Below are 57671 nucleotides of genomic sequence, written 5' to 3'. Positions count from 1 at the left end.
TGCAGCGCGTGATCGCCGACGCCTCGGTCTACGACCGCCTGGTGCCGAAGATCGTCGCCGCCGTCGAGGCGCAGGTCACCGGCAACCCGGCGGACGACGCCACCGACGTCGGCCCGCTCGTCGACGAGGCCGCCGCCCAGCGCGTCGAGTCCTGGGTCGACGAGGCCGTCGCGGCCGGCGCGAAGCTCCTCACCGGCGGCAAGCGCGAGGGCGCCACCTACGCCCCGACCGTCCTCACCGACCTCCCGGCCGATGTCACCCTGGCCCGCGCCGAGGTCTTCGGCCCGGTCCTGACCATCGCCAAGGTCGACGGCGAGGCCGAGGCCTTCGCCGCGGTCAACGACTCGGACTTCGGCCTCCAGGCCGGTGTCTTCACCCGCGACCTGCAGACCGCCTTCCGCGCCCACCGCGCCCTGGAGGTCGGCGGCGTGATCGTCGGCGACGTCCCCTCGTACCGCGCCGACCAGATGCCGTACGGCGGCGCCAAGCGCTCCGGCGTCGGCCGCGAGGGCGTCAAGTACGCCATGGACGACTACACCTACGAGCGTGTGCTCGTCCTGACGGGCCTCGCGCTGTAAGGCGCACGCCCACCCGGACCAGGCGGTCCGAGCCCACTGTGCGGGGGCTCGGGCCGCCTTCTCTCATGCCGCGGGGCGCCTTCTCTCATGCCGCGGGGCGTCGACCTCTCATGCCGCGGGGGCGTCCACCAGGCGGATCACCTCGGCCGGCCCCGCGCGGAAGGCCTCGTTCGCCGCGCCGGCCGCGACCATGTGCGGGGCGCTGTCGTGCGCGTCGAGCGCCTCGGCCGAGGCCCAGCGCTCGATCAGCGCGAACCGGTCGGGGTCGTCGGCGAACCGGTGCAGGTCGTACTGCAGACAGCCCTCCTCGGCGCGCACCAGGGGTGCGAGCGCCTCGAAGGCGGCGAGTTGTTCCGCGCCCCGGCCGGGCAGCGTGGCGACGAGGACGACGAGCTTGATCGGCTGAGACATGGCGCGGACCCTACGCGCGGCCCCTCCCGGCAGGGCGGGGCGTCTCACCAGGAGGACGCACCCGGAGGGATTCGCTCCTCTTTCCGGACCCGGCGGTATCGGGTACGACGGACAGGAAGCCCAAGGAGGTGTCCATGTCCGCACCCACACAGCGGCCCCAGGTCACCGAGCGCGAGGCCCGGCAGGTCGCCGAGGCCGCGCGCGAGCGGGACTGGCACAGGCCCAGCTTCGCCAAGGAGCTGTTCCTCGGCCGCTTCCGCCTCGACCTCATCCATCCGCACCCGCTCCCCGCCCCCGAGGACGTCCGCCGCGGCGAGGCCTTCCTCGCCCTGCTCCGCGACTTCTGCGAGACCCGGATCGACGGCGCCCGCATCGAGCGCGAGGCCCGCATCCCCGACGAGACGATCACCGGACTCAAGGAGCTCGGCGCGCTCGGGATGAAGATCGACCCGGCGTACGGCGGGCTCGGCCTCACCCAGCTGTACTACAACCGCGCCCTGGCCCTCGTCGGCTCCGCCAGCCCCGCCGTCGGCGCCCTGCTCTCCGCGCATCAGTCGATCGGCGTACCGCAGCCGCTGAAGCTCTTCGGCACCCAGGAGCAGAAGGACGCCTTCCTGCCCCGGCTGGCCCGTACGGACCTCTCCGCGTTCCTGCTGACCGAACCGGACGTCGGCTCGGACCCGGCGCGCCTGGCCACCGCGGCCGTCCCGGACGGCGACGCGTACGTCCTCGACGGCGTCAAGCTCTGGACCACCAACGGCGTCGTCGCCGACCTGCTCGTCGTCATGGCCCGCGTCCCCGCCTCCGAGGGACACCCGGGCGGCATCACCGCGTTCGTCGTCGAGGCCGACGCGCCCGGCATCACCGTCGAGCACCGCAACGCCTTCATGGGCCTGCGCGGCCTGGAGAACGGCGTCACCCGCTTCCACCGCGTCCGGGTCCCGGCGGCGAACCGCATCGGCCCCGAGGGCGCCGGCCTCAAGATCGCCCTCACCACCCTCAACACCGGCCGGCTCTCCCTCCCCGCCGCCTGCGCGGGCGCCGCCAAGTGGTGCCTGAAGATCGCCCGGGAGTGGTCGGCGGAGCGCGAGCAGTGGGGCAGGCCGATCGCCCGCCACGAGGCCGTCTCCACCAAGATCTCCTTCATCGCGGCCACCGCCTTCGCCCTGGAGGCCGTCGTCGACCTCGCCTCCCAGCTGGCCGACGAGAACCGCAACGACATCCGCATCGAGGCCGCCCTCGCCAAGCTGTACGGCTCCGAGAAGGCCTGGCTCATCGCCGACGAACTCGTCCAGATCCGTGGCGGACGCGGCTACGAGACCGCCGACTCGCTCGCCGCCCGCGGCGAGCGGGCCGTCCCCGCCGAACAGCTCCTGCGCGACCTGCGCATCAACCGGATCTTCGAGGGCTCCACCGAGATCATGCACCTGCTGATCGCCCGCGAGGCCGTCGACGCCCACCTCTCCGTCGCCGGGGACCTCATCGACCCCGAGAAGTCCCTCGGCGACAAGGCCCGGGCCGGCGTGCGGGCCGGCGGCTTCTACGCCCGCTGGCTTCCGGGACTCGTCACCGGCGCGGGGCAACTTCCCGGTTCGTACGGGGAGTTCGGCGCCCTCGCGGGACACCTCCGGTACGTCGAGCGGACCTCCCGCAAGCTCGCCCGGTCCACCTTCTACGCGATGTCCCGCTGGCAGGGCCGCATGGAGCTCAAGCAGGCGTTCCTCGGGCGGACCGTCGACATCGGAGCCGAGCTGTTCGCGATGAGCGCGGCGTGCGTCCGGGCCGAACTGCTCCGCACCACCGGCGACCACGGGCCCGAGGCCCACCGGCTGGCGGACGCCTTCTGCCGCCAGGCGCGGCTCCGGACCGAGGAGCTCTTCGGCCGCCTCTGGTCGAACACGGACGACCTGGACCGGCGGATCGTCGACGGCGTCCTCGCGGGGCGCTACACCTGGATGGAGGCGGGCATCGTGGACCCCAGCGGCGACGGCCCCTGGATCGCGGACGCACCCCCGGGCCCGTCGAGCGAGCGGAACGTCCACCGCAGGATCCCCTGACGGCCGCGTCCACGTGCCGGACCGGCCCGCGCGCGGGGCGCGCCGCGCGGCAGGATGGCGGGCGTGACCCTCATCGACATCCCCGGCTCCAAGTCCGTCACCGCCCGCGCGCTGTTCCTCGCCGCCGCCGCCGAGGGCACCACCACCCTCACGCGTCCGCTCGTCTCCGACGACACCGAGGGGTTCGCCGAGGGTCTCGCGGCCCTCGGCTACGCCGTCCGCCGGGAGCCCGGTGCCTGGCACATCGAGGGCCGCCCGGCCGGGCCGGGGGCGGACGAGGCCGACGTGTACTGCCGTGACGGCGCGACCACCGCCCGGTTCCTGCCGACCCTCGTGGCCGCCGGCCACGGCACGTACCGCTTCGACGCCTCCGCGCAGATGCGCCGACGCCCCCTCGGCCCGCTCAGCACCGCCCTGCGGGGCCTCGGCGTCGACCTGCGGCACGGCGGGGAGGACGGTCACCACCCGCTCGACGTCCATGCCGCCGGGGTCGAGGGCGGGGCGCTCACCCTGGACGCCGGGCAGTCCTCGCAGTACCTCACCGCGCTGCTCATGCTGGGCCCGCTGACCGCGGAGGGCCTCGACATCACCGTCACGGACCTGGTCTCGGAGCCGTACGTCGAGATCACGCTCGCGATGATGCGGGCGTTCGGGGCCGAGGTCCGCCAGGAGGGGCGCACCTATCGCGTCGCCCCCACCGGCTACCGGGCGCGGACGTACGGCATCGAGCCCGACGCCTCCACCGCCAGCTACTTCTTCGCCGCCGCCGCCCTGGAGCCGGGCCGTTCCGTCACCGTCCCCGGCCTCGGGACCGGCGCCCTCCAGGGCGACCTGGCCTTCGTCGACGTCCTGCGCCGCATGGGCGCCGACGTCGAGACCGGCGCCGACGGGACCACCGTCCGCTCCACCGGCACCCTGCGCGGACTCACCGTCAACATGCGGGACATCTCGGACACCATGCCGACCCTCGCGGCGATCGCGCCGTTCGCCGACGGGCCGGTCCGCATCGAGGACGTGGCCAACACCCGGGTCAAGGAGTGCGACCGGCTCGACGCCTGCGCCGAGAACCTGCGCCGCCTCGGCATCACCGTCGAGACCGGCCCGGACTGGATCGAGATCCACCCGGGCACCCCGGCGGGACCCGTGGAGATCGCCACGCACGGCGATCACCGGATCGTGATGTCCTTCGCGGTCACGGCCCTGCGCACGCCGGGGATCACCTTCGACGACCCGGGTTGTGTGAAGAAGACGTTCCCCGACTTCCACCGGGCGTTCGACACGTTCGTCCACACCCCGTGAAGACCGCACAGTCTTTGCGGCAAGAATGGGGGGCATGAGCGACCGCCCCTCTCCTCTCGCCGACCCGCACATCGCCTTCGACGTCTCCGAAGGACGCCGGGACATCGTCGTCCTCGGCTCGACCGGGTCCATCGGCACGCAGGCCATCGACCTGGTGCTGCGCAATCCCGACCGTTTCCGGGTCACCGCCCTGGCCGCCTCCGGCGGCCGGATCGGACTGCTCGCCGAGCAGGCGCACCGGCTGAAGGTCCGGACGGTCGCGGTCGCCCGCGAGGACGTGGTCGAGGAGCTGCGTACGGCCCTGCGGGCGCTGTACGGCTCCGAGCCACTGCCGGAGCTGCTCGTGGGCCCGGACGCGGCGACCCAGCTGGCGGCCTCGCCGTGCCACACCGTCCTCAACGGCATCACCGGCTCCATCGGCCTCGCGCCGACCCTCGCCGCCCTCGAAGCGGGCCGCACCCTGGCCCTCGCCAACAAGGAGTCGCTGATCGTCGGCGGCCCCCTGGTGAAGGCGCTCGCCAAGCCGGGCCAGATCATCCCGGTCGACTCCGAGCACGCGGCCCTCTTCCAGGCGCTCGCCGCCGGCACCCGCGCCGACGTCCGCAAGCTGGTCGTCACGGCCTCCGGAGGCCCCTTCCGCGGCCGTACGCGCGAGCAGCTGGCCCATGTCACCCGGGAGGACGCGCTCGCCCACCCGACCTGGGCCATGGGCCCGGTGATCACGGTGAACAGCGCGACCCTGGTGAACAAGGGCCTGGAGGTCATCGAGGCCCATCTGCTCTACGACATCCCGTTCGACCGCATCGAGGTCGTCGTCCACCCGCAGTCGTACGTCCACTCGATGGTCGAGTTCACGGACGGCTCGACGCTCGCCCAGGCCACCCCGCCGGACATGCGCGGCCCGATCGCCATCGGCATCGGCTGGCCGGAGCGGGTCCCGGACGCGGCCCCCGCCTTCGACTGGACGAAGGCCTCCACCTGGGAGTTCTTCCCGCTCGACACCGAGGCCTTCCCGTCCGTGGGTCTGGCCCGGCACGTGGGCGAGCTGGGCGGCACCGCCCCCGCCGTCTTCAACGCGGCGAACGAGGAGTGCGTCGAGGCGTTTCTCGCGGGACGGCTGCCGTTCAACGGAATCATGGATACGGTCACCGCTGTCGTCACCGAGCACGGAAAGCCCCGTGGGGGAACCCCGCTCACGGTGTCGGACGTCCTCGAAGCGGAGACCTGGGCACGGGCCCGGGCCCGAGAGCTCGCAGCGAAGGCAACAGCGGAGGCCCGCGCATGACCGAAATGCTCCTGTACGCCCTGGGCATCGTGCTGTTCGCGTTGGGACTCCTCGTCTCCATCGCCTGGCACGAGCTCGGCCACCTCTCCACGGCCAAGCTCTTCGGCATCCGCGTGCCGCAGTACATGGTCGGCTTCGGCCCCACGATCTGGTCGAGGAAGCGCGGCGAGACCGAGTACGGCCTCAAGGCCATCCCGGCGGGCGGCTACATCCGGATGATCGGCATGTTCCCGCCGGGCGAGGACGGCAAGATCGAGGCCCGCTCCACCTCGCCCTGGCGCTCCATGATCGAGGACGCCCGCGAAGCCTCGTACGAGGAGCTCAAGCCGGGCGACGAGACGCGGCTCTTCTACACGCGCAAGCCGTGGAAGCGCGTGATCGTGATGTTCGCCGGACCGTTCATGAACCTGGTCCTGGCGGCGCTGCTGTTCTTCGGCTCGATGATGACGATCGGCACCGCGGGGCAGACGACCCAGGTCGCCGGCGTGCAGCAGTGCGTCATCAAGCAGAGCGAGAAGCGGGAGACGTGCCGGTCGGGCGACCCCGTCTCCCCGGCGTTCAAGGCGGGTCTGAAGGAGGGCGACAGGATCGTCGCCTTCAACGGGACCCCGGTCTCCGACTGGGACACCCTCTCCGACCGCATCCGCGACACCATCGGGCCCGCCACGGTCACCGTCGAGCGGGGCGGACAGCGCCTCGACCTGCACCCCGTCCTCGTCCCCAACGTGGTGCCGCAGAAGGACGCGGACGGCAAGGTCGTCCAGCCGCTGCACTACACCAAGGCCGGATACCTCGGCTTCGCCTCCAAGACCGAGGTCGCGCCGCTCACCTTCGGCGAGACCACCGAGCGGATGACCGACCTCCTGGAGAACGGCGTCCACTCGGTCATCGCCCTCCCGGGCAAGATCCCCGGTCTGTGGGACGCCACCTTCGGGGACGGCGAGCGCGCCGAGGACTCCCCGGTCGGCGTCGTCGGCGCCGCCCGCATCACCGGTGAGCTGATGACCGTCGAGGCGCCGCCGACGACGATCCTCGTCTGGTTCATGAACCTGCTGGTCATGTTCAACGTCTCGCTGTTCCTGTTCAACATGCTCCCGCTGCTGCCGCTCGACGGCGGTCACATCGCGGGCGCCCTGTGGGAGTCCGTCCGCCGTCACACGGCCCGGATCTTCAAGCGCCCCGACCCCGGCCCGTTCGACGTGGCCAAGCTGATGCCCGCGGCCTACGTGGTCGCCGGTGTCTTCGTCTGCTTCACCCTGCTCGTCCTCGCCGCCGACATCGTCAACCCGGTGAAACTGACGTAGCTCCCAGGGGGGCCGGACCCGGTGGTGTCCGGCCCCCCGCCCCCGGGGCGGTAACCTCGGAGACCTGAGCCCGCCGACGCACAACCTTGAGGTTGCACTTCAGATGACCGCGATTTCTCTCGGTATCCCGACCGTTCCGACCCGGCTCGCCGAGCGGCGCAAGAGCCGCCAGATCCAGGTCGGCAGCGTGGCCGTCGGCGGTGACGCGCCCGTCTCCGTCCAGTCGATGACGACGACCCGCACCTCCGACATCGGCGCCACGCTCCAGCAGATCGCCGAGCTGACGGCCTCCGGCTGCCAGATCGTCCGCGTGGCCTGCCCGACCCAGGACGACGCCGACGCGCTCGCCACCATCGCCCGCAAGTCGCAGATCCCCGTGATCGCCGACATCCACTTCCAGCCGAAGTACGTCTTCGCCGCGATCGACGCCGGCTGCGCGGCCGTCCGCGTCAACCCGGGCAACATCAAGCAGTTCGACGACAAGGTCAAGGAGATCGCCAAGGCGGCCGGCGACGCCCGCGTCCCGATCCGCATCGGCGTCAACGCCGGCTCGCTCGACGCCCGCCTGCTGAAGAAGTACGGCAAGGCCACCCCCGAGGCGCTCGTCGAGTCCGCGCTCTGGGAGGCCTCCCTCTTCGAGGAGCACGGCTTCCGCGACATCAAGATCTCGGTCAAGCACAACGACCCGGTCGTCATGGTCGAGGCCTACCGCCAGCTCGCCGCCCAGTGCGACTACCCGCTGCACCTCGGCGTCACCGAGGCGGGCCCGGCCTTCCAGGGCACCATCAAGTCGGCCGTCGCCTTCGGCGCGCTGCTCTCCCAGGGCATCGGCGACACCATCCGCGTCTCCCTCTCCGCGCCGCCGGCCGAGGAGATCAAGGTCGGCATCCAGATCCTGGAGTCGCTGAACCTGCGCCAGCGCCGCCTGGAGATCGTCTCCTGCCCGTCCTGCGGCCGCGCCCAGGTCGACGTCTACAAGCTCGCCGAGGAGGTCACCGCCGGCCTCGACGGCATGACCGTCCCCCTGCGCGTCGCCGTCATGGGCTGCGTCGTCAACGGCCCCGGCGAGGCCCGCGAGGCCGACCTCGGCGTCGCCTCCGGCAACGGCAAGGGCCAGATCTTCGTCAAGGGCGAGGTCATCAAGACCGTGCCCGAGTCGAAGATCGTCGAGACCCTCATCGAGGAGGCGCTCAAGATCGCCGAGCAGATGGAGAAGGACGGCGTCGCCAGCGGCGAGCCGACGGTCGCCATCGGCGCCTGACGATTCCACGCCGGAAGCCCCTCCACCCCACCCGGGGGGAGGGGCTTCCCGCTTGTGACGGGCCCCGCCGCAGGGCACGGGGGTACAGTGCGGAGACCAGCAATCCGTCCCGTGAGGCCCCCTCGTGCTGACAGAGACCACCACTCGGGTCCTCGAACCCGCCGACCTCGGCGCCGCGCTCGCCGTCCTGGAGAGCGCCCCCGTCGAGAACGCCTTCGTGACCGCCCGCGTCCAGATCGCCGGGCTCGATCCCTGGCGCCTCGGCGGCGAGATGTGGGGCTGGTACACCGAGGGACGCCTGCGCTCGCTCTGCTACTCCGGCGCCAACCTCGTCCCGATCTGCGCCACCCCCGACGCCGTCCGCGCCTTCGCCGACCGGGCCCGCAGGATCGGCCGCCGCTGCTCCTCGATCGTCGGCCCCGCCGAGGCCACTGGCGAGCTGTGGCGCCTCCTGGAGCCCAGCTGGGGCCCCGCGAGGGACGTCCGCGCCCACCAGCCGCTGATGATCGCCGAGGAACCCTCCGCCGCCGTCGCCCCCGATCCGCTGGTGCGGCGCGTCCGCAAGGACGAGATGGAGGCGATCATGCCCGCCTGCGTGGCCATGTTCACCGAGGAGGTCGGCGTCTCGCCGCTCGCCAACGACGGCGGACTCCTCTACCAGGCCCGCGTCGCCGAGCTCGTCGGCGCCGGCCGCTCCTTCGCCCGCATCGAGGACGGCAAGGTCGTCTTCAAGGCCGAGATCGGCGCCGCCACCCGCCAGGCCTGCCAGATCCAGGGCGTCTGGGTCGCCCCCGAGCACCGCGGCAAGGGCCTCTCCGAGACGGGCATGGCCGCCGTCCTCCAGTACGCCCTGGCCGACGTCGCGCCCGTCGTCAGCCTGTACGTCAACGACTTCAACACCCCGGCGAGGGCCGCGTACCGCCGCGTCGGCTTCCGCGAGACCGGTGCGTTCATGAGCGTGCTGTTCTGAGGCGCCGGGCGGCTTGTAGGGTGCGCCGCATGGATGACGCAGAGGTCGTGATCGGTCCGGTCAATCTCGCCGCCCGGGTGGACGAGGCCCTCGCCGTGCAGGCCGTCGCCTTCGGCCTGGACGCGGGCGAGGTCGCCGTACGCCGCCACATCGTGCTGCGCCACCTCCTCAGTCCCGGCGCCCGCGCCTACGGGGCCACCACCCCCGACGGGCGGCTCGTCGGCTTCGTGTACGGCATGCCCAACGACCGCACCCACTGGTGGTCCACCGTCGTCGAGACCTACCTGCGGGCCACCGGCACCGCCGACTGGCTCGACGACTCCTTCGTCATCACCGAACTCCACGTCCACCCCGGCTTCCAGGGCCGGGGCGTGGGCCGCGGGCTGATCACCACCATCACCGACGGCGCCGACGAGAAGCGGTCCATCCTCTCCGCGATCGACACCGACTCCCCGGCCCGCGGCCTCTACCGCTCCCTCGGCTACGTCGACCTCGCCCGCCAGGTGCACTTCCCGAGCGCCCCCCGCCCGTACGCGGTCATGGGAGCGCCCCTGCCGCTCAAGCGCCGGAACTGATTTCTCCTGCCAGGGGCGGCCCGGCTAACCTCGGGGCCATCACCTTCAGTCCCGGCAGGAGTACGAGAACCATGGCCAACGCACCGGTCCAGCGCATGTCCCAGTTGATGGCGAAGACGCTGCGCGACGACCCGGCGGACGCCGAGGTCCTCAGCCACAAGCTCCTCGTCCGCGCCGGCTACGTCCGCCGCACCGCCGCCGGCATCTGGAGCTGGCTGCCGCTGGGCAAGAAGGTCCTCTCCAACGTCGAGCGGATCGTCCGCGAGGAGATGGACGCCATCGGCGCGCAGGAGGTCTCCCTGCCCGCGCTGCTGCCCCGTGAGCCGTACGAGGCGACCGGCCGCTGGGACGAGTACGGCGCCGAGCTCTTCCGCCTCCAGGACCGCAAGGGCGGCGACTACCTCCTCGGCCCGACCCACGAGGAGATCTTCACGCTCCTGGTGAAGGACCAGTGCTCGTCCTACAAGGACCTGCCCGTCATCCTGTACCAGATCCAGACCAAGTTCCGCGACGAGGCCCGCCCCCGCGCCGGCATCCTGCGCGGCCGCGAGTTCCTCATGAAGGACTCGTACTCCTTCGACACGGAGGACGAGGGCCTCGGCCACTCGTACGCCCTGCACCGCCAGGCCTACCAGCGCGTCTTCGAGCGCCTCGGCCTCGACTACCGCATCTGCGCCGCCACCGCCGGCGCCATGGGCGGCTCGAAGTCCGAGGAGTTCCTCGCCCCCGCCGAGGCCGGCGAGGACACCTTCGCCGACTGCCCGAACTGCGACTTCGCCGCGAACACCGAAGCGGTGTACCAGGCCGTGAAGCCGGTCGACGCCGACGCGGTGCCCGCCGCCGAGGAGATCCCGACCCCCGACACCCCCACGATCGAGACGCTCGCCGCCTCCCTGGGCGTGCCCGCCTCCGCCACCCTGAAGAACCTCCTGGTGAAGGTCGACGGCGAGATCGTCGCCATCGGCGTCCCCGGCGACCGCGAGGTCGACATGGACAAGGTCGAGGCCCACTTCGGCCCGACCGCCACCGTCGAGCTGGTGACGGAGGAGGACTTCGCGCAGCGCGCCGACCTCGTCCGCGGCTACGTCGGCCCCCAGGGCCTGGAGAAGGTCACCTACCTCGCCGACCCCCGCGTGGCCCCCGGCACGGCCTGGATCACGGGCGCCAACAAGGACGGCATGCACGCGAAGAACGTCGTCGCGGGCCGTGACTTCGAGGTCGCCGAGTACGTCGACGTCGTCGTCGTCCAGGAGGGTGACCCGTGCCCCAAGTGTGGCACCGGCCTCAAGCTGGACCGCGCCATCGAGATCGGCCACATCTTCCAGCTGGGCCGCAAGTACGCCGACGCCCTCAAGCTCGACGTCCTCGGCCAGAACGGCAAGCCGGTCCGCGTGACCATGGGCTCGTACGGCATCGGCGTCTCCCGCGCGGTCGCCGCCCTCGCCGAGCAGACCGCCGACGAGAAGGGCCTGTGCTGGCCGGCCGAGGTCGCCCCGGCCGACGTCCACGTCGTCGCCGCCGGCAAGGCGCTCCAGACGGAGCTGGCCCTGGAGGTCTCGGAGAAGCTCTCCGCGGCAGGCCTCCGCGTCCTCGTCGACGACCGCGCGGGCGTCTCCCCGGGCGTCAAGTTCACCGACGCCGAGCTCATGGGCGTCCCGAAGATCCTCGTCGCGGGCCGCCGCTCCGGCGAGGGCGTCGTGGAGCTGAAGGACCGCCGGACCGGCGAGCGCGAGGAGCTCACCGTCGACGAGGCCCTCGCCCGCCTGTCGGCGTAACCCCGTGCGACCCGCCGCCCCGCCCCGCCGAGCGCGGGGCGGGGCGGCGGTGTCACGCGCCCTGGTCGTGCGGGGACGGTTCGACCGAGCTGCCCGTGAGGTCCTCCACCGCCTCGACCGCCGCCGCCCGCCCCTTCAGATACGCCTCGCTCACCGGCGGCGGTGCCGTCGTGGACTCCTCGGGACCCGCCGGCGTCGCACGCTCCAGGAACCGCAGCAGTTCCACCGGGATCGGCAGGACCAGCGTCGAGTTCTTCTCCGCGGACACCGCCATCACCGTCTGCAGCAGACGCAGCTGCAGCGCCGCCGGCTGGTCCGACATCACCCCCGCCGCCTCGGCCAGCTTCTTCGAGGCCTGGAGTTCGGCGTCCGCGTTGATGACCCGCGCCCGCCGCTCCCGGTCCGCCTCCGCCTGCCGGGCCATCGAGCGCTTCATGGTCTCCGGCAGCGACACGTCCTTGATCTCGACCCGGTCGATCGCGACGCCCCAGCCCATCGCGGGACTGTCGAGCATCAGCTCAAGACCCTGGTTGAGCTTCTCCCGGTTCGACAGCAGGTCGTCGAGGTCGCTCTTGCCGATGATCGACCGCAGCGAGGTCTGCGCCATCTGCGAGACCGCGAACTTGTAGTCCTCGACCCGCACCACCGCGTCCGCGGGGTCGACGACCTTGAAGTACACGACCGCGTCCACCCGCACGGTCACGTTGTCACGGGTGATGCCCTCCTGCGCCGGCACCGGCATCGTGACGATCTGCATGTTCACCTTGTGCAGGCGGTCGACGAGCGGGACGATCATCGTGAATCCCGGCGTCCGCACGTCGTCGCGCAGCCGGCCGAAGCGGAAGACGACGCCGCGCTCGTACTGCTTGACCACCCGCGCGGCCGCGCCCGCGTACACGGCGAACGCCGCGGCCGCGCCGGCCGCCGCCACCAGCAGTTCTTCGATCATCACGGCCCCCTGGAATCGGCCGAAAGCTACACAAAGGGTATTCCCCTACAGCCAGCTCGCGAACTCCAGGAGCAGCTCCGCGTCCTGCCGCCGGCCCGCCGTCAGCGCCCGCGTCCCCGACTCGACCGCGCGGAACAGGGTCCAGCCGCGCAGTCGCTCCCGGTCCAGGTCCAGGGAGTCCGCCAGCTTGTTGACCCGCCGCCGGGCCGCCGAGGCCCCCGAGGACGCCGCCACGAGGTCCTCGACCCGGTCCCGTACGAGCCGGGCGAGGTCGTAGGCCCGCTCGCCGACCAGCGGCTCGGGGCCGACGGCCAGCCAGGGCGTCCGGTCGCCGGCGAGCACCTTGCCCTGCCGGAAGTTCCCGTGCAGCAGCACCGTCTCCGTCCCGGCCGCCAGCAGCTCCTCGCGGGCGGCGAGCGCCGCCGCCGTCAGGTCGCCGGCCGCCGCGTCCGCGCGGTAGGACTCCATGGCGGAGGCCTGCCGGGCGGTCCGCTCCGCCACCGTCTCGAAGCCGTGCCCGGCCGGGGGGTCGACCCACAGCCTCCGTACGGTTCCGGCGGCCTCCAGGAGCGCCTTCGCCTCCGGCAGGGAGCGCAGCGAGACCTCGGGGTGCAGCCGTTCGAGGACGAGCGCGCCCTCCCCGGCCCCGTCGAGGAGCTCGACCGCGCCCCAGCCGTTCCAGTGCTCCAGCGCGTCCCGTTCGAGGTCGGGACGGGCGAACGGCGGGGCGATCTTGAGCGCGGCGGGGGAGCCGTCGGAGCGCCGGACGAGCACCACCAGGCTGCTGCGTCCGCCGGGGGCCATCACCCGCTCGGTGTCCAGCGACGCGTGGGCGACCGCCTGCTCGGCGAGCCCGGGCAGCGTGCCGAGCCACTCGGCCGCCGCGGTGTCCCCGTACGTCTCGCGGAGGGTCCTGGCCAGTCGCTGCGGCGGTTCGAAACCCATGCGTACGTTGTTCCTTCGGTCGGGGCGGGACTCGGTCGGGGCGGGACTACACCCGCTCGGCGAGCCCAGGAAAGGTTACGTCGCTGCCGCGCCAGCGGACCGCGCGTACCGCCGCCTCCCGGAGCGCGGCGGCCGCCTCGCCCCGCGCGCGCCCCTCGAAGGCCCGTACGAGGTCGGAGTACACCCCGGCCACCCGCTCCTCCAGGACCGTCGCGAGCCGTACGGCTCCGGCGGGGTCCGCGACCGTGAACGGCAGCTCGTACGCGGCCTCCGCCGCCACCGGCGTCGCGCCCAGGTCCCGCACGGTCCGGCGCAGCGCGTCCCGCCGTGCCCGGTGCGCCTCGTACGCGGCGGTGGCCTCGGCCCGCCGCTCGGTGCCGATCCGGCCGCCGACGACCCCGTAGCCGTACACCGCGGCGTGCTCGGCGGCCAGCGCGGCCTGGGCGGCGACGAGGGCGCTCATGCCCGTGCTCCTTCGGTCAGCAGGTAGACGTGGGCGGCGCCGGAGGCCGCCACGGAGGCGAGCAGCCGGGCGTACTCGGGCGGGGCCGTGAGCAGGGCGGCGGCGTGGCCGTCGGAGGCCGTCCGCTCGGCGGCCGCGAGCTCCTTGAGGGCCGCCCGGGGGTCGGTCGCCACCCGGACGGGCGTGGGGGAGGCCGCGGGCCTTCCCGAGGCGGGGGCGGGAGAGGCGCCCGCGGGGCCGGAGGGGGAGGCGGGACCGGGGGACGCCGTGGTGGTCCCCGGTGCCGGGTCCACCGTCGTGCCGCCCTCGCCGAGGGCCTTCGCGTGGGCCGCCACCGCGCGCCGGAGCGGGGCCAGCCGGGCGGCCAGGGCGGGATGGGCGGCGAGCGTCGCGTCGTAACGTTCCAGCAGGCCGCGCGCGGCCGTCACCGACCGCAGCCGCAGGGCCGCCTCGGCGCGCGCCACCCGTTCGGCCTCGACCTCGGCGGCGTTCGGGCGCCGGGGCCCGCCGACCGGCGGGGAGGTGCAGGCCGCGAGGGCCGTCGCTCCGGCCGCCGCGCCCGCCACGAGGAGTGCGCGTCTGCCCGTCGTCGTCACGCCTGCTCTCCCCGTCTGCCGTACCTGGTCGAAGATCGTCGAGATCACCGCAGGCGAGCGTACCCGCGGGCCCCGGGGCGATGGACGGCAACACCCTCCCGGACCGGATACCCTTTGGTCTGACACGCGACGAACCCACAACAGCACACGCGGCCGAGGAGTCACCCGGATGAGCACCACCCAGAGCGACAGGCTGCGCGGACTCGTGGAGCCGCTCGTCGCCGCGAAGGACCTGGATCTGGAAGAGATCGAGGTGTCCCGGGCCGGCCGCCGCGGGCTGCTGCGGATCGTCGTCGACTCGGACGAGGGCGTGGAGCTGGACGCGTGCGCCGAGCTGAGCCGCGCGATCTCCGAGAAGCTCGACGAGACCGACGCGATGGGCGAGGGCGAGTACGTCCTCGAAGTCAGCTCCCCGGGCGCCGACCGCCCCCTCACCGAGCACCGCCACTACGTGCGCGCCACCGGCCGCCTGGCCAAGCTCCAGCTGGCCGAGGGCGGGGACCTGGTCGCGCGCATCCTGGCCGTGGACGAGGACGGCCTCGACATGGAGGTGCCGGGCGTGAAGGGGCGCAAGCCCACCGCCCGCCGGGTCGAGTTCGCCGAGATCGCCAAGGCGCGTGTCGAGATCGAGTTCAACCGCAAGGACAAGAAGGAAGAGGAGGCGTAGCCGTGGACATCGACGTGAAGCTCCTGAAGGGCTTGGCACAGGAGAAGGAAATCTCCTTCGAGATGCTGGTCGAGGCGATCGAGTCGGCCCTCCTCATCGCGTACCACCGCACCCCCGACGCCCGTCGCCACGCGCGCGTGGAACTGAACCGGGCCACCGGTCACGTGACGGTGTGGGCGAAGGAGGACCCCTCCGAGCTGGAGGAGGGCCAGGAGCCCAAGGACTTCGACGACACCCCGTCGGACTTCGGACGGATCGCGGCGAGCACCGCCCGTCAGGTCATCCAGCAGCGGCTGCGGGACGCCGAGAACGACGTGACCTTCGGCGAGTACGCGCGCCGCGAGGGCGATGTCGTCGCCGGTGTGGTGCAGCAGGGCAAGGACCCGAAGAACGTCCTCGTCAAGCTGGACGACAAGCTGGAGGCCATCCTTCCGGTGCAGGAGCAGGTGCCGGGCGAGGAGTACACGCACGGCCTGCGGCTGCGCACGTACGTCGTCCGGGTGGCGAAGGGTGTGCGCGGTCCGTCCGTCACCCTCTCGCGCACGCACCCCAACCTGGTGAAGAAGCTCTTCGCCCTGGAGGTCCCGGAGATCGCCGACGGTTCGGTCGAGATCGCGGCGATCGCCCGTGAGGCCGGTCACCGCACCAAGATCGCCGTCCGTTCCACCCGTTCGGGCCTGAACCCCAAGGGCGCCTGCATCGGCCCGATGGGCAGCCGCGTCCGCAACGTGATGGCGGAGCTGCTCGGCGAGAAGATCGACATCGTCGACTGGTCGGACGACCCGGCCGAGATGGTGGCGAACGCGCTGTCGCCGGCGCGGGTCTCCAAGGTCGAGGTCGTGGACCTCGCCGCCCGCTCCGCCCGGGTGACGGTGCCGGACTACCAGCTGTCCCTGGCCATCGGCAAGGAGGGCCAGAACGCCCGCCTGGCCGCGCGTCTCACCGGCTGGCGGATCGACATCCGTCCGGACACGGAGCCGGCGGAGCCGCAGGCCTGAGACCGTTTTTGGCCAACAACTGTTCGATTCTTGCCCCGAACGGGTGGGGTCGGTACGGGGAGGTAGACTTAATAGTGTCTGGCCGGACGCATGCCCGCGTGTGCCCTGAACGAACCTGTGTGGGATGTCGGGAGCGAGCGGCCAAGAGCGATCTGCTGCGGATCGTGGTGAATAAGGACGAGTGCGTTCCCGATCATCGCGGTACGCTGCCCGGCCGGGGTGCGTACCTGCACCCCGCCGTGGTCTGTCTCGACCTGGCGGTCCGCCGCCGGGCCTTTCCGAGGGCCTTCAAGGTCCAGGGACCGCTCGACACGGAGGCGCTCCGCCACCACGTCGAGCGGGCGGCACCGCAGTGAACAAGAAGTACGGCACGGAACACCGTGCGGTCAGGTACCTCGCGAGTTGGAAGTAGGTCGAGATTGCGATGAGCACTCGATGAGTACGCGATGAGTACGCCCATGAAGTAGCGACGGTCCGGCGGTAACCGGACCTATAAAGGAGCGAAGTGGCTAAGGTCCGGGTATACGAACTCGCCAAGGAGTTCGGTGTGGAGAGCAAGGTCGTCATGGCCAAGCTCCAAGAACTCGGTGAATTCGTCCGTTCGGCGTCCTCGACGATCGAGGCGCCGGTCGTGCGCAAGTTGACTGACGCTTTGCAGGGTCCCGGCGGCAACGCCGGCAAGACCGCTGCCAAGCCCGGCGCGCCCCGCAAGGCGGCGCCTTCCCCCGCGGCGCCGTCTCCGGCCGCCGCGGCCCGTCCCGCTGCTCCGAAGCCCGGCGCCCCGGCCCCCAAGCCGGCCCCCGCCGCGCCCGCGGCGCCGGCGCCGGTCACTCCGGCCGCGCCCGCGAGCAGCACCCCCTCTCCGGCTCCGGCCGCCTCGGGCCCCCGCCCGGGCCCGAAGCCCGCGCCCAAGCCGGTCACGCCGGCTCCGGCCGCCCCGGAGTTCACCGCGCCTCCGTCGGCTCCCGCCGCCGGTCCGCGCCCCGGTGGCGCCACCCCGGGTCCCCGTCCCACCGGCGAGCGTCCCGCCCGCCCGGGTCAGGGTTCCCCCCGCCCGCAGGGCCAGGGCGCGCCGCGCCCCGGCGGCCAGCAGGCCCCCCGTCCGGGCGGTGCCCGTCCGGCCGGTCCCCGTCCGGGCAACAACCCCTTCACCTCGGGTGGCTCCACCGGAATGGCGCGCCCGCAGGCGCCCCGTCCGGGTGGCGGCGCTCCCCGTCCCGGCGGCCCCGGTGCCGTTCCGGGCGCCCCGCGTCCGCAGGGTGGCCCCGGTGGCGCCCCGCGTCCGCAGGGTCAGGGCGGTGCCCGTCCGACCCCCGGTGGCATGCCTCGTCCGCAGGCTCCCCGTCCGGGCGGCGCGCCCGGCGGTAACCGTCCGAACCCGGGCATGATGCCGCAGCGTCCCGCTGCCGGCCCGCGTCCCGGCCCCGGCGGTCGTGGCCCCGGTGGCCCCGGCGGTCGTCCGGGCGGTCCCGGTGGTGGCGGCGGCGGTCGTCCCGGCTTCGCCGGTCGTCCGGCCGGTCCCGGCGGTGGCGGCGGCGGCTTCGCCGGCCGTCCCGGTGGTCCCGGTGGCGGCGGCGGTCGTCCGGGTGGTCCCGGCGGCGGTGGCGGCGGCTTCGGCGGTCGTCCCGGTGGCTTCGGTGGCCGTCCCGGCGGTCCGGGTGGCCGTGGTGGCACGCAGGGCGCCTTCGGCCGTCCCGGCGGTCCCGCGCGTCGTGGTCGCAAGTCGAAGCGTCAGAGGCGCCAGGAGTACGAGGCCATGCAGGCCCCGTCCGTGGGCGGCGTGATGCTTCCCCGCGGTGGCGGCGAGGTCATCCGCCTGTCGCGCGGTGCCTCCCTCACCGACTTCGCCGAGAAGATCGGCGCCAACCCGGCGTCGCTCGTCGCGGTGATGATGAACCTCGGCGAGATGGTCACGGCGACGCAGTCGGTCTCCGACGACACGCTGCAGATGCTCGGTGACGAGATGAACTACCAGGTTCAGATCGTCTCCCCGGAGGAGGAGGACCGCGAGCTCCTCGAGTCCTTCGACATCGAGTTCGGCGAGGACGAGGGCGGCGAAGAGGCCCTGGTCTCCCGTCCGCCGGTCGTCACCGTCATGGGTCACGTCGACCACGGAAAGACCCGACTGCTCGACGCGATCCGCAAGACGAACGTCGTCGCGGGCGAGGCCGGTGGCATCACGCAGGGCATCGGTGCCTACCAGGTGGGCACCGAGGTCAACGGCGAGGACCGCAAGATCACCTTCATCGACACCCCGGGTCACGAGGCGTTCACCGCCATGCGTGCCCGTGGTGCGAAGTCGACCGACATCGCGATCCTCGTGGTCGCGGCCAACGACGGCGTCATGCCGCAGACGATCGAGGCGCTCAACCACGCCAAGGCCGCCGGCGTCCCGATCGTCGTCGCGGTCAACAAGATCGACGTCGAGGGCGCGGACCCGACCAAGGTCCGCGGTCAGCTGACCGAGTTCGGTCTGGTGGCCGAGGAGTACGGCGGCGACACGATGTTCGTCGACATCTCCGCCAAGCAGGGTCTGCACATCGACTCCCTGCTGGAGGCCGTGATCCTCACCGCCGACGCCTCGCTCGACCTTCGGGCCAACCCGAACCAGGACGCGCAGGGTATTGCGATCGAGTCCCACCTCGACCGCGGTCGCGGTGCCGTCTCGACCGTCCTGGTCCAGCGCGGAACGCTGCGCATCGGCGACACCGTGGTGGTCGGCGACGCGTACGGCCGCGTCCGGGCGATGCTCGACGACAAGGGCAACAACGTCGAGGAGGCGGCCCCGTCGACTCCCGTCCTGGTGCTCGGTCTCACCAACGTGCCGGGTGCCGGCGACAACCTCCTGGTCGTCGACGAGGACCGCACGGCCCGCCAGATCGCCGAGAAGCGCGCTGCTCGTGAGCGCAACGCCGCCTTCGCCAAGCGCGTCCGCCGGGTGTCCCTCGAGGACCTCGACAAGGTGCTCAAGGCCGGTCTGGTCCAGGAACTCAACCTCATCATCAAGGGCGACGCGTCCGGTGCGGTCGAGGCCCTCGAAGCCTCGCTGCTCCAGCTCGACGTCGGCGAAGAGGTCGACATCCGGGTCCTGCACCGCGGTGTGGGTGCGGTCACCGAGTCCGACATCGACCTGGCGATGGGCTCCGACGCCATCGTCATCGGCTACAACGTCCGTGCGGCCGGCCGTGCCGCGCAGATGGCGGAGCGCGAGGGCGTCGACGTCCGCTACTACTCGGTGATCTACCAGGCCATCGAGGAGATCGAGGCGGCCCTGAAGGGTCTCCTCAAGCCGGAGTACGAAGAGGTCGAGCTCGGTACGGCGGAGATCCGCGAGGTCTTCCGCTCGTCCAAGCTGGGCAACATCGCCGGTGTCCTCATCCGCTCCGGCGAGGTCAAGCGCAACACCAAGGCGCGCCTCATCCGCGACGGCAAGGTCATCGCCGAGGACCTCACGATCCACGGTCTGCGCCGCTTCAAGGACGACGTCACCGAGATCCGCGAAGGCTTCGAGGGCGGTATCAACCTCGGAAACTTCAACGACATCAAGATCGACGACGTCATCGCGACGTACGAGATGCGCGAGAAGCCGCGCGCGTAACGCGTAGGGCTGAGTCCGGGGCCGGTCGGCGGAAGATTATTCCGTCGATCGGCCCCGGCCGTTGCGTGTACGGTTCTGGTGTCCCTGCCAGGCGACGGCGTGGCAGGCCACCGAACCCGAACCGGCGGGACATCCGGCACCACATGTACGTGGGGACTCTGTCCTTCGACCTGCTCCTCGGCGATGTCCACTCGTTGAAGGAGAAACGCTCCGTCGTCCGGCCCATCGTCGCCGAGCTCCAGCGCAAGTTCTCCGTGAGCGCGGCCGAGGTGGGCGACCAGGACCTCCATCGCAGGGCCCGTCTCGGTGTCACGCTGGTGTCCGGGGACGCGGGGTTCGTATCGGACGTGCTCGACCGCTGTGAGCGGCTCGTCGCCGCACGCCCGGAGGTGGAGCTGCTTTCGGTGCGCCGCAGGCTCCACACTGATGAAGACTGATTGAGCAAGGCAAAGAAGGAGAAGGACCAGTGGCCGACAACGCGCGGGCGAAGAAGCTGGCAGACCTCATCCGGGAGGTGGTCGCCGAGAAGCTGCAGCGCGGCATCAAGGACCCCCGCCTGGGTACGCACGTGACCATCACGGACACCCGCGTCACCGGTGACCTGCGGGAGGCCACGGTCTTCTACACGGTCTACGGCGACGACGAGGAGCGCGCGAGCGCGGCGGCCGGCCTGGAGAGCGCCAAGGGCATCCTCCGCTCGGCCGTGGGCCGGGCGGCGGGGACGAAGTTCACCCCGACCCTGACCTTCGTGGCCGACGCCCTCCCGGAGAACGCCCGCACCATCGAGGACCTCCTCGACAAGGCGCGCGCCTCGGACGCCCAGGTGCGTCAGGCCTCCTCGGGCGCGACCTTCGCGGGCGACGCCGACCCCTACAAGAAGCCGGGCGAGGACGAAGCCGCCGAATGAGCACCGTACAGAAGACGCCCGACGGCCTTGTCATCGTCGACAAGCCGTCGGGCTTCACTTCGCACGACGTCGTGGCCAAGATGCGCGGGATCGCGAAGACCCGCCGCGTCGGCCACGCCGGCACGCTCGACCCCATGGCCACGGGCGTCCTCGTCCTCGGCGTGGAGCGGGCCACCAAGCTCCTCGGTCACCTCGCGCTGACCGAGAAGGAGTACCTGGGCACCATCCGCCTGGGCCAGACGACGATCACCGACGACGCCGAGGGCGAGATCACGGCGTCGGTCGACGCTTCGAAGGTCACCCGCGAGCAGATCGACGCGGGCGTCGCCGAACTGACCGGCGCCATCATGCAGGTGCCGTCGAAGGTCTCCGCGATCAAGATCGACGGCAAGCGGTCGTACGCGCGGGTGCGCGGCGGCGAGGAGTTCGAGATCCCGGCCCGCCCGGTCACCGTCTCCTCCTTCCGGGTGTACGACGTCCGTGAGGACACCGCCGAGGACGGCACCCCCGTCGTGGACCTGGTGGTCTCCGTCGTCTGCTCCTCCGGCACGTACATCCGGGCGCTCGCCCGGGACCTCGGCGCCGGGCTCGGCGTCGGCGGTCACCTGACCGCGCTGCGGCGCACCCGGGTCGGCCCCTACAAGCTGGACTCCGCCAGGACCCTGGACCAGCTCCAGGAGGACCTCACGGTCATGCCGGTCGCCGAGGCGGCCGCGGCGGCGTTCCCGCGCTGGGACGTCGACGAGAAGCGGGCGAAGCTGCTGCTCAACGGTGTCCGCCTGGAGATGCCGGAGTACCCGAAGGGGCCCGTCGCGGTCTTCGGACCCGAGGGGACGCTGCTCGCCCTCGTCGAGGACCAGCGGGGCAAGGCGAAGAGCCTCGCCGTCTTCGGCTGAGCGGAGATCCCCCGTCGTGGGGCGGGCACGCACGCGCGTGCCCGCCCCACGCTTTCCCCCCTCGGTTTCCCCCGCACCCACTCTGTCCTGTCGAGCCGCGGAAATTCACCCCATCGGGGAGGCGCTCGGAGTGAACGGGGGAGCGCCGGGGGGCGCTTTCTCCCACGAGCGCCTCCGGGTGATCACCGGCCGCCTACCGTCGACCCCATGGGAAGCGGGGACCTGGCGACGCTGGTGCGCATCTGCGATCCGGCGGGCCGGCCACGCGGCACCGGTTTCCTCGCCGACCACCACGGGACGGTCGTCACCAGCCACGAGGCCGTCGACGGACTGAGCCGTGTCGTCCTGCACGCCCCCGGCGACCGGACCTGGCTCGCCGAGGCCGAAGCGGTCACGCCGCTGCCCGAGAGCGGCCTCGCGCTCGTACGGACCGAAGGGCTCGGCGGCCGGCCGCTGCCGCTCGCGACCCGGCCCGAGATCGAACCCGGTACCTATGTGCGGATCGCCGCCCAGGGCTGGCGCGAGGCCCGCGTCCTCGGCCCCGCCGCCGTCACGTACACCGCCACCGACCGCTTCCACGCCCTCGCCGACGCCCTGGAGCTCGCCATCGGCACCGAGGGCGCCGAGGCGCTCCGCCGCGGCGGACAGGCCGCCGGGGGTCCCGTCCTCGACACCGTCACCGGCACCGTCCTCGCCGTCCTCGGCACCGCCCTGCACGGCGACCGCCAGGCCGCCGGATACGCCGTGCCGCTCCGCCCCGCCGGCCCGCTCACCGCCCTGCTGCGGCGCAACGCCGCCACCGTCCCCGCCTACGGCCCCGACCTCAACCTCGCCGCGATCCTGGAGCTCACCGCCACCTCCACCGGCCCCGTCCGGGAACCGGGACCCTGGCCCGAGCCCGTCGAACGCCCCGACTGCGTCCGCGAGTTCGCCCGCTTCACGGCCGGGGACACCCCCGTCCTCGCCCTCGTCGGCGCCCCCGGCACCGGCCGCACCACGGCGCTCGCCGCGCTCTGCGCCCGCCGCGCCCGGGGCGTGGCGCCCGCCCCCACCGTCCGGCTGCGCGGAGCCGATCTGCGCGCCGAGGACCCGTCCCTCGCGGACGCCGTCGGACGCGCCCTGCACCAGGCCGGCCGGATCGTCGCCGCGTCCGGGGCGCTCGGCGACACCACGAACGCCACCCCGGAACGGGCCGCCGCCCTCGCCCGGGACGCCGGCCGCCCGCTCCTCGTCGTCCTCGACGGCCCCGAGGAGATGCCCCCGCTCCTGGCCCACCGGCTCGCCGACTGGACGACGGCCACCGAGCGGTGGCTCCGCGCCCACCAGGTCCACCTCGTCACCGCCTGCCGCCCCGAGCACTGGGAGCAGGCCGGGGCGCTCTACGGACCGCGCGCCCTGCACCGCCCGGCGACCACGACCACGACCGCGACCGACGTGGGGTTCCCCGCCGCCGTGGTCCTCGGGCCGCTCTCGGCGACGGAGTCGTGCGCCGTACGCGAGGGATACGGGATCGCCGAGACGGACCTCGCCCCGGCGGACTCCCGGCACCCGCTCGCCCTGCGGCTGCTCGCCGAGGTGCGGGCGGCACTGCCCGGTGAGGTCCCGGGGCGGCCCGCGCGCGAGGAGATCTTCACGGCCTATCTGGACCTGATGTGCCTGCGGGTGGCCGTCCGGATCGCCGCGGGCTCCGGGCCGCTGCCCCGGGGGGCGGCCGTCCGCAGGCTCGCCGCGCGGGTGACCGGCCGGATGCACGAGGCGGCCCGCCGGTGCCTCGGCCCCGGGCACGGCGTCCTCGACCGCGCCTCCTTCGAGGAACTGTTCCCCTGGCGGGAGGGCTGGGCCTCCGCCGTCCTCACCGAGGGCCTGCTGGTCCCGGCGGGCTCCGGCTACCGCTTCGCCCACGAGGAGCTCGCCGACTGGGTCCAGGCCTCCCACCTGGACCTGGACACGGCCCTGCGCGCCCTGGTCCACGGCGCCGACGAGGACCGGGGGACGGCGCCCCGTCCTGACGAGGACCGGACGACGGCGGACTGCGACGACGAGGACCGGGCGACGGCGTCCTGCACCGACGAGGGGCCGACGGGCGGCGCGTCCCCCGCGCTCGGAAGGGCCCCGGCCGGCGCGGGGCGGCTGCCCGTGCCCCGGCATCGCATCGGGCCCGTGCTGCAGGCCCTGCTCCTCCTGCACCGGGACCGCGGGCCCGCCGGGCTCGCCCCGCGCCTCCGGGAGCTCGCCGAGGCGCTCGGGCGGTTCGCCGGGGAGGGGCGTGGCGGGGACGGGGCCTGGTGGGCCGCGCGGCTGCTCCGGGAGAGCGTGCGGAGGCTGCCGGACCCGCGGCCGTACCTGCCCGTCCTGCGTCTGCTCGCCGACCTGATCGGAACCCATCCGGAGCACCGGCCGGTCTTCGCCCCGTTCGGACCACCGTTCTGGCTGGCCCTGCCGGTCGGCGAGGACGAACGGATCGACCTCCTGCGCCGCCTGGTCCCGGCCGACCCCCCGCCGGGCGCCGCCGGGGGCCGGAGCCTCGACGTCGTCGCCGGGATGCTCGCCGCCGACCCCCGGGGCGTCCAGCCGCTGCTCTGCCGCTGGTTCGGGGACGACCGCGCCCTGCCCGCCGCGCCCGGCGCCACCGTCGCCACCGCCGCCCAGGCCCTGCTGCACACCCATCGGGCACTCGCCGTCGACGACCTGTGCGAGGCGCTCGTCGCCACCGCCCACCCGCTCGCAGACGGCCTCCTCGGCGCGCTCGCCGAGGACGAGCCCGCCGCCCTCTGCCGGGCCGTCGACCGCTGGGCCCACGACGACGGGCGCCCGGAGCGGCGCGTCGCCGCCGCCGCGTACGGACACCGGGTCGCCGGGCACGCCGCCACCTCCGCCGACCGCGAGCTGCTCCGCTACGCCGCCCTCGCCCTGCTCGCCCGCCCCGGCGACCAGGCCCTCCACGGGGCCGCCCTCGGCCTCCTCGTCCGCGACCCGCACAGCCGCGCCCGTCACCTGCCCCGCGCCCTGGCCGAGCCCCAGGTGCCCGCGCCCGCACTCGCCGAGGCCCTCGCGACCCACCCCGAGGAGGTCCTCGCCGCGTTCCGGGCCCGGCTCGACGGCACCGGCGAGACGGCCGCCGCCGCCCTGCGGGCCCTCGCGGAGGTCGACACCCCCGCCCTCGCCCGCCGGATCGCCGCCCTGGTCCGCGACCACGCCGCCCGCCACCCCCACGGCGCCCCGCTCGTCGCCGCCTTCGTCGACCGCCGCCTGGAGGACGGCCCGGCGGCCAGGGCGATCCTGTTCCCCCTGGTCACCGGCCTGATCCGGGGGCGTCCCGCACCGCTCAGGCGCGCCCTCGCCCCGGTCCTCGCCGCCCCCGGCAGCGGGGCCTCCCGCCATCTGCGGGCCGAGCTGCTCGACGTACTCCTCGAACACGAGCGGTACGAGGCCGAGGCCGGGGAGCTGACCGTCGTGGAGGCCCTCCTGCGGGCCGCGGCGGAGGGCGCGGAGCGGCGCAGCGAGCCGCGGACCCGGGAGCTCACGCACCGGGCCGCAGGCCTCTGCGTCCGTACCCCCGAGGGCGCGTGGCGGCTCGACCGGGCCCTGGCGGGAGCCGTTCGCGAGCTGCCGGCCTTCGGCGCGCTGCTCGCCGGCTGGACGGTCGCCGCCCCGGGCGACTGGGCCCCGCTGCTGGGCCCGGAGACCCTCCAGGCGCTGCGGAGCCCCGGCACTGCCATGCCGATGCGTACCGACGGCCGTGGACATGGCAGTCTTAGACCTGCGTAAGGCGAACAGGGCGAACAGGCGGACGAGGAGCGGTCACAGTGCAGCGCTGGCGTGGCTTGGAGGACATTCCCCAGGACTGGGGACGCAGCGTCGTCACCATCGGCTCCTACGACGGGGTGCACCGCGGGCACCAGCTGATCATCGGGCGTGCCGTGGAGCGCGCCCGTGAGCTGGGTGTCCCCTCCGTCGTCGTCACCTTCGACCCGCACCCCTCCGAGGTCGTGCGTCCCGGCAGCCACCCGCCGCTGCTCGCCCCGCACCACCGGCGGGCCGAGCTGATCGCCGACCTCGGCGTGGACGCGGTGCTCGTGCTGCCGTTCACCGCCGAGTTCTCGCAGCTCTCCCCGGCCGACTTCATCGTCAAGGTGCTCGTCGACAAGCTGCACGCGAAGGCCGTCATCGAGGGCCCCAACTTCCGCTTCGGGCACCGGGCCGCGGGCAACGTCGCGTTCCTCACCGAGCTCGGCGCCACCTACGACTACGAGGTCGAGGTCATCGACCTGTACGTCAGCGGGGCCGCCGGCGGCGGCGAGCCCTTCTCCTCCACCCTCACCCGCCGTCTGGTCGCCGAGGGCGACATGACCGGCGCGGCCGAGATCCTCGGCCGCCCGCACCGGGTCGAGGGCATCGTCGTCCGCGGTGCGCAGCGCGGACGCGAGCTCGGCTTCCCGACGGCCAACGTCGAGACCCTGCCGCACACGGCGATCCCCGCGGACGGCGTGTACGCGGGCTGGCTGACGGCCGCGGGGGAGCGGATGCCCGCGGCGATCTCCGTCGGCACGAACCCGCAGTTCGACGGCACGGAGCGGACGGTCGAGGCGTACGCGATCGACCGCGAGGGCCTCGACCTGTACGGGCTGCACGTGGCCGTGGACTTCCTGGCGTACGTGCGGGGCATGCTCAGGTTCGACACGCTGGACGACCTGCTCCAGGCGATGGCGGGCGACGTGAAGCGCTGCCGCGAACTGACGGAGGAGTACGACCGCGCCTGACGGCGCGGCGCCCCGCCCTTCAGGCCGTCGTCACCCAGTGGCACGCCGCCAGCCGCTCCCCTCCCCCCGGCAGTACCGGCGGGTCCTCGTTCCGGCAGCGGTCCGCGACCGGGGCCGCCTCGCCCGAGGCGAGGAGCTGGCAGCGGGCGTGGAAACGGCAGCCGGACGGGATGCGGGACGGGTCCGGCGGCTCGCCGCTCAGGACCACCGGCGCGCCCCCCGACTCCGGCAGGACCGACAACAGCGCCCGGGTGTACGGGTGCTGAGGGTCCGTCAGCACGGACTCCACCGTGCCGGTCTCCACGACCCGGCCCAGGTACATCACGGCCACCCGGTCCGCGATGTTCCAGGCGAGCCCCAGGTCGTGCGTCACCACCAGGGCGGACAGGCCGAGTTCGTCGCGCAGTCGCAGCAGCAGCGCCAGGATCTCGCCCCGTACGGACGCGTCCAGGGAGGCCACCGGCTCGTCGGCCACGATCAGTTCGGGCTCCAGGACGAGCGCGCCCGCGATGACCACGCGCTGCCGCTGGCCACCGGACAGCTCGTGCGGGTAGCGGAGGAAGAACCGCTCCGGGGGCCGCAGCCCCGCCCGTGCGAGCGCCTCGGCGACGGCCGTCCGTTCGTCCCCCGCGTGGCCGTGGATCCGCAGCCCCTCCGCCACCGCGTCGTACACCGTGTGCCGGGGGTTCAGCGAGCCGCTCGGGTCCTGGAGGACCAGCTGGGCCCGCTTCCGGTAGGCCCGCAGCGCCCCGGAGGAGTACGTGAGCGGCTGCCCGTCGAAGGCGACCGCCCCCGCCGTGGGCCGGACCAGGCCGAGCAGCGAGCGGGCCAGCGTCGTCTTGCCGCAGCCCGACTCGCCGACCAGGGCCACGATCTCGCCGGCGCCGATGTCCAGGTCCACGCCGTCCACCGCGCGCGCGGGCGGCGCGCCCCGGCGCCCCGGGAAGGTGACGCGCAGTCCGCGCGCCGACAGGAGGCTCATGCCGTGCTCCCCACGTGTACGCAGGCGGCGCGGCGCCCCGCGCCCGCCTCCCGCAGTTCCTGATCGAGCTCCGCGCAGAGGTCCACCGCCACCGGGCAGCGCGGATGGAAGGTGCAGCCGCCGGGCAGGTCCGCCGGGTCCGGCGGGTCGCCCGGCAGGCCGCGCGGCGCCCGCCGGGACGCCAGGTCGCCGATCCGGGGGAACGCCGAGGACAGCGCCCGCCCGTACGGGTGCGCGGCCGCCTCGTACACCTCCCGCGCGGGCCCCTCCTCGACGACCCGGCCCGCGTACATCACGGCGAGCCGGTCGCAGGTGTCGGCGAGGACCGCCAGGTCGTGGCTGATCATCAGGAGGCTGATGGACTGCTCGGCGACGAGCCGCTCGATCAGCCGCAGGATCTGTGCCTGGATCATCACGTCGAGCGCGGTCGTCGGCTCGTCCGCGACGATCAGGCGCGGATCGCAGGCGAGCGCCATCGCGATCATCACGCGCTGCCGCTGCCCGCCGGACAGCTCGTGCGGGTAGGCGGCGGCCCGGGCGGCCGGAAGACCGACGTGTTCGAGCAGCTCGCCGACCCGGGTGCGGGCCGCCGCCGGGGTCGCCCGGCCGTGCACGAGCAGCGGCTCGGCGATCTGGTCCCCGATCCGGTGCACCGAGTTCAGCGAGTGCATCGCGCCCTGGAAGACGATCGACGCGCCCGCCCAGCGCACGGCCCGCAGGCGTCCCCAGGACATGGCGAGGACGTCGTCGCCATCGAGCAGGATCTCGCCCTCGATCCGCGCCGAGGCCGGCAGGAGCCGGAGCAGGGCGAGCGCGAGCGTGGACTTGCCGCAGCCCGACTCGCCGGCCACGCCCAGTTTGGTCCCCGGCTCCAGGGTCAGGTCGACCCCGCGCACGGCGGGCACGGCGGACGCGCCCGAGCCGTACGTCACCCTCAGGTCCCGCACGTCGAGGAGGCTCATCGCCCCACCCCCAGCTTCGGGTTCAGCACGGACTCCACGGCCCGGCCGCAGAGCGTGAACGCGAGCGCGACCAGGGCGATCGCGATCCCGGGCGGGGCGAGGTACCACCAGTGCCCGGAGGAGACGGCGCCCGCCTCCCTGGCGTCCTGGAGCATCCCGCCCCAGGAGACGACCGTCGGGTCGCCGAGGCCGAGGAACGCGAGGGTCGCCTCGGTGAGGATGGCGGTCGAGATGCCGAGGGTGGTCTGCGCCAGCACCAGCGGCATCACGTTCGGCAGCACGTGCCGGAGCATGACGTGCCGGTGGCCGCCGCCGAGGGCGGTCGCCCGCTCGATGTAGGGGCGGGACTCCACCGCGATGGTCTGCGCCCGCACCAGGCGGGCGGTCGTCGGCCAGGAGGTGACGCCGATCGCCAGGACCACCGTCCACATCGACCGGGACATGACCGTGGCGAGGACGATCGCGAGGACCAGCGTCGGCATCACCAGGAACCAGTCCGTGATCCGCATGACGACGGTCGAGAACCAGCCGCCGTAGTGTCCGGCGATGATGCCCACCAGGGTCCCGATGGCGACCGAGAGGGTCGCCGCGAGCAGCCCGACGAGCAGCGAGATCCGGGCGCCCCAGATCAGCAGGCCGAGCAGCGAGCGGCCGAACTGGTCGGTGCCGAGCGGGAACTCCGCGCTCGGCGCCTCCAGGGCCGTGCCCGGCGCCTGGGTCACCGACTGCACGTCGGAGCCGACGGTCAGCGGGGCGGTGAGCGCGAGCAGGGCGATCAGGGTGAGGCCGGCCAGGCCGTAGAGCCCGGCGCGGTGCGTGCGGTACAGCGTCCAGAAGCGGGTCGCCGAGCTCTTGCGGCGCGCCCATGTGAGTGAGGTCATCGGCCCACCCGGGGGTCGAGCAGCGGATACAGCAGGTCGGCGATCAGGTTCATCAGGATCATCGCTCCGGCGAAGACCACGAACAGGCCCTGCACGAGCGGCAGATCGGGCACGCTCAGCGCCTGGTAGAACAGCCCGCCGAGCCCGGGCCAGGAGAACACGGTCTCCACCAGGATCGAACCGGCCGCCACGTGGCCCAGGTTGATGAAGATCATGGTGACGGTCGGCAGGAGGGCGTTCGGCACGGCGTGCCGGCGCCGTACGACGTCGTCCCGCAGCCCCTTCGCCCGCGCCGTCGTCAGATAGTCGCCGCCCATCTCGTCGAGCAGCGAGGAGCGCATCACGAGGAGGGTCTGGGCGTAGCCGACCGCCACGAGCGTGACCACGGGCAGGACCAGGTGGTGGGCGACGTCCAGGACGTACGCGAAGCCGGTCTCGCCCGTCCCGGACTCCATGCCGCCGGTCGGGAAGAGTCCCGGGATCGGCCCCATGCCCACCGAGAAGACGATGATGAGGATCAGCCCGAGCCAGAAGGACGGCACCGACCACAGGGTCAGCGCGACCCCGGTGTTCAGCCGGTCGCCGAGCCCGCCGTGGCGCCAGGCCGAGCGGGTGCCCAGCCACAGCCCGAGCGCCGAGTAGATCACCACGGCGACCCCGGTGAGCAGCAGTGTCGCCGGGAGCTTCTCCGCGATGAGGTCCCCGACGGGGGCGCGGAACTGGAAGGAGGTGCCGAGGTCGCCGCTGAGCGCCTTCGCGCAGTAGTCGGTGAACTGCTGCCACAGCGGCAGATCGAGGCCGAACTGGCGGCGCAGCGTGGCCAGTTGTTCGGCCGAGGTGGGGACGCCGTGGGTCATCGCCTTGACCGGGTCACCGGGGATGATCCGGAACAGGAAGAAGCTGGTGACCAGGACGGCGAGGAGCGAGACGAGCGCGCCGCCCAGCTTTCCCGCCGCGTGGCGGAGATAGCCGAGGGAGGAACCGGTGCGGGGTGCGCCGTCCGTGACGCGGGCCTTCTCGGCCCGCGTCACGTCGGCGGGGGTGCTTGCCGTCGTCACGTACTACTCGCGGTCGTCGGCGGTGGAGCGGCGGCGCATGCCGAGGAAGACGCCGAGGCCGACCACGACCACCACGGCCGCGGCGATGCCGGCGATCACTCCGGTGGACGAGCCGCCGCCGGAGTCCTCGGCCCCCGCCGCGGGCACGGCGGACCACCAGCTCCAGTAGCCGTCCTGGCCCCACAGGTTGCCGGCGGCCTCGGGCATGGTCGTGATGGACTTGATCTGGTCCGTGCGGTACGCCTCCAGGGCGTTCGGGTAGGCCATGATGTTCATGTACCCCGTGTCGTACAGCAGGGACTGCATCCGCTTGACCAGATCCGCCCGCTTGGCGGCGTCGTACTCCACCGCCTGCTGCGCGTAGAGCCCGTCGAACTCCTTGTCGCAGATGAAGTTGTCGGTGGCGCCGGAGTCCTTGGCGGTCGCCGGGAGCGTGCCGCAGGTGTGGATGGAGAGGACGTAGTCCGGGTCGGGGTTGACCGACCAGCCGTCGAAGGCGAGGTCGTAGTCGCCCTTGACCCAGGGGTCGGAGACGCTGTCGAGGCACTCGACCTTCAGGCCGATGCCGAGCTTGCCCCACCACTCCTGGAGGTACTTGCCGACCGCCTTGTCGTTCGGGTCGGTGGCGTGGCACAGGATCCGCAGCTCAAGCGGCTTGCCGTCCTTGCCGAGGCGCTTGCCGGCGGCGTTCTTCCGGTATCCGGCGGCGTCCAGGACCTTCTCCGCGGAGACCGGGTCGTAGGCCCGCTTCTGCGTGCCCTCGGGCTTCCAGAAGTAGGAGCCGAAGCGCGGCGGGATGTATCCCTCGCCCTCGACGGCGTGGCCCTGGAAGACCTTGTCGACCAGGGTGGTGCGGTCGACGGCGAGGAAGAGCGCCTTGCGGACCTCGGGGTCGAGCAGCGCCTTGTTGCCGTTGCCGAAGGTCTTGCCGTCCTGGGCCCGCGCGCCCGGGTTGGTGGCGAGGGCGTAGAAGCGGCGGCCGGGGGCGTCGTTGACCTTGATGTCCTTCTGGGTCTTCAGCGCGGCGGCCTGGGCGGGCGTCAGGTTCGGTACGAAGGAGACCTCGCCCTTCTGCAGGGCGGCGACGGCGGCGTCCCCGTCCTTGTAGTACTTGAAGACCAGCTCGTCGAACTTCGGGGCGCCCCGCCAGAACTTCTTGTTCGGCTTGAGCTTGATGTACTGGTCGACCTTGAAGTCGGTGATGACGAAGGGGCCGTTCCCGACGATCGGGAAGGTCTTGTCGTTGTTGAACTTGGAGAAGTCGGTGACCTTCTCCCAGACGTGCTTCGGCACGATCGGCACGTCGAGGGCCGTCATCGTCGCCTGCGGCTTCTTCAGCCGGATGACGAGCGTCTGCGGGTCGGGTGCGGTGACCTGGGCGAAGTTGGCCGTGAAGCTGCCGTTGGCGGTGGCGGCGTTCGGGTCGGTCATCATCTTGTTGAAGGTCCAGGCCGCGTCCTCGGCCGTGGCCTGCTGTCCGTCGGACCAGGTCGAGTCCTTGCGGATCGTGTACGTCCACGTCAGCTTGTCGGCCGAGGCGGTCCACGAGGTCGCCAGACCCGGGACGGTGCGGGCGTCCTTCGGGTCGTAGTTCGTGAGGTACTCGTACGCCAGCCGGTGGATGCTGGTCGAGGTGAGCTTCTGGGCCAGGAACGGGCTCAGCGAGTCGATGCTCTGGGAGACGGCGACCGTGAGGGTGGTGCCGCCGGACTTCTCGTCCTCCGCCTGCGCGGTGCCGGGGACGACGACGAGGGAGCCGGCCGCGAGACCGGTGGCGAGCAGCAGTCGGGCGGTTCTGCGGGCAGGGGTGGGGCGGGGTGGAACCTTCGTGACCATGACCATGGGACGTGACCTCGCGTCGGAGTTTCTGTCGTGGATCTTGGGCTGACGATGGGTGAAGCGAAGGTGTATCAGCGGTGGTCTGCCGTCGTCAACGATCCCTCAAACCCCTTGTGGTCTGCGGGAACGCCAAGAGGCTCCGTATCGGTGAGCCGATACGGAGCCTCATTGGTCTATTCCTGTGACGCCCTACTGCTGAGGGGCTGGCGGCGCCTGCGGGGGGCCCTGCGGGTCCGCCTGCGGGGGCAGCGGCTGCCCCGGCTGAGGCTCACCGGCCTCCTGGGGCTGCTGCCAGGACTGCGGCATCCCGGGCTGCCCCGGCTGCGGCGGGTAGGGCTGACCCGCCGGGGGGCCGTACGGCTGACCCGGGACGGGCTGGCCGGGCGCGAACTGACCGGGCATCGGACCGGGCGCCTGCCCCGGCATCTGACCGGGCATCGGCTGCCCCGGCGGGGGGTAGGCCTGCGGCGGATAGGGCTGGCCCGGCTGCGGCGGGTAGGACTGGCCCGCCGGGGGGCCGTACGGCTGACCCGGGGCGGGCTGCCCCGGCGCGAACTGTCCGGGCATCCCCTGCCCGGGCACCTGGCCCGGCATCGGCTGTTGACCGGGCATCGGCTGACCGGGCGCGAACTGACCCGGCGCCGGCTGACCGGGCATCGGCTGACCTGCCATGGGCTGCCCCGGCATCGGCTGGCCCGGCATCGGCGGGGCCATGTGCGGCGGCATCGCGCCCCCGCCGTCACCGGTCCACAGGCCCTGCACCTGCTGCGCCCGTACGAAGTCCTCGGCCACCATCGCCGAGAGGTGGAAGTACGCCTCCCGGGTCTTCGGCCGCATCATGTCGAGGTCCACCTCGGCACCGGCCGCCAGGTGCTCGTCGAAGGGCACGACCACGACACCGCGGCAGCGGGTCTGGAAGTGCTGCACGATGTCCTCGACCTTGATCATCTTTCCGGTCTCGCGGACTCCGGAGATGACCGTGATGGAGCGCTGCACCAGGTCCGCGTAGCCGTGCGCGGAGAGCCAGTCCAGCGTCGTCGAGGCACTGGAGGCACCGTCCACCGAGGGCGTGGAGATGATGATCAGCTGGTCGGCGAGGTCGAGGACCCCGCGCATGGCGCTGTACAGCAGACCCGTGCCCGAGTCGGTGAGGATGATCGGGTACTGCTTGCCGAGCACGTCGATCGCGCGCCGGTAGTCCTCGTCGTTGAAGGTCGTCGAGACGGCGGGGTCCACGTCGTTGGCGAGGATCTCCAGGCCGGACGGCGCCTGCGAGGTGAAGCGGCGGATGTCCATGTACGAGTTCAGGTACGGGATCGCCTGTACGAGGTCGCGGATGGTCGCCCCGGTCTCGCGCCGCACCCGGCGGCCCAGGGTGCCGGCGTCCGGGTTGGCGTCGATCGCCAGGATCTTGTCCTGCCGCTCGGTGGCGAGGGTCGCGCCGAGCGCGGTCGTCGTCGTCGTCTTGCCGACGCCGCCCTTGAGCGAGATGACCGCGATCCGGTAGCAGGAGAGCACCGGCGTGCGGATCAGGTCCAGCTTCCGCTGCCGCTCCGCCTCCTCCCGCTTGCCACCGAGCTTGAAGCGGTTGGCGGCCCCCGGGTTCCGGCTGGACTTGGGCTTCTGCTTGTTGTTGCGGAGCAGCCGGTCCGAGGAGAGCTCGACGGCCGCGTTGTACCCCAGCGGGGCACCCGGCACGGAGCGCTCCCGCTGGTCGTGCGTCACCGGCGAGGGCCAGGCGGCACCGGTCCGCGGGTCCACCGGCGGCTGGCCGTCGTACGGCGGCTGCGGAGCCTGCGCGGCCTGCGGGGGTACGGCTCCGGGGTGCGGGTAACCGTAGCCGCCGGGGGCCTGCGCCTGCGGCGGGACACCGCCCGGAGCGCCCGGCTGCTGCGGGTAGCCGTAACCGGCCGGCTGCGGGGGCGCGCCCGGGTGCGGGAAGCCGTAACCGCCCTGCGGTGCGGGCGCGGGGGCCTGCGGCTGGGGGGTCCCCGGGGCCTGCGGATAGCCGTAGGCGCCGGGTGCCTGGGGCTGCGCCTGCGGCGGTACGGGACCGGGCGCGCCCGGCACCGGGGCGTCCGGGGCCGGCCAGGCGGCGGTGGGCGGCAGCGGCGCGGCCGGCGGCACCGGCTGGGCACCCGGCGCGGGCTGCGCGGGCCACTGCTGCGCGGGCTCGGGCGCGGCGGGTTCGAAGGACGGGGGCAGCGGGGGCAGCCCGGCTCCGGGCTGGGCGCCCGCGGCCGGGTACGGCGCGGGGTACGGCCCGGGAGCGGCCGGGGCGCCGGGGTAGGGCCCCGGAGCACCGGGGACGACGCCGGGGCCGAAGCCCTGCGGCGCGTCGGGGACCGGCTGGGCGGCGGGGAGGGGGGCGGCGGCCGACGCCTCCGCCTCGGGACCGGGCGTGGAGTCCGGCGTGGCGGGCTCGCCCTCGGCGCCCGCGGTGTCGTCGGCGGCCTCGGGGCTCCGGACGTCGTCCGACCCGTCCGACCCGTCCGGGCTGTCGGAACCGTCGGCGTCGGCGGCTTCGGCGGCGTCGGCGGTGTCGTCCGTCGGGCTCGACGCCTCGGCGGCGACGGCCGCGCCGTCGGCGGCGAACTCGCCGGACGCGGCGGGCGAATCCTCGACGGTGTCCGCCGGAGCGGCGGGCCCGGCGACGGCCGGCTCGGCCGCCAGGTCGTCGGCGTCGGGCATCGCGGAGTCGGCCGGGTCGGCGGAGTCCTGAACGTTCTCCACGTGCTCCGCGCTTCCGGCGTTCCGCGCGTGCTCCGGCTGCTCCGCGTTCTGCGCCGCGCGCTCGGCGATCTCGTGCTGGAGCTGGGCGGGGGAGAAGCGCATGGTGGCGCCGCTCTCGACGTCACCGCCCCCGAACGAGGCCGCGGGCGCGGGCGTCTGCGGCGCGGGCGCCGGAACAGCGGGCGCCGGAACAGCCTGCGCGGGAACAACGGGCGCCGGTGCGGCGGGCTCCGGAACAGCGGGCGCGGGAGCAGCGGGCGCCGGTGCTACGGGCTCCGGGACAACGGCCGCCGGGACCACCGGCGTGGCGGCGGGCGGCAGGGAGGCGTCGGGCGCGGGCACCCCCGGCACCGGCGCGCCGAAGGACCCCCCGGCCACCGGCTGCCCCGGCACGGGCGCCCCGGGCACGTACGGCGGTGCGGGAACGCCGGCGGGAGGGGTGCCCGGACCCGGCGGGACGGGGCCGGGCGCGGCGGCCGCGGGCGCACCGTACGGAGGGACCCCCACCGGAGGCGCCGGAGCGGGGGCGACCGGCTCGATGCCCTGAACGGGCGCGGGCACCACCGGCGGAGCGGGCGGCGCGACGTTCCAGCCGGGCTCGAAGCCGCCGGCCGCGGGGAGGCCCGGGACGGGGACCGGCGCTCCGCTCGGCGGCGGGGGAGTGGCACCGCCCGCCCCCGCACCGCCCGACGCGTTCTGCGTGTACCAGGCGGGCGGGGTGTAGTCGATGGTGAACTCACCCGTCATCTCGGCGGGATCCGCGTCGGACTGATCGTCGGCGGGTGGATTCCAACCCCCGTGGATCTCGTCGCGATCGCCGTTCACTTTGCCTCCTGGTGTGGTCGAGCACCCTTGTGCCGTTGTGGGCGGGGCCCTTCCACCCTAATCGCCGTGAGCCGCCCCCGGGCAGGGCCGACGGCCCCTCCGCGCCCGCCTCCGCGCACCGGTCCGGGCCCCAAGTGACCCGGCCGCGCCGCAGAGTGAGAACCCCCACCGTTCAAAACGATGCAAAAACGGACGTACTTGAGCGATCTCGTGTCATGGCGTCGCCGGTCAGTCCATCCGGCGCGCGCCGCCCAACAATCCGGTCTCGGCGTCCGTCGCCTGCGTCATCACGAACTGGCGGTCGCTCGGCGTGCACCAGAGGGTCACGCCGTCGGCGAGCGTGGACAGCGCCTCGTACTCGTGCCGCGGCAGGCTCATGATGCGCCCGATCTGCGCCGCCTCGTCCGGCGACACCCGCTGCACCCCGACGAGCGAGGACTTCTCCAGGAGCCGGGGCGCGACCGGGCTCAGATACGGCAGCAGCGTCACCACCGACTGCCAGGGGGCCGACACCACACGGCCGCGCGGCGGCCGCATGCCGCAGTCGCGCACCACGACCACGGGGCTCCCCGCGGACGCGCCCTGCGGCGGCACCCGGCCCACGTCGTGCAGCGTGATGCAGGGCTGACCGCCGCCCGCGGCCTGCGCGAGCGCCGTCCAGGCCTGTGCGCGGCCGGTCTCGACCGCCACCCGGGCGCCCGTCGCGGCCGCCCGCAGCGCCAGCACCTGCGCGGTCCACAGACCGCCGATGAGCGTCACGTCGTACGGGACGGGCCGGTTGATGCCGAGCACCGCCGGACGGTTCTCGGCGTCCACGCCGATCACCATGCCGTCGTCGCCGACCGGCAGGGCCAGCGCCTCCAGCTGTTCCAGGGGGACCGAGTGCCGGTCGCGGCGCGGGCCGACGAGCCCGAAGCCGAACCGGGGACGCGTGCTCCGCCCCGTGCGCCGGGCGGAAGGCACGCCCGAGGCCGGCGACGTACCGAAGGAGGCGGCGGACATCAGCGCGCACCTCCCAGCGGAAGCGTCGCCAGGATGCCGGGCACCTGTTCGCGGTCGAGACGCACCAGACCCGTCCTCACTCCGCGCGCCGCACGCTCCAGCTCGTGCCGCGCGGCCACCAGTTCCTCGTCGCTGCGGCCGGTGATCCGCACGTGTCCGGTCACCGTCACCTCCTGCCGGTCCCCGCCGCTCAGCGTCAGGCTGAACGTCGTCGCGAGCGCGGGCAGCGAGGTCAGCAGCGCCACCAGCTGCGGCATCGACGCGCCCGCGCCGCCGCTCCGGCCGCCCAACTGGGGCCAGCGCTGCACCCAGTACGTCGTGTGCCGCCGGTCGTCCACCCGCCAGGTCCGCGCGGTCTCCTGGGTCCGGCGTCCCTGCGCCTGGCCCCGGCCCGCCTGCGCTATCGCCATCGGGCTGGCGCAGCTCGACGTGGCGAGCGCGGAGGTCAGCTCCTGCTCCGTCAGCACGCTCGCCCGGAACCCGGCGCCCGCGAGACGGCTCGCCAGCTGGTCCGCCGCCCGCACCACGCACTTCTGCGCGCCCGTCATGCCGCCGCCGCGCGCGGCGACCGCCTCCGGGCACAGCTCGGGGTCCAGCTTGAGCGCGATCCAGGTGATCCGGACCGCGGGCGACCCCGTCTGCGCCTGCAGCGGCCCGTAGTTGCGGGCGGCCATCGACTGCGCGGGCAGGTGCGGCGCGGGCGCCGGCTGGGTGTGCTGCACGATCTGCGCCGACTCCAGCCGGATGCCGTCCACGCTCAGCACGTCCCGGACCAGACCGACGGGCAGCGGCTTCGCCGCGCGCTCCGGGCGCAGCGCCGTGCCGTCGGACTCGACGCGCAGGACGGCCGTCAGGAAGGTGCCGTCGCCGACCATCCCCACCGGACGGCGGTCGCGGTCGCTGTACGCGTAGGTCCGCAGCGCCGGGTCGCACTCGACGAGCGGCGCGAACCCCGGCTCGGTGCCCTCCGGCACCGTGAACGAGGAGGCCCGGCGCGCGCGGGTGCGCAGGGCGAGGAAGGTGCCGAGCCACTCGGGCAGCGAACGCCGGTGCCGGCGCACCACGGCGAGCAGCACGAGGACGACGGCGGCCACGCCGGCGGGCACCAGCAGCATCGGTTCGACGACCCAGGCGAGCAGCAGCAGCGCCGCCGCCACCTCGATCAGTACGAGCTGTTGCAATCGGAACGAACCGAAGTGTCCGGGACGTGCCTGGAGCCTCGGTGCGACCGAGGGGACGGGTCCCGTGGACGGGGGTGTGGAGGCTGCGGCCGCGGCGGGCCGCCTCCGCCTCGCGGAAGCCATGATGGAGAATCCCCCTCAATTCATCCCGATGACCCTGGCCCGCCAGGGCTTTGGCGGCCGGATCACCCTACCCGCCCCACGAACCCCACGGGACAGCAGGCATAGTAGGGGGCCGGTCCGAAGGCCGGGGCCCGGGTGTCACCACCCCGGGGGCCCCGCGCGAAGATCGCGCCTGACGAGAATGGGGACTCATGGCATCGCGGCGGGACGAGCTCAACGCGTACACCTTTGCGAAGAAGCGCACGGTGGCGGCATTCCTCCAACCCTCGCCCTCCGGCACGGAGGAGGGGGCGCCGAAGCCGCTGCGCGCGGTCGTCCCCGGCCTGATCGTCTCCGCGCTCGTCGTCGCCGGATTCGGCGCCTGGGGCATGTTCAAGCCGACCGCCCCCAAGGGCTGGGACACCCCCGGCACCCGGGTCATCGTCGGCAAGCAGTCGACGACCCGGTACGTCGTCCTGGAGACCGGCACGGGCAAGGACAAGAAGTCCCTGCTCCACCCCGTGCTCAACCTCGCCTCCGCCCGGCTGCTGCTCAACCCCGACCAGTTCCAGGTCATCCAGGTCGACGACAAGAAGCTCGACCAGGGCACGCCGCCGCGCGGTCCCATCCTCGGCATCCCGTACGCCCCCGACCGGCTGCCCACCGCGGACGACGCGGGCAAGGAGAAGCGCTGGGCCGTCTGCGAGCAGCCCGGCGGCGGCAAGGGCGCCAGCGTCCAGAAGGCGACCTTCCTCTTCGCCGAGCGCGACGCCCAGCGGACCGAGGGCGACAGCCGGCTGAAGGACGGGGAGGTGCTGTACGTCAAGGGGCAGAAGGGGAACGCCCAGTTCTTCGTCGACCACACCGGCACCAAGTACCCGCTGAAGTCCGAGCGCCCCGGCCTCCTGACCGCCCTCGTCGGGCTCGGCAAGGAGCCGCAGGCCGTCACCGACGACTGGCTCGCCACGCTGAAGACCGGCGACGAGGTCGACTTCCCGCACATCGACGGGACCGTCGGAGCCACCACCGAGATCCCCGACAGCAATCTCAACGGGACCGAGAACCGCGTCGGCATGGTCCTCCTCGCCCAGACCGGCTCCGGACCCCAGTACTACGTCGTGCTCCCCGGCCGGATCCAGCCCGTCACCCCCTTCACCGCCTGGCTGCTCATCAACTCCCCGGAGACCGGCGACCTGGACATGGACGGCGAGGCCACCACGGTCGACGCCTCCTCCTTCGTCCCGAACCCCACGGCCTTCCACGGCGGCGTCCGCTGGCCCACGCTGCGGTCCAGGCAGATCAACGCCGCCACCGGCGAGGGCGCGCGCGACACGGTCTGCAGCGTCCTCAACGACGTCGACGAGAAGGGCGGCACCAAGCTCACCACCTGGGCCGGCACCGAGTACCCCGCCGACATCACGGCCGGCGGCACCAGCACGTACGTCACCCCCGGCACCGGGCTCCTCTACACGCAGTTCCAGGGCAATCAGAAGGCGCCCGGCGGCTCCCTCTTCCTGGTCACCGACACCGGACTGCGGTACGCCCTCCAGGCCAACGGCGACAGTTCCTCCGCCCGCTCCGAGGTCGGCGCCGGGGGCCAGAAGCAGACCGACGGCAGGCCGGAACCGAGCGACGCACAGAAGCGTCTCGGGTACGACAAGGTCACGCCGGTCCTGGTCCCGATGGAATGGTCCGAGTTCCTGTCGAAGGGCCCGCGGCTCGACACCAACAGCGCGCGTCAGCCGCAGGGTTCCTAGGGGGTGGCACCGGTGACGACGAAGAACCGCACGGCCGCCCTGCTCGCCGCGGGCACCCTCACGGCCCTCCTGGCCGCCCCCGCCGCGGCCGCCGCGCCCGCGCCGCCCCGGCAGCCGGGCCCGGCCCTCGACGGCAGCGGCGAGTGCACGTTCCCGATGAAGAAGCAGATCGAGGGGATCCCCTGGCCGCTCCAGCGAGTCCTCCTGGACGAGCTGTGGCAGGACACCAAGGGCAAGGGCGTCCGGGTCGCCGTCATCGACACCGGCGTCGACGACGTCAACCCGCAGCTGCGGGATGCCGTCGACGCCAAGGCGGGCAAGGACTACCTCAAGCCCGACAAGAACAACCCCTCCATCGGCGACGAGCGGCGCGGCAAGACCGACGGCACCGTCGACGAGGTCGGCCACGGCACGAAGGTCGCCGGCATCATCGCGGCCCGCGCCCGCTACGGCACCGGATTCGTCGGCCTGGCCCCCGAGGCCACGATCATCCCGATCCGGCAGAACGACGAGAAGAACAGCGGCAAGTCCGACACCATGGCCCAGGCCATCGACTACGCCGTGAGCAAGGGCGCCCAGGTCATCAACATCTCGCAGGACACCACGCAGCCGATGGCCCCGGACTCGCCCATGGCCGTGTCGGTGGCCAAGGCGATCGCGAAGGACGTCGTCGTGGTCGCCTCCGCGGGCAACGACGGCATGGACGGCACGTTCAAGGAGACCTACCCGGCCGCCTTCCCCGGGGTCCTCGCCGTCGCGTCCTCCGACCGCAACAACGAACGGGCCGCCTTCTCCCAGCCGGGAGACTTCGTGGGCGTCGCGGCACCCGGCGTCGACATCGTCTCGACCGTCCCCGGCGGCGGCCAGTGCGTCGACAACGGCACCAGCTTCTCCGCCCCGTACGTCGCCGGCGTCGCCGCCCTGCTCCGCGCCAAGTACCCGAAGTGGACCGCGGCCCAGATCGTCGCCCGGATCGAGCAGACCGCCGTCCGCTCGATCAACGGACGCGACGGCTTCGTCGGTTGGGGCGTCGTCGACCCGGTGCGGGCCCTCGCCGACCAGCCGGGGACGCCCGCGTCCTCGCCCAGGCCCGACCCGGGCCCGCCCAAGCCGCCGGCCCCCGAGCCGGCCCGGCTGACGCTCTCGGAGACGCCCCAGGAGCGCTCCGAACGGCTCGCCACCTACACGTTGGGGATCGGAGGTGTCCTGGTGGCCGTGGTCGCCGGGACGGCCACCGTGATCCGCGACAGCCGCCGCAGGAGGGAGGCCCGGTGACCCGCGTATCGGTCAAGTATCGGGACCTTCCTTTGCAGTTGGAACTGTCGCCGTCAATGGCTACAGTGACCGCTGGGGGCACGGCAGTGCGAACCCAGCACGGGGGCGGCATCAGAAGATTCCCGTCCGCATCACGACCGGAAGGCCCGACGGCCCGTCCGTCGCAGCCACCGAAGGAAGAAGGGGCAAGATGTCGAAAGACCTGAACGTAACCAGTGCCGAACAAGTCAAGCTCGCCGGCCGGATCCAGGACTTCTCCGACGAGCTCCAGGCCCGCATCACGTCCCTCAACAGCGTGGTGGACCGCGTTCAGGCGGGCTGGCAGGGCGCTGCGAGCAAGGAGTACGACCGGGTCCAGAACGACCTGAACCAGCGTCTGCGCAGCATGCGCGCCGAGCTCTCGAAGCTCGAGGAGATCATGCGGATGAGCGCCGACGGCTTCTCGCGCGAGGAGGAGGACCGCCTGCGGTCCTTCCGTCAGATGGACAGCGGCTCCGGCGGTGGCCAGAGCGCCATCCTCGGCGTCTGAGACGTCCGACCCGACCAGTCCTCCGCGCCACTCTCACTTCAGGAGTCATCACCATGACCACTGCGGTCAATTACGACACCGTGACGCAGGCGGCGGCCGACACCCGCCTGACCTCCACCACGCTGACCCAGAAGCTCGACGACCTCATGGCCGAGGTCAACCGCGTCGCCTCCAACTGGGAAGGTGAGGCGAAGATCGCGTACCGCGAGAGCCAGGACCGCCTGACCCGCGACATGTCCGGGATGAACCAGGACCTGGCGCGCATCGCCCAGCTCCTCGACGAGTCGGTCGTCGGCTACCAGGACACCGACAAGGGCAACGCGGCGCGTTTCCGCATGATGTGAGTCCTTGCACGCACGCGTGAGGGGGTGGCCCGTTCCCGGGTCACCCCCTCACGCGTGCGTGCGCCTCACCGCAGGTCGAACTCGCCGTCCCTGGCGCCCAGGACGAACGCGTCCCACTCGGCCTTCGTGTAACGCAGCACCGTCTCCTTGTCGAGGGACGAGCGCATCGCCACCGCGCCCTCGGGCAGCCGCGCGATCTCCACGCGCTCCTCGTCCGGGCTCGTCCCCGGGGCGCCCTCCCACACGACGCCGGAGATGTCGAGCGCGTACAGCTCCTCCTTCTGGCGCTCCTTCTCGGCGGCCAGGGCGGCGTCCGCGCTCTCGGTGGTGGTCTCGGCGGCGTCGGTCATCTGCGCTTTCCCTTCGCGGTGTGCGGAGCGGTCCCTCCCACAGTAGTGGGAGGGACCGCTCCGCTCCGGGCTGTTCTCCGAGCTCAGTGCTGCTCGGGCAGCCAGCCCAGCTGCACCAGCGGCGTCCCCCGCTTCCGCGACACGAACGTGCCCCGGCCCTGCGGCATCGGCCGGGCCCGGACGCCGCCGAGGATGTCGCCCTCCTGCGGATCGCCGGAGAGCAGCACGCCCTGCGCGCCCAGCTCCCGCACCCGCTGCATGAACGGCTCGTACATCGCCCGGGAGGCGCCCGCCTGGCTGCGCGCCACGATGAACCGGATGCCGACGTCCCGCGCGAACGGCAGGTTCTCCACCAGGACCGCGAGCGGGTTGCCCGAGTTCGTGGCCACCAGCTCGAAGTCGTCGATCAGGACGAACAGTTGCGGACCCGACCACCAGCTGCGGTCGCGCAGCTGCTGCGGCGTGATGTCGGGCTTCGGCGCCCGCTTCGTCATCACCGTGTTGATGGCGTCCATGTGCATCTGCATGGCCGAGGCCATCGGCGCGTACTCCAGGAGGTGCGAGGGCGCCACCGCCTCCAGCATCGTCCGCCGGTAGTCGCCCACCACGATCCGCGCCTGCTCCGGCGAGTACCGCTCGCACAGCTGCTTGGCGATCAGCCGCAGCAGCCCCGTCTTGCCGGACTCGCTCTCACCGAAGATCAGGAAGAACGGATCCGACTCGAAGTCGACGAACACCGGCTCCAGGTTCGTCTCGTCGATGCCGATCGCGATGCCGTGCTGCGGGTACTCGAAGCCCTTCGGCAGCTGCTCCGCCGGCAGCCGGCGCGGCAGCAGCCGCACCGCCGGAGCCGGAGCGGCCGTCCAGGCCGCCTTCACGGCCTGCACGAACGCCGACGTGCCCTCGGCCAGATCGGCGGCGGAGCTCGACCCGTCGATCCGCGGCAGCGCCCCCATGAAGTGCAGCTTCTCCGGCACCTGGCCACGGCCCGGCACCCCGGTCGGCACGTTCGCCGCGACCTTCCGGTCGAACTCGGAGTCCATCACGTCACCGAGCCGCAGTTCGAGCCGGCCCAGCATCTGGTCCTTGAGCGCCGCGCGGACCTCCATGTACCGGGCGGCGGTGATCACCACGTGGATGCCGTATCCCAGACCGCGCGCCGCGATGTCGGAGACGATCGGCTCCAGCGTGTCGTAGTCGTTGCGGAAGCCGCCCCAGCCGTCCACGATCAGGAAGACGTCGCCCCAGGCCTCGCCCGGGAGTTCGCCCGCGGCCCGCTTGCGCCGGTAGGTCGCGATCGAGTCGATGGAGTGCGCGCGGAAGAACTCCTCCCGCCGGTTCAGGACGCCCATGACCTCCGCGACGGTCCGGCGCACCCGCTCCGGGTCGAGCCGGGAGGCCACCCCGCCGACGTGCGGCAGATCGGCCAGCGACACCATGCTGCCGCCGCCGAAGTCCAGGCAGTAGAACTGCACTTCGGCGGGGGTGTGGGTGAGCGCGAACGACGAGATCAGCGTCCGCATGATCGTCGACTTGCCGGACTGCGGACCACCGACCACCATCATGTGACCGGCCGCGCCCGAGAAGTCCCGGTACAGCACCTCACGCCGCTGCTCGAACGGCTTGTCGATGAGACCCAGCGGCACCGTGAGCCCGCCCTGACGCGTGTACTCCGTCGCCGTGAGCCCCCGGTCCGCGGTCTGCGCGAGCCCCGGCAGCAGCTGGTCCAGCGAGGGCGCCTGGTCGAGCGGCGGCAGCCACACCTGGTGCGCCGGCACGCCCTGCCCCTCCAGACGCCGCACGATCACGTCGAGGACCGTGTCCGCGAGCGCGTCGTCCTCCTCGGCGCGCTGCGCCGTCAGATACGCCGGGTCGGGCGCCGCGTACACCACCGGCACCGGCGCCGCCGTGAACAGCGCGGGCCGCCGCTCCACGGGCAGCTGCCCGATCTCCAGACGCGGCCCGCCCGTCCGGTACGTCCCCGAGACGTACGCCGCCTTGAAGCGCGTCATCTCGTCCGTACCGAACTTCAGATAGCCCGAACCCGGCACCGACGGCAGGTGGTACGCGTCCGGCACGCCGATCGCCGTCCGCGACTCCGCCGCGGAGAAGGTCCGCAGACCGATCCGGTACGAGAGGTACGTGTCCAGACCCCGCAGCTTGCCCTCCTCCAGGCGCTGCGAGGCCAGCAGCAGGTGCACACCCAGCGAACGGCCGATGCGGCCGATCTGGATGAACATGTCGATGAAGTCCGGCTTGGCCGTCAGGAGCTCGGAGAACTCGTCGATCACCAGGACCAGCGAGGCCAGCGGCTCCAGCGGGGCACCCGCCGCGCGCGCCTTCTCGTAGTCGTGGATGTTCGCGTAGTTGCCCGCCGAGCGCAGCAGCTCCTGCCGCCGCTGCAGCTCGCCGCGGATCGCGTCGCCCATGCGGTCGACCAGCGTCAGGTCGTCGGCCAGGTTCGTGATGACCGCCGCCACGTGCGGCATCTGCGACATGCCCGCGAAGGTCGCGCCGCCCTTGAAGTCAGCCAGGACGAAGTTCAGCGTCTCCGAGGAGTGCGTCACCGCCAGACCGAGCACCAGCGTCCGCAGCAGCTCCGACTTGCCGGAACCCGTCGCGCCGACGCACAGACCGTGCGGGCCCATGCCCTCCTGCGCCGCCTCCTTCAGGTCCAGCATGACCGGACCGCCGTCCTCGCCGACACCGATCGGCACCCGGAGCCGCTCGGCCACCGACCGGGGCCGCCAGGTCCGCGACACGTCCACCGAGGCCGCGTCGCCCAGGTTCAGCAGATCCGTGAAGTCCAGGTTGGCGAGCAGCGGCTCGTCGTCGTCCCCGCCGCCCATCCGCAGCGGCGCCAGCTGCCGGGCCAGCGCCTCGGCCGCCGGCAGCGAGATGCCGTCCGGCAGCCCCTCGTACGCGAAGCCGCCGCCCGACTCCAGACGCAGCCGGCCCGGCCGCACCACCACGGACAGACCACCGCGCGGCTCGTCCAGGTCACCGGAGACGACCTCCACGATCGTCACGCCCTGCAGGCCCTCGGCCGCCGCGAGCAGCGAGTCAGGCGGCACCATCCCGCCGTCCAGGACCACCACCACGTGCGGCTGGTCGAGCACCGGCTGGCTCTCCCGGGAGAACCGCGTCCGCCCGTCCAGCTTCGAGCGGACCAGGTTCTCCAGCTCACCGAGGTCGTCGCCGAACAGGCGCTTCGTGCCCGCCCCGTCGACCTGTCCCGGCACCTGCGTGTGCGGCAGCCACTTCGTCCAGTCCCAGCGCTCCTGCGCCGGACGCGCCGCCACCACGGCGAGCATCAGGTCGTCGGGGGAGTGCAGCGTCACCAGCTGCGCCACCAGCGCCCGCGCCGCCGCCTGCGCCGACTCCGGCTCGCCCGACACCGTCACGTGGTAGAACGCCCGCATCGAGACCGCCATCGGCAGCCCGTCCAGGGTGCCGTGCACCGCGAGGAACTGCTGCATCGCACCCGCGCACAGCGGCTCCAGCTCGTCCACGGGGGCCGTGTCCGGCGCCACCAGGGGCGTCGCCAACTGCTGCGCGCCGAGCCCGATCCGCGCCTGCCCGAAGTCATGGTCGCCGACCCGCCGCTCCCACACCCGGGAGCCCTCGGCCACCACCGACCACAACTGCTCGGGCGCCGGGTGCAGATACAGCTGCGCGTCCCGCTGCTTGCGCGCCGTGCGCCGGACCGTACGCCGGGTCTGCGCGAGGTATTTGAGGTAGTCGCGGCGGACATCGGACATTTGCCCCTGCGTACCGCGACGGAATCTCACGAACTGGGCGACCGCCATCGCGACCGTCGAAGCGAGCATCAGCGTGCCCATGATCCGCATGATCGGCGAGGGCGTCATGAAGAAGAAGACGACCGAGGAACCCATGCCGAGCATCGGCAGGAGCTGCATCAGCGCCGACTCCTGCTGTCCCCGCGGAAGTTCCGGCGGAGACTCCAGGACCAGTTCCTCACCGGGCACTTCCGGAGGAAGAGACCTCGGCGGGCGTTTGACGACGATCTGGCTCACCGGCGCATCAATCCCTCGTTGGAGGCGGGCTCGTGGCGGGAGCATCCGCACGCGACCCCTGTCGGCAGCCGAGTGCGCGGACTTCCCCCATGGGACGGCGATCCTACTTGCAGCCCCCACCGGCCGTCCCCGGTAGGGTGGCGCGCGCATCGTGCGCAACCGCGAATCAGAACGGGCGCAACCGCGAATCCGACGGGCGCAACCGCGAATCAGGGGGTCCACACACGTGAGTACGACCGCAGCGACCGGCTTCTGCCGCGTCACCGTCGTGGCGCCGGACAGCCGCATCGACGTCGCACTCCCGGAGGACATCGCCGTCGCCGACGTCTACCCGGAGATCCTGCGCCTCACCGGCCAGACCCAGGCGGCCGGCACCCCGACCGGCTACCACCTGGTCCGCCGCGACGGCTCCGTCCTCGACGGTGCCCGCACCCTCGCCGCCCAGCAGGTCCTCGACGGCGAGGTGCTCTCCCTGCGCCCCTTCGCCCAGTCCCTCCCGCCGGCGGTCTACGACGACGTCTCCGACGCCGTCGCCTCCGCCGTCACCCGCGACCGGCACCTGTGGAGCGACGAGCTGCTGCGCGGCGCCGGACTCCTCGGCGGCGTGCTGCTCCTCGTCCTCATGGGCTTCGTCCTCTGGTTCGCCGACCCGGTCCGCCACGACATGCACAGCCTCCCCGGGATCGTCGCGGGCGCCGCCGGCTTCCTCCTCACCGCCTTCGCCGGGGTCCGCGCCCGCGTCTACGCGGACCGGGCCACCGCCGTCGCCCTCGGACTCGGCGCCCTGCCGCTGCTCCTCATCGCCGGCTCCGGGATCATCGCCCCCGACGCCGGCCAGGGCCCCGGCCGGCTGCAGTTCCTGCTCGGCAGCGTCACCGTCCTGGTCGCCTCCGTGGCGCTCGTCGCGCTCACCCCCAGCGGCGACGCCCCCTTCGTGGCCGCCACCTTCCTCGCCGGCGTCGGCACCCTCGCCACCTTCGTGGCGATCCTCACCGAGACCTCCGCCACCGAGACGGCCGCCGTCTGCGCGCCCGTCGCCATCGGCCTCGTCGCCTTCCTGCCCGGCCTCTCCGCGCGCTTCGCCCGCCTCCCCATCGGCTACGCCGCCCCGCGCAGCGCCGCCGACGACGAGTTCTCCGGCGACCCCCAGCAGGGCGAGGAGGCCCAGCCCGTCGACGGCGAGCGGATCGCGCTCCAGGCCCGCCGCGGCCACGAGATGCTCCTCGGCCTGGTCGGCGGCTGCGCGGCCGTCGTCGTCGGCTCCGCCGCGGTCCTCGGCTTCGCCGGAAACGTCTGGGGCCAGCTGCTCGCCCTCGCCGCGGGCATCGCGATGCTGCTGCGAGCCCGCCTCTTCCGGTACACCTCGCAGGTCGTCTGCGTCCTCGTCGCCGGCATCGCCGCCGTCGCGCTGCTCGTCCTCGGCCTCTCCCTCAACCCGCCGGCCGACCTCGTCAGGGAACTCCTCATGTACGGGGACCGGGGCGGCCTCGACATCCGGACGATCTGGCTCACCGCCGCCGTCGCCGCCGGCGCCGCGCTGATCACCGCCATCGGCCTGATCATCCCGAAGAAGGGCCTCTCGCCCTTCTGGGGCCGGCTCCTCGACCTGGCCGAGGGCTTCGTCCTGCTCTCCCTCGTCCCGCTCTGCCTGGCCGTCCTCGACGTCTTCACCTCGGTCCGCGCGTTGACCAGCAAGTAGGAAAGCGATACGGGAGCGCTCCGGCGAGCTGGTACGCTGTGTGACGGCCGTTTGTGTACGCGCTCCCGGAAAGCACCCGAGATCACTCGGACGCCTCTGGAAGCTGCGCCCATCGGACCTTCGCCCGTCGAGTCACGGAAGCTTCCCCTGAGACCTAGACCAGGGGCACTCACGGGCGCACGAACCAACGAGGAGAACCGCGTGGCTCTCGACGCCGCTGTCAAGAAGCAGATCTTTGCCGAGTTCGGCACCAAGGAGGGCGACACCGGCTCTCCCGAGGTCCAGGTCGCGATGCTGTCCCGCCGCATCTCGGACCTGACCGAGCACCTCAAGCAGCACAAGCACGACCACCACTCCCGTCGTGGTCTGCTGATCCTGGTCGGCCAGCGCCGCCGCCTGCTGCAGTACCTGGCCAAGAAGGACATCCAGCGCTTCCGTACGCTGGTCGACCGCCTCGGCATCCGTCGCGGTGCGGCCGGCGGCGCCAAGTAAGACGCCAGGAAGGGAGCGGTTCCCACTTTCAGGGGGCCGCTCCCTTTGCTGTACGTGCACAAAGTGCGCATCGGCACTTAGTCTGGTCGCACAACCCCATACGACGAGCGTGAAGCCGCCGGCCAGCCGCCGGTCCTCGGTAGTGGCCCCCGGAAACGAATGCCCGGGTGCTTCGATCGAAGACCGGCCCGCACCCGAGGCGAGCTTCTCCGCCGCCGTCGGACACCGTCCCCGGCCACACGGGCCGAAGGACGCAAAGACGAACACGTAGGAGAAACCCATAGTGGAGAACGAGACCCACTACGCCGAGGCCGTCATCGACAATGGCGCCTTCGGTACCCGCACCATCCGCTTCGAGACCGGCCGTCTGGCCAAGCAGGCCGCCGGCTCCGCCGTCGCCTACCTGGACGACGACACCATGGTCCTCTCCGCGACGACCGCCTCGAAGCGCCCCAAGGACCAGCTCGACTTCTTCCCCCTGACGGTGGACGTCGAGGAGCGGCAGTACGCGGCCGGCAAGATCCCCGGCTCGTTCTTCCGCCGTGAGGGCCGTCCCTCCGAGGACGCCGTCCTCACCTGTCGCCTCATCGACCGCCCGCTGCGCCCCTCCTTCAAGAAGGGCCTGCGCAACGAGATCCAGATCGTCGAGACGATCATGGCGCTCAACCCCGACCACCTGTACGACGTGGTCGCGATCAACGCCGCCTCCGCCTCCACGATCCTGGCGGGCCTGCCCTTCTCCGGCCCCATCGGCGCTACCCGCGTCGCCCTGATCAAGGGCCAGTGGGTCGCGTTCCCGACGCACACCGAGCTCGAGGACGCCGTCTTCGACATGGTCGTCGCCGGTCGCGTCCTCGAGGACGGCGACGTCGCGATCATGATGGTCGAGGCCGAGGCCACCGACAAGACCGTCACCCTCGTCAAGGGCGGCGCCGAGGCGCCGACCGAGGAGGTCGTCGCCGCCGGTCTCGAGGCCGCGAAGCCCTTCATCAAGGTCCTCTGCAAGGCCCAGTCGGACCTCGCCGCCAAGGCCGCCAAGCCCACCGGCGAGTTCCCGGTCTTCCTCGACTACCAGGACGACGTCCTGGAGGCGCTCTCCGCCGCCGTCAAGGGCGAGCTCGCCCAGGCGCTCACCATCGCCGGCAAGCAGGAGCGCGAGACCGAGCTCGACCGCATCAAGGAGCTCGCCGCCGAGAAGCTCCTCCCGGCCTTCGAGGGCCGCGAGAAGGAGATCTCGGGCGCCTACCGCGCGCTGACCAAGAAGCTGGTCCGCGAGCGCATCATCAAGGACAAGGTCCGCATCGACGGCCGCGGCATCACGGACATCCGTACGCTCGCCGCCGAGGTCGAGGCCATCCCGCGCGTGCACGGCTCCGCCCTGTTCGAGCGTGGCGAGACCCAGATCCTGGGCGTCACCACCCTCAACATGCTCCGCATGGAGCAGCAGCTGGACACCCTCTCCCCGGTGACCCGCAAGCGCTACATGCACAACTACAACTTCCCGCCGTACTCCGTCGGCGAGACCGGCCGCGTGGGCTCGCCCAAGCGCCGCGAGATCGGCCACGGCGCCCTCGCCGAGCGCGCCCTCGTGCCGGTCCTCCCGACCCGCGAGGAGTTCCCCTACGCGATCCGCCAGGTGTCCGAGGCCCTCGGCTCCAACGGCTCGACGTCCATGGGCTCGGTCTGCGCCTCCACCATGTCGCTGCTGAACGCCGGTGTGCCGCTGAAGGCCCCCGTCGCCGGCATCGCCATGGGTCTGATCTCCGAGGAGATCGACGGCCAGACGCACTACGTCGCCCTCACCGACATCCTCGGTGCGGAGGACGCCTTCGGCGACATGGACTTCAAGGTCGCCGGCACGAAGGACTTCGTCACCGCCCTCCAGCTCGACACCAAGCTGGACGGCATCCCGGCCTCCGTCCTGGCCGCGGCCCTCAAGCAGGCCCGCGACGCCCGCCTCCACATCCTCGACGTGATGATGGAAGCGATCGACACGCCGGACGAGATGTCCCCGAACGCCCCGCGGATCATCACCGTCAAGATCCCCGTGGACAAGATCGGTGAGGTCATCGGCCCCAAGGGCAAGATGATCAACCAGATCCAGGAGGACACCGGCGCCGAGATCACGATCGAGGACGACGGCACCATCTACATCGGTGCCGCCGACGGCCCGGCCGCCGAGGCCGCCCGCGCCACGATCAACGGCATCGCCAACCCGACCATGCCGGAGGTCGGCGAGCGCTACCTGGGTACGGTCGTCAAGACCACCACCTTCGGTGCGTTCGTCTCCCTGCTCCCGGGCAAGGACGGCCTGCTGCACATCTCGCAGATCCGCAAGCTCGCCGGTGGCAAGCGCGTGGAGAACGTCGAGGACGTGCTCGCGATCGGCTCCAAGGTCCAGGTCGAGATCGCCGAGATCGACCAGCGCGGCAAGCTGTCCCTGATCCCCGTGATCGCGGACGAGGACGCTGCCGAGGGTGACAAGGACGACGCTGCCAAGTGACGTCCCGTAGTTCCCGCGCGACGGCCCGCCCCTCTTCGGAGGGGCGGGCCGTCGCCCGTACCCAAACGCTTCTTCCCGGCAAGGACGGCATCGGCACGGTCCGCCGCACGACCCTCCCCGGAGGTCTGCGGATCGTCACCGAGACCCTCCCCTCCGTGCGCTCCGCCACCTTCGGCATCTGGGCCCACGTCGGCTCCCGCGACGAGACCCCGACGCTCAACGGCGCGACCCACTACCTGGAGCACCTCCTCTTCAAGGGCACCCACAAGCGGTCCGCCCTCGACATCTCCGCCGCGATCGATGCGGTCGGCGGCGAGATGAACGCCTTCACGGCGAAGGAGTACACCTGCTACTACGCCCGGGTCCTGGACACCGACCTGCCGCTGGCGATCGACGTCGTCTGCGACATGCTCACGGACTCGCTCATCCTCGACGAGGACGTGGACGCCGAGCGCGGCGTCATCCTCGAAGAGATCGCGATGACCGAGGACGACCCCGGTGACGTCGTGCACGAGCTGTTCGCGCAGACGATGTTCGGCGACACCCCGCTGGGCCGCCCGGTCCTCGGCACCGTCGACACGATCAACGCGCTCAGCCGGGGCCAGATCGCCCGCTTCTACAAGAAGCACTACGACCCGACCCACCTGGTCGTCGCCGCCGCCGGCAACGTCGACCACGCCACGGTGGTACGCCAGGTCCGCCGCGCCTTCGAGAAGGCCGGCGCCCTCACCCGTACCGACGCCGTCCCCGTCGCCCCCCGCGACGGCCGGCGCACCCTGCGCACGGCGGGCCGCGTCGAGCTCCTGGGCCGCAAGACCGAGCAGGCCCACGTGGTCCTCGGCATGCCGGGCCTGGCCCGCACCGACGAGCGCCGCTGGGCCCTCGGCGTGCTGAACACCGCCCTCGGCGGCGGCATGTCCTCCCGCCTCTTCCAGGAGGTCCGCGAGAAGCGCGGCCTGGCCTACAGCGTGTACTCGTACACCTCGGGCTTCGCCGACTGCGGCCTCTTCGGGGTGTACGCGGGCTGCCGGCCCAGCCAGGTCCACGACGTCCTGAAGATCTGCCGGGACGAGCTGGACAAGGTCGCCTCCGACGGCCTCACGGACGAGGAGATCACCCGCGCCGTCGGGCAGCTCTCCGGCTCGACCGTGCTCGGCCTGGAGGACACCGGCGCGCTGATGAACCGCATCGGCAAGAGCGAGCTGTGCTGGGGCACCCAGATGTCGGTCGACGACATGCTGGCCCGGATCGCGGCGGTCACCCCGGACGACGTCCGCGAGGTCGCCCGCGATGTACTGGAGCAGCGGCCCTCGCTCTCGGTGATCGGCCCGCTGAAGGACAAGCAGGCGGACCGCCTCCACCAAGCGGTCTCCTGACCCCAGGGTCAGACAGGACCCAGTCCCCTAAGGAAGAGCAATGAGCAAGCTGCGCGTCGCGGTCCTCGGAGCCAAGGGCCGCATCGGCTCCGAGGCCGTCAGGGCCGTCGAGGCCGCCGAGGACATGGAACTGGTCGCGGCCCTCGGCCGCGGCGACGGCCTGGAGGCGCTCACCGAAGCGGGTGCCCAGGTCGTCGTCGAGCTGACCACGCCGGACTCGGTGATGGAGAACCTCGACTTCTGCGTGCGCCACGGCATCCACGCGGTCGTCGGCACCACCGGCTGGAACGAGGACCGTCTCGCGCAGCTGAAGGGCTGGCTCGCCGCCTCCCCGGAGACCGGCGTCCTCATCGCGCCGAACTTCTCCATCGGCGCGGTCCTCACCATGAAGTTCGCCCAGATCGCGGCCCCGTACTTCGAGTCCGTCGAGGTCGTCGAACTGCACCACCCCCACAAGGTGGACGCCCCCTCCGGCACCGCCACCCGCACCGCCCAGCTGATCGCCGAGGCCCGGTCGAAGGCAGGCTGCGCCCCGCAGCCCGACGCCACGACCACCGCCCTCGACGGGGCGCGCGGGGCGGACGTGGACGGAGTCCGCGTGCACGCCGTACGCCTCCGGGGCCTGCTGGCCCACCAGGAGGTGCTGCTCGGCGGCGAGGGCGAGACGCTCACCGTCCGCCACGACTCCCTGCACCACTCCAGCTTCATGCCGGGCATCCTCCTGGGCGCCCGCCGCGTGACCACCGCTCCGGGCCTCACCTTCGGCCTGGAGCACTTCCTGGACCTGGGCTGACGGCCATGGGCGGAAAGATCACGTACGTCTTCCTGGCCACCGTCCTCGTCCTCGTCTTCGGCGTGGTGGCGATGGAGGGCGTCCTGCTCCTCCTCACGGGCGAGCCGGCCGCCATGGGCATGGGCGCGGTGGCGTTCCTGCTGCCCGCCGTCGGCGGCTGGTTCCTCTGGAAGAACACCAGCTTCGCGCGCCGGGCCAACCGCCTGGCCGCGGAGCTGGAGGCCGAGGGCGGCCTGCCCGTCGACGAGCTGGAGCGCACCGAGGGCGGCCGGATCCTCCGCGACTCGGCCGACGAGGTCTTCGCCCGGCGCAAGGCCGAGACGGAGGACTCACCCGAGGACTGGCGCTGCTGGTTCCGGCTCGCGGTGGCCTACCACGACGCCCGGGACACCCCCCGGGCGCGCAAGGCGATGCAGCGGGCCATCGCGCTCCACGAGGGGCGTGCGGTCAGCGCGTAGCGGCCGGTTCCGTGCCGTACTCGGCGTTCCAGGCCTCGACCGTGTCGGCCGCCCGGTCGAAGGCCTCGACACGGGAGAGGAAGTCGGCGTTGTGGGTGGTGAGCAGCATCAGCTGCTCGCCGCCCTGCCGGTCGAGCACCAGGGCCTGGCCCTGGACGGTGCGGGGGAGCCCCAGCCAGCGCACGGGCTGCTGGGTGGTCCGTACGGACGTCACCTTGGCCCAGGGCACGGTGACGGTCGAGAAGAAGGCCACGCGCCGGATGCCGGCGCGGCTGACCCAGGCGCCCATGCGGAGCATCCGCAGGGCGGCGCCGATGACGAGCGCGGCGATGCCGAGGGTGACGGCCGCGCCGCCGAACGCTCCGGCCACCGTGATGATGACGGCGGCGAGCAGCACGAACGAGGCGAGCAGCAGCGCGAGCGCCGCCGTCCCCACCCGCCAGGACCCGGGCCGGTACGGACGGCGCCACTCGTCGTGGTCGTCGAACGGCAGGGCGACATGGTCGGTCGTGTCAAAAGCACGGTCGGCCGTCAGGAAGGGCAGGGGCACGACAGGTCCTCACTCACAGGCACGCTCGAAGGGGCGGTGCCCGGTGAGGCTACCTCAGCGGTTGTCGGAGGCCTCGGACTGCTGCTGACGCGTGCCCGAGTCACCCGACTGGAGCGAGGGCATCCCGAAGATGAGGGAGCCGGCGAGGCCGGCCACGACGGTCAGCCCGAGCAGGGTGCGACCCACGATCTGCGAGGCGCTGAGGCGCTCACGGGGCGGTGGAGTGACGTTACTGCGGAAGTGGTCGGCCTCCGCGACGAACGCGAACGGTACGGCCTCTCCTCGGCGGAACATCAGAGCCACTCTCCTTCTTCGGCGTCATGCGTCACAGGGAGAGACGACGGAACCGACGTTTTGGTGCCCTTTTTCATCAAAGCGGCCGAATCTCATCCTCCGGTAGGACGTCGGCGCGGGGGCCGTCACACCGCTTGGACGACCGTGCAGTCCCATCCGGCACACATGTCCGAACACACGATGCGAAGTGTCCGTATTGCGACGTTTCACGAAGTTCATCTAGGCTGATCAAACGGACCCGGCGCTGTCTGAACCCCCGAGCAGGCAGCGCCGGGCTCCCTTTCTCCTGTCCCCCTAGGGGACACCCGGCGCTGAGCAGCGAGTAGCGTGTTACCCATGGCTCCGATCTCCACTCCGCAGACCCCCTTCGGGCGGGTCCTCACCGCCATGGTCACGCCCTTCACGGCGGACGGCGCACTCGACCTCGACGGCGCCCAGCGACTTGCCGCCCACCTCGTGGACGCCGGCAACGACGGCCTCGTCATCAACGGGACCACCGGCGAGTCCCCGACCACCAGCGACGCGGAGAAATCGGACCTCGTACGAGCGGTACTGGAGGCGGTCGGCGACCGCGCCCACGTCGTCGCCGGCGTCGGCACCAACGACACCCACCACTCCCTTGAGCTGGCCCGCACCGCCGAGCGCGACGGCGCCCACGGCCTCCTCGCCGTGACGCCCTACTACAACAAGCCCACGCAGGAGGGCCTGTACCGGCACTTCTCGGCCATCGCCGACGCCACCGGCCTCCCCGTGATGCTCTACGACATCCCCGGCCGCAGCGGCGTCCCGATCGACACCGAGACGCTCGTCCGCCTCGCCGAGCACCCCCGCGTCGTCGCCAACAAGGACGCCAAGGGCGACCTCGGCCGCGCCAGCTGGGCCATCGCCCGCTCCGGCCTCGCCTGGTACTCCGGCGACGACATGCTCAACCTGCCGCTGCTCTCCGTCGGCGCCTGCGGCTTCGTCTCCGTCGTCGGCCACCTCGTCACCCCGGAGCTCCGCGCCCTCCTCGACGCCCACCTCGGCGGCGAGGTCCAGAAGGCCACCGAGATCCACCAGAAGCTGCTCCCGGTCTACACCGGAATGTTCCGCACCCAGGGCGTCATGACGACCAAGGCCGCCCTGGCCCTCCAGGGCCTCCCGGCCGGTCCGCTGCGCCTCCCGCTCGTCGAGCTCTCGGCCCAGGAGACCGAGCAGCTCAAGGTCGACCTGGCCGCCGGCGGGGTAGAACTCTGACAACAGACTTCACAACTGAACACTGACAACAGCAAGTGCACGATTGTCATGCGCGCCACGTGCCCGACCGGTACGTGGCGCGCATGGTGAGGAGAGTCTTTTGAGTCATCCGCATCCTGAACTCGGCGCCCCGCCGAAGCTGCCCAAGGGCGCCCTGCGCGTCATCCCGCTGGGCGGTCTCGGTGAGATCGGCCGGAACATGACGGTCTTCGAGTTCGACGGCCGTCTGCTGATCGTCGACTGCGGCGTCCTCTTCCCCGAGGAGGAGCAGCCCGGCGTCGACCTGATCCTGCCGGACTTCACCATCATCCGGGACCGCCTCGACGACATCGAGGGCATCGTGCTCACGCACGGGCACGAGGACCACATCGGCGCCGTCCCCTACCTGCTCCGGCTGAAGCCGGACATCCCGCTCATCGGCTCCAAGCTGACCCTCGCCCTGATCGAGGCGAAGCTCCAGGAGCACCGCATCCGCCCCTACACCCTTGAGGTGAAGGAGGGCGACCGCGAGCAGATGGGCCCCTTCGACTGCGAGTTCGTCGCGGTCAACCACTCCATCCCCGACGCCCTGGCCGTCGCCATCCGCACCCCCGCGGGCATGGCCGTCGCCACCGGCGACTTCAAGATGGACCAGCTCCCGATGGACGGCCGGCTCACCGACCTCCACGCGTTCGCGCGGCTCAGCGAGGAGGGCATCGACCTCCTGCTGTCCGACTCGACGAACGCCGAGGTCCCGGGCTTCGTCCCGCCGGAGCGGGACATCTCCAACGTCCTGCGGAACGTCTTCGCGAACGCGCCGAAGCGCATCATCGTGGCCAGCTTCGCCAGCCACGTGCACCGCATCCAGCAGATCATCGACGCCGCCCACGAGTACGGCCGCCGGGTCGCCTTCGTCGGCCGCTCGATGGTCCGCAACATGGGCATCGCGCGCGACCTGGGCTACCTCCGGGTCCCGGCCGGCCTCGTCGTGGACGTGAAGACCCTCGACGACCTGCCGGACGACGAGGTCGTGCTGGTCTGCACGGGCTCCCAGGGCGAGCCCATGGCGGCCCTGTCCCGCATGGCGAACCGCGACCACCAGATCCGCATCGTCCCCGGCGACACGGTGATCCTCGCGTCCTCCCTCATCCCGGGCAACGAGAACGCGGTCTACCGCGTGATCAACGGCCTGACCCGCTGGGGCGCGAACGTGGTCCACAAGGGCAACGCCAAGGTCCACGTCTCGGGCCACGCCTCGGCCGGCGAGCTGCTGTACTTCTACAACATCTGCAAGCCGAAGAACCTCATGCCGGTCCACGGCGAATGGCGCCACCTGCGGGCCAACGCCGAGCTCGGCGCGATGACGGGCATCCCGAAGGACCACATCGTCATCGCCGAGGACGGCGTCGTCGTCGACCTGGTCGACGGCCGCGCCCGCATCACCGGCAAGGTCCAGGCGGGCTATGTGTACGTGGACGGCCTCTCGGTCGGCGACGTCACGGAGACCTCCCTCAAGGACCGCCGCATCCTCGGCGAGGAGGGCATCATCTCGGTCTTCGTCGTCGTGGACTCCTCGACCGGCAAGATCACCGCGGGCCCGCACATCCACGCCCGCGGCTCCGGGATCGACGACTCCGCGTTCGACGCGGTGATCCCGAAGATCGACCAGGCCCTCAACAAGTCGGCCCAGGACGGCGTCGTCGAACCCCACCAGCTCCAGCAGCTGATCCGCCGCTCCGTCGGCAAGTGGGTCTCCGACACCTACCGTCGGCGCCCGATGATCCTCCCGGTCGTCATCGAGGTCTGAGACGCCTGACCAGCGCATCACCGGAGCGGGGCCCCTCGATTTGCATCGGGGCGCCCCGCTCCAGTACGTTTACGGCTCCGCCAGATCGGGAAGCCCCCGGCGCCGCCGTGCGCCAGGAGGACGAACCGGGAGGCGGGAAATCCGACTCAGAGCTTCTGATAAAGTCGGAACACGCCGAAAGGCCTCGAAGAAAGCAAGAATTCGAGACCGGAAAGCACCGAGGAAATCGGATCGGAAAGATCTGATAGAGTCGGAAACGAAGGAAGCGCCCGGAGGGCCTGGAAACAGGAACGAAGGAAGCGTCCGCACCTTGAGAACTCAACAGCGTGCCAA

The 57671-nt window shown here is 72.5% G+C and carries 47 protein-coding genes (1 of these 47 running past the window's edge); 30 read left to right on the top strand and 17 right to left on the bottom strand.

The genetic code is table 11. From position 1 onward, the window contains the following. Positions 1–578, top strand: the end of a protein-coding gene (locus tag ABTY59_RS22405) for an aldehyde dehydrogenase family protein (protein WP_352020783.1). 868 nt of this gene lie to the left of the window's left edge; the window shows 578 of its 1446 coding nt (coding positions 869–1446); its start codon lies off the left edge, out of view; the stop codon is at positions 576–578. A gap of 108 nt (positions 579–686) precedes the next feature. Here ABTY59_RS22405 and ABTY59_RS22400 read toward each other — a convergent pair whose 3' ends face one another. After that, positions 687–989 carry a putative quinol monooxygenase gene (locus tag ABTY59_RS22400; protein ID WP_352020782.1) on the bottom strand — a complete coding sequence of 101 codons (303 nt, stop codon included), beginning with the start codon at positions 987–989 and terminating at the stop codon, positions 687–689. Positions 990–1123: 134 nt separating this feature from the next. On the opposite strand from ABTY59_RS22400, the gene ABTY59_RS22395 reads away from it, so the two are divergent. The 8 genes from ABTY59_RS22395 to ABTY59_RS22360 all read left to right on the top strand — a co-directional run bounded on the left by ABTY59_RS22395 (position 1124) and on the right by ABTY59_RS22360 (position 11515). Beyond that, complete coding sequence (locus tag ABTY59_RS22395) at positions 1124–3046, top strand: acyl-CoA dehydrogenase family protein (RefSeq protein ID WP_352020781.1); 1923 nt, start codon at positions 1124–1126, stop codon at positions 3044–3046. Positions 3047–3109: 63 nt separating this feature from the next. Then, a complete protein-coding gene (aroA, locus tag ABTY59_RS22390) occupies positions 3110–4345 on the top strand; it encodes a 3-phosphoshikimate 1-carboxyvinyltransferase (protein WP_352020780.1) in 1236 nt (411 codons plus the stop codon). A 34-nt stretch (positions 4346–4379) separates the two neighbouring features. Then, positions 4380–5630 (top strand): 1-deoxy-D-xylulose-5-phosphate reductoisomerase, encoded by a 1251-nt coding sequence (gene dxr / locus ABTY59_RS22385; RefSeq protein WP_352020779.1) that lies wholly within the window; start codon positions 4380–4382, stop codon positions 5628–5630. Next, positions 5627–6934 carry a M50 family metallopeptidase gene (locus ABTY59_RS22380; protein WP_352020778.1) on the top strand — a complete coding sequence of 436 codons (1308 nt, stop codon included), beginning with the start codon at positions 5627–5629 and terminating at the stop codon, positions 6932–6934. Before dxr ends, ABTY59_RS22380 begins: the two co-directional genes overlap by 4 nt. 103 nt (positions 6935–7037) lie before the next feature. After that, complete coding sequence (gene ispG / locus ABTY59_RS22375) at positions 7038–8195, top strand: flavodoxin-dependent (E)-4-hydroxy-3-methylbut-2-enyl-diphosphate synthase (RefSeq protein ID WP_352020777.1); 1158 nt, start codon at positions 7038–7040, stop codon at positions 8193–8195. A 124-nt stretch (positions 8196–8319) separates the two neighbouring features. Then, positions 8320–9165, top strand: coding sequence for a GNAT family N-acetyltransferase (locus ABTY59_RS22370; protein ID WP_352020776.1), 846 nt, complete (start codon positions 8320–8322; stop codon positions 9163–9165). A gap of 29 nt (positions 9166–9194) precedes the next feature. Continuing rightward, a complete protein-coding gene (locus ABTY59_RS22365; RefSeq protein WP_352020775.1) occupies positions 9195–9740 on the top strand; it encodes a GNAT family N-acetyltransferase in 546 nt (181 codons plus the stop codon). A 71-nt stretch (positions 9741–9811) separates the two neighbouring features. Next, positions 9812–11515 (top strand): proline--tRNA ligase, encoded by a 1704-nt coding sequence (locus tag ABTY59_RS22360; protein ID WP_352020774.1) that lies wholly within the window; start codon positions 9812–9814, stop codon positions 11513–11515. Between the two features lie 52 nt (positions 11516–11567). On the opposite strand, the gene ABTY59_RS22355 is transcribed toward ABTY59_RS22360, so the two are convergent. Genes ABTY59_RS22355 through ABTY59_RS22340 form a run of 4 tightly spaced genes read right to left on the bottom strand, consistent with a single transcriptional unit; the run spans position 11568 to position 14516 of the window. After that, a complete protein-coding gene (locus tag ABTY59_RS22355) occupies positions 11568–12464 on the bottom strand; it encodes a slipin family protein (protein WP_352020773.1) in 897 nt (298 codons plus the stop codon). A 45-nt stretch (positions 12465–12509) separates the two neighbouring features. Continuing rightward, the gene (locus ABTY59_RS22350; RefSeq protein ID WP_352020772.1) at positions 12510–13409 is read right to left on the bottom strand and encodes an aminoglycoside phosphotransferase family protein; all 900 of its coding nucleotides are present in this window, start codon (positions 13407–13409) and stop codon (positions 12510–12512) included. 46 nt (positions 13410–13455) lie between these two features. Beyond that, the gene (locus tag ABTY59_RS22345; RefSeq protein ID WP_352020771.1) at positions 13456–13872 is read right to left on the bottom strand and encodes a ferritin-like domain-containing protein; all 417 of its coding nucleotides are present in this window, start codon (positions 13870–13872) and stop codon (positions 13456–13458) included. Further along, positions 13869–14516, bottom strand: a complete 648-nt coding sequence (locus tag ABTY59_RS22340) for a hypothetical protein (protein ID WP_352020770.1) — start codon at positions 14514–14516, stop codon at positions 13869–13871. The genes ABTY59_RS22345 and ABTY59_RS22340 overlap by 4 nt, the downstream gene beginning before the upstream one ends. A 121-nt stretch (positions 14517–14637) precedes the next feature. Between ABTY59_RS22340 and rimP the strand changes: the two genes are divergently transcribed. The 9 genes from rimP to ABTY59_RS22295 all read left to right on the top strand — a co-directional run bounded on the left by rimP (position 14638) and on the right by ABTY59_RS22295 (position 26294). Then, positions 14638–15135: a ribosome maturation factor RimP gene (gene rimP / locus ABTY59_RS22335; RefSeq protein WP_352020769.1), complete on the top strand. Its 498-nt coding sequence runs from the start codon at positions 14638–14640 to the stop codon at positions 15133–15135. Between the two features lie 2 nt (positions 15136–15137). Further along, entirely contained in the window at positions 15138–16133 is a 996-nt protein-coding gene (nusA, locus tag ABTY59_RS22330; RefSeq protein ID WP_352020768.1) for a transcription termination factor NusA, read from the top strand. A 74-nt stretch (positions 16134–16207) separates the two neighbouring features. Beyond that, positions 16208–16489: a YlxR family protein gene (locus tag ABTY59_RS22325; RefSeq protein WP_352020767.1), complete on the top strand. Its 282-nt coding sequence runs from the start codon at positions 16208–16210 to the stop codon at positions 16487–16489. A 149-nt stretch (positions 16490–16638) separates the two neighbouring features. After that, a complete protein-coding gene (gene infB / locus ABTY59_RS22320) occupies positions 16639–19731 on the top strand; it encodes a translation initiation factor IF-2 (protein WP_352020766.1) in 3093 nt (1030 codons plus the stop codon). A 143-nt stretch (positions 19732–19874) separates the two neighbouring features. Next, positions 19875–20168 (top strand): DUF503 domain-containing protein, encoded by a 294-nt coding sequence (locus ABTY59_RS22315; RefSeq protein ID WP_352020765.1) that lies wholly within the window; start codon positions 19875–19877, stop codon positions 20166–20168. A gap of 29 nt (positions 20169–20197) precedes the next feature. Next, positions 20198–20638 (top strand): 30S ribosome-binding factor RbfA, encoded by a 441-nt coding sequence (gene rbfA / locus ABTY59_RS22310; RefSeq protein ID WP_189806164.1) that lies wholly within the window; start codon positions 20198–20200, stop codon positions 20636–20638. Beyond that, positions 20635–21534: a tRNA pseudouridine(55) synthase TruB gene (truB, locus tag ABTY59_RS22305; RefSeq protein WP_352020764.1), complete on the top strand. Its 900-nt coding sequence runs from the start codon at positions 20635–20637 to the stop codon at positions 21532–21534. Before rbfA ends, truB begins: the two co-directional genes overlap by 4 nt. Positions 21535–21741: 207 nt before the next feature. After that, positions 21742–25302 carry a trypsin-like peptidase domain-containing protein gene (locus tag ABTY59_RS22300; protein ID WP_352020763.1) on the top strand — a complete coding sequence of 1187 codons (3561 nt, stop codon included), beginning with the start codon at positions 21742–21744 and terminating at the stop codon, positions 25300–25302. A gap of 38 nt (positions 25303–25340) precedes the next feature. After that, positions 25341–26294: a bifunctional riboflavin kinase/FAD synthetase gene (locus ABTY59_RS22295; protein ID WP_352020762.1), complete on the top strand. Its 954-nt coding sequence runs from the start codon at positions 25341–25343 to the stop codon at positions 26292–26294. 19 nt (positions 26295–26313) lie between these two features. Here ABTY59_RS22295 and ABTY59_RS22290 read toward each other — a convergent pair whose 3' ends face one another. The 8 genes from ABTY59_RS22290 to eccE all read right to left on the bottom strand — a co-directional run bounded on the left by ABTY59_RS22290 (position 26314) and on the right by eccE (position 37880). Next, positions 26314–27375 (bottom strand): ABC transporter ATP-binding protein, encoded by a 1062-nt coding sequence (locus tag ABTY59_RS22290; protein ID WP_502995408.1) that lies wholly within the window; start codon positions 27373–27375, stop codon positions 26314–26316. After that, positions 27273–28238, bottom strand: a complete 966-nt coding sequence (locus tag ABTY59_RS22285) for an ABC transporter ATP-binding protein (RefSeq protein ID WP_352020760.1) — start codon at positions 28236–28238, stop codon at positions 27273–27275. The genes ABTY59_RS22290 and ABTY59_RS22285 overlap by 103 nt, the downstream gene beginning before the upstream one ends. Next, a complete protein-coding gene (locus ABTY59_RS22280; protein WP_352020759.1) occupies positions 28235–29119 on the bottom strand; it encodes an ABC transporter permease in 885 nt (294 codons plus the stop codon). Before ABTY59_RS22280 ends, ABTY59_RS22285 begins: the two co-directional genes overlap by 4 nt. Further along, positions 29116–30177, bottom strand: a complete 1062-nt coding sequence (locus tag ABTY59_RS22275; protein WP_352020758.1) for an ABC transporter permease — start codon at positions 30175–30177, stop codon at positions 29116–29118. Before ABTY59_RS22275 ends, ABTY59_RS22280 begins: the two co-directional genes overlap by 4 nt. A 3-nt stretch (positions 30178–30180) precedes the next feature. Further along, the gene (locus ABTY59_RS22270) at positions 30181–32013 is read right to left on the bottom strand and encodes an ABC transporter substrate-binding protein (protein WP_352020938.1); all 1833 of its coding nucleotides are present in this window, start codon (positions 32011–32013) and stop codon (positions 30181–30183) included. Between the two features lie 192 nt (positions 32014–32205). Then, complete coding sequence (locus ABTY59_RS22265; protein WP_352020757.1) at positions 32206–35574, bottom strand: SCO5717 family growth-regulating ATPase; 3369 nt, start codon at positions 35572–35574, stop codon at positions 32206–32208. Positions 35575–35802: 228 nt separating this feature from the next. After that, complete coding sequence (locus ABTY59_RS22260) at positions 35803–36576, bottom strand: hypothetical protein (RefSeq protein ID WP_352020756.1); 774 nt, start codon at positions 36574–36576, stop codon at positions 35803–35805. After that, a complete protein-coding gene (gene eccE / locus ABTY59_RS22255) occupies positions 36576–37880 on the bottom strand; it encodes a type VII secretion protein EccE (RefSeq protein ID WP_352020755.1) in 1305 nt (434 codons plus the stop codon). Before eccE ends, ABTY59_RS22260 begins: the two co-directional genes overlap by 1 nt. A 191-nt stretch (positions 37881–38071) precedes the next feature. Here eccE and eccB point away from each other — a divergent pair, with 191 nt between their 5' ends. The 4 genes from eccB to ABTY59_RS22235 all read left to right on the top strand — a co-directional run bounded on the left by eccB (position 38072) and on the right by ABTY59_RS22235 (position 41764). Further along, positions 38072–39616, top strand: a complete 1545-nt coding sequence (gene eccB / locus ABTY59_RS22250) for a type VII secretion protein EccB (protein WP_352020754.1) — start codon at positions 38072–38074, stop codon at positions 39614–39616. Positions 39617–39628: 12 nt separating this feature from the next. Continuing rightward, positions 39629–40891 (top strand): type VII secretion-associated serine protease mycosin, encoded by a 1263-nt coding sequence (gene mycP, locus ABTY59_RS22245; RefSeq protein ID WP_352020753.1) that lies wholly within the window; start codon positions 39629–39631, stop codon positions 40889–40891. A 190-nt stretch (positions 40892–41081) separates the two neighbouring features. Then, positions 41082–41420 carry a WXG100 family type VII secretion target gene (locus ABTY59_RS22240; RefSeq protein WP_352020752.1) on the top strand — a complete coding sequence of 113 codons (339 nt, stop codon included), beginning with the start codon at positions 41082–41084 and terminating at the stop codon, positions 41418–41420. Positions 41421–41473: 53 nt separating this feature from the next. Continuing rightward, a complete protein-coding gene (locus ABTY59_RS22235; RefSeq protein WP_352020751.1) occupies positions 41474–41764 on the top strand; it encodes a WXG100 family type VII secretion target in 291 nt (96 codons plus the stop codon). 65 nt (positions 41765–41829) lie between these two features. On the opposite strand, the gene ABTY59_RS22230 is transcribed toward ABTY59_RS22235, so the two are convergent. Together ABTY59_RS22230 and eccCa are read right to left on the bottom strand one after the other, a co-directional pair. After that, positions 41830–42114: a DUF397 domain-containing protein gene (locus tag ABTY59_RS22230; RefSeq protein ID WP_352020750.1), complete on the bottom strand. Its 285-nt coding sequence runs from the start codon at positions 42112–42114 to the stop codon at positions 41830–41832. A gap of 83 nt (positions 42115–42197) precedes the next feature. Then, on the bottom strand, positions 42198–46151 hold the full coding sequence (gene eccCa, locus ABTY59_RS22225) for a type VII secretion protein EccCa (RefSeq protein ID WP_352020749.1): 3954 nt from the start codon (positions 46149–46151) through the stop codon (positions 42198–42200). A gap of 226 nt (positions 46152–46377) precedes the next feature. Here eccCa and eccD point away from each other — a divergent pair, with 226 nt between their 5' ends. The 6 genes from eccD (at position 46378) to ABTY59_RS22195 (ending at position 53472) form a co-directional block, all read left to right on the top strand. Continuing rightward, a complete protein-coding gene (eccD, locus tag ABTY59_RS22220) occupies positions 46378–47850 on the top strand; it encodes a type VII secretion integral membrane protein EccD (protein WP_352020748.1) in 1473 nt (490 codons plus the stop codon). A gap of 201 nt (positions 47851–48051) precedes the next feature. Further along, the gene (rpsO, locus tag ABTY59_RS22215) at positions 48052–48342 is read left to right on the top strand and encodes a 30S ribosomal protein S15 (protein ID WP_189806146.1); all 291 of its coding nucleotides are present in this window, start codon (positions 48052–48054) and stop codon (positions 48340–48342) included. A gap of 283 nt (positions 48343–48625) precedes the next feature. Continuing rightward, positions 48626–50845, top strand: a complete 2220-nt coding sequence (locus ABTY59_RS22210; protein ID WP_352020747.1) for a polyribonucleotide nucleotidyltransferase — start codon at positions 48626–48628, stop codon at positions 50843–50845. Next, positions 50842–52221 (top strand): M16 family metallopeptidase, encoded by a 1380-nt coding sequence (locus ABTY59_RS22205; RefSeq protein WP_352020746.1) that lies wholly within the window; start codon positions 50842–50844, stop codon positions 52219–52221. Before ABTY59_RS22210 ends, ABTY59_RS22205 begins: the two co-directional genes overlap by 4 nt. A 40-nt stretch (positions 52222–52261) precedes the next feature. Next, positions 52262–53014, top strand: coding sequence for a 4-hydroxy-tetrahydrodipicolinate reductase (dapB, locus tag ABTY59_RS22200; RefSeq protein ID WP_352020745.1), 753 nt, complete (start codon positions 52262–52264; stop codon positions 53012–53014). Positions 53015–53019: 5 nt separating this feature from the next. Continuing rightward, complete coding sequence (locus ABTY59_RS22195) at positions 53020–53472, top strand: hypothetical protein (RefSeq protein ID WP_352020744.1); 453 nt, start codon at positions 53020–53022, stop codon at positions 53470–53472. On the opposite strand, the gene ABTY59_RS22190 is transcribed toward ABTY59_RS22195, so the two are convergent. Both ABTY59_RS22190 and ABTY59_RS22185 read right to left on the bottom strand, forming a co-directional pair. Next, the gene (locus ABTY59_RS22190; protein WP_352020743.1) at positions 53462–54022 is read right to left on the bottom strand and encodes an SCO5741 family PH domain-containing membrane protein; all 561 of its coding nucleotides are present in this window, start codon (positions 54020–54022) and stop codon (positions 53462–53464) included. The genes ABTY59_RS22195 and ABTY59_RS22190 overlap by 11 nt on opposite strands. A gap of 54 nt (positions 54023–54076) precedes the next feature. Beyond that, positions 54077–54316 carry a hypothetical protein gene (locus ABTY59_RS22185; protein WP_352020742.1) on the bottom strand — a complete coding sequence of 80 codons (240 nt, stop codon included), beginning with the start codon at positions 54314–54316 and terminating at the stop codon, positions 54077–54079. 336 nt (positions 54317–54652) lie between these two features. On the opposite strand from ABTY59_RS22185, the gene dapA reads away from it, so the two are divergent. Together dapA and ABTY59_RS22175 are read left to right on the top strand one after the other, a co-directional pair. After that, positions 54653–55552 (top strand): 4-hydroxy-tetrahydrodipicolinate synthase, encoded by a 900-nt coding sequence (gene dapA, locus ABTY59_RS22180; protein WP_352020741.1) that lies wholly within the window; start codon positions 54653–54655, stop codon positions 55550–55552. 100 nt (positions 55553–55652) lie between these two features. Further along, positions 55653–57338 (top strand): ribonuclease J, encoded by a 1686-nt coding sequence (locus tag ABTY59_RS22175; RefSeq protein WP_352020740.1) that lies wholly within the window; start codon positions 55653–55655, stop codon positions 57336–57338. The last annotated feature ends 333 nt before the right edge of the window (positions 57339–57671 follow it).

The organism is Streptomyces sp. NPDC096079, from assembly GCF_040303145.1.
GTDB lineage: Bacteria > Actinomycetota > Actinomycetes > Streptomycetales > Streptomycetaceae > Streptomyces.
The sequence above is the reverse complement of the archived record's forward strand: the minus strand, read 5'-3'. Positions and strand labels throughout refer to the sequence as shown.

What these genes read in the sequence shown, in the direction of transcription:
- ABTY59_RS22400 (WP_352020782.1), bottom strand. Translation starts at nt 989, where the DNA reads ATGTCTCAGCCGATCAAGCTCGTCGTCCTCGTCGCCACGCTGCCCGGC.
- ABTY59_RS22395 (WP_352020781.1), top strand. Translation starts at nt 1,124, where the DNA reads ATGTCCGCACCCACACAGCGGCCCCAGGTCACCGAGCGCGAGGCCCGG.
- dxr (WP_352020779.1), top strand. Translation starts at nt 4,380, where the DNA reads ATGAGCGACCGCCCCTCTCCTCTCGCCGACCCGCACATCGCCTTCGAC.
- ABTY59_RS22380 (WP_352020778.1), top strand. Translation starts at nt 5,627, where the DNA reads ATGACCGAAATGCTCCTGTACGCCCTGGGCATCGTGCTGTTCGCGTTG.
- ispG (WP_352020777.1), top strand. Translation starts at nt 7,038, where the DNA reads ATGACCGCGATTTCTCTCGGTATCCCGACCGTTCCGACCCGGCTCGCC.
- ABTY59_RS22365 (WP_352020775.1), top strand. Translation starts at nt 9,195, where the DNA reads ATGGATGACGCAGAGGTCGTGATCGGTCCGGTCAATCTCGCCGCCCGG.
- ABTY59_RS22360 (WP_352020774.1), top strand. Translation starts at nt 9,812, where the DNA reads ATGGCCAACGCACCGGTCCAGCGCATGTCCCAGTTGATGGCGAAGACG.
- ABTY59_RS22355 (WP_352020773.1), bottom strand. Translation starts at nt 12,464, where the DNA reads ATGATCGAAGAACTGCTGGTGGCGGCGGCCGGCGCGGCCGCGGCGTTC.
- ABTY59_RS22350 (WP_352020772.1), bottom strand. Translation starts at nt 13,409, where the DNA reads ATGGGTTTCGAACCGCCGCAGCGACTGGCCAGGACCCTCCGCGAGACG.
- ABTY59_RS22345 (WP_352020771.1), bottom strand. Translation starts at nt 13,872, where the DNA reads ATGAGCGCCCTCGTCGCCGCCCAGGCCGCGCTGGCCGCCGAGCACGCC.
- rimP (WP_352020769.1), top strand. Translation starts at nt 14,638, where the DNA reads ATGAGCACCACCCAGAGCGACAGGCTGCGCGGACTCGTGGAGCCGCTC.
- ABTY59_RS22315 (WP_352020765.1), top strand. Translation starts at nt 19,875, where the DNA reads ATGTACGTGGGGACTCTGTCCTTCGACCTGCTCCTCGGCGATGTCCAC.
- truB (WP_352020764.1), top strand. Translation starts at nt 20,635, where the DNA reads ATGAGCACCGTACAGAAGACGCCCGACGGCCTTGTCATCGTCGACAAG.
- ABTY59_RS22300 (WP_352020763.1), top strand. Translation starts at nt 21,742, where the DNA reads ATGGGAAGCGGGGACCTGGCGACGCTGGTGCGCATCTGCGATCCGGCG.
- ABTY59_RS22285 (WP_352020760.1), bottom strand. Translation starts at nt 28,238, where the DNA reads ATGAGCCTCCTCGACGTGCGGGACCTGAGGGTGACGTACGGCTCGGGC.
- ABTY59_RS22280 (WP_352020759.1), bottom strand. Translation starts at nt 29,119, where the DNA reads ATGACCTCACTCACATGGGCGCGCCGCAAGAGCTCGGCGACCCGCTTC.
- ABTY59_RS22270 (WP_352020938.1), bottom strand. Translation starts at nt 32,013, where the DNA reads ATGGTCACGAAGGTTCCACCCCGCCCCACCCCTGCCCGCAGAACCGCC.
- ABTY59_RS22260 (WP_352020756.1), bottom strand. Translation starts at nt 36,576, where the DNA reads ATGTCCGCCGCCTCCTTCGGTACGTCGCCGGCCTCGGGCGTGCCTTCC.
- eccE (WP_352020755.1), bottom strand. Translation starts at nt 37,880, where the DNA reads ATGGCTTCCGCGAGGCGGAGGCGGCCCGCCGCGGCCGCAGCCTCCACA.
- eccB (WP_352020754.1), top strand. Translation starts at nt 38,072, where the DNA reads ATGGCATCGCGGCGGGACGAGCTCAACGCGTACACCTTTGCGAAGAAG.
- ABTY59_RS22240 (WP_352020752.1), top strand. Translation starts at nt 41,082, where the DNA reads ATGTCGAAAGACCTGAACGTAACCAGTGCCGAACAAGTCAAGCTCGCC.
- ABTY59_RS22235 (WP_352020751.1), top strand. Translation starts at nt 41,474, where the DNA reads ATGACCACTGCGGTCAATTACGACACCGTGACGCAGGCGGCGGCCGAC.
- ABTY59_RS22230 (WP_352020750.1), bottom strand. Translation starts at nt 42,114, where the DNA reads ATGACCGACGCCGCCGAGACCACCACCGAGAGCGCGGACGCCGCCCTG.
- dapB (WP_352020745.1), top strand. Translation starts at nt 52,262, where the DNA reads ATGAGCAAGCTGCGCGTCGCGGTCCTCGGAGCCAAGGGCCGCATCGGC.
- ABTY59_RS22195 (WP_352020744.1), top strand. Translation starts at nt 53,020, where the DNA reads ATGGGCGGAAAGATCACGTACGTCTTCCTGGCCACCGTCCTCGTCCTC.
- ABTY59_RS22185 (WP_352020742.1), bottom strand. Translation starts at nt 54,316, where the DNA reads ATGTTCCGCCGAGGAGAGGCCGTACCGTTCGCGTTCGTCGCGGAGGCC.
- dapA (WP_352020741.1), top strand. Translation starts at nt 54,653, where the DNA reads ATGGCTCCGATCTCCACTCCGCAGACCCCCTTCGGGCGGGTCCTCACC.